Consider the following 57,671-nt stretch of genomic DNA (forward strand, 5'->3'; position numbering starts at 1 on the left):
GTGCATCCGGGAGGATTCGAACCTCCGACCGCTCGGTTCGTAGCCGAGTACTCTATCCAGCTGAGCTACGGATGCATCGGAAAATGGCGGTGAGGCGGGGATTCGAACCCCGGATGCAGCTTTTGACCGCATACTCCCTTAGCAGGGGAGCGCCTTCAGCCTCTCGGCCACCTCACCATACGCGTTCTTGCGAACTGTGCATCAGAACGTTGTTTCTGCTCATCGGCACTGCGTGGCGCACATATTACTTTCCCGGACTTATAAGTCAAACAATTTTTCCCACCATCTGATCGTTTGCACAAATGACACTCAATTGGTGCAATTTGCCGACAAAAAGAGTGATTTATCAACAGTGAAAACCGATAACAGAGAAATTTTGCAAGAGAACGGCTCACCAGAAACAGCGGAAAAAAACGGGGAAGACGCGAGAAGAAAGAGAGAAAAGCGGTCGCGCCTCGCAGGAGCCTGCGAGGCGCTAAATCCGTTAGTAACTCGTTTGCTGAGTTTTTTCGGCCTGAATGCGCTGATAAATCTCTTCGCGATGCACAGAGACCTCTTTCGGTGCGTTTACACCGATACGAACCTGGTTACCTTTCACTCCCAGCACCGTTACAGTCACCTCATCGCCAATCATGAGGGTTTCACCAACTCGACGAGTTAGAATAAGCATTCTTTGCTCCTTGAAAGATTAAAAGAGTCGGGCTCTGTTCGGGCTCCCGGCATTATCCATCATTTAACGCTGAACATTGACTATGACAAATACACCAATGTACGTCGCTACGCCAATACATTCTGCTGATAGTTAGTTTAGCCGAAATACACTACATCGACCTGACTTTGTCATTACTTGATGCACATGGTGTTAAAAAGCGCCAGAACCTTAGTTCCTGGCGCTTTTCACGATGCATTGTTCTATTTATTACAGGCGGCTGCTAACCCAGCTTTCAACCCCTGCCAGTGCGCCTTTCAGCGCCTGCGCATCGGTACCACCGGCCTGCGCCATATCGGGACGCCCGCCGCCTTTACCGCCAACCTGCTGCGCCAGTTCGCCGATCAGCTCGCCCGCCTTGACACGATCGGTGACATCTTTGGTCACGCCCGCAATCAACGACACCTTCCCTTCTGCTACGGTCGCCAGCACAATCACCGCCGAACCCAGCTGATTTTTCAGATCGTCGACCATGGTACGTAACATTTTTGGCTCAACATTGCTCAGTTCGCTTACCAGCAGTTTTACGCCCTTGATGTCGATAGCGTTACTGCTTAGTGATGCACTTTCCTGGGCGGCCTGCTGGTCGCGCAGTTGCTGCAATTCTTTTTCCAGCACGCGGATATGATCAACCAGTCCACGCACTTTATCGTTCAGATTGCTGTTGTTGGCTTTCACCAGCTGCGCGATCTCCTGCAGCTGATTGCTCTGCGCATAGACCTGTGACAGCGCATTTTCACCGGTTACGGCTTCTATACGACGTACGCCTGCGGCCGTACCCGATTCGGTAAGAATACGGAACAGGCCGATGTCTCCAGTGCGAGCGGCGTGCGTGCCACCGCAAAGCTCAATGGAAAAATCCCCCATTGTCAGTACGCGCACACGCTGGTCATATTTTTCACCAAACAGCGCCATCGCGCCTTTGCCTTTCGCTGCGTCGATATCCATCACGTCAGTTTCAACGGTCAGGTTGCGGCGAATTTGCGCATTGACAATTTCTTCTACCTGGCGAATCTCCTGCGGTTTCATCGCCTCAAAATGCGAGAAGTCGAAACGCAGATATTTATCGTTCACCAGCGATCCTTTCTGCGCAACGTGCTCACCCAGCACCTGGCGCAGCGCCGCGTGCAACAGGTGGGTTGCAGAGTGATTCAAACGAATGCGCGCGCGACGTGCCTCATCCACCTCAGCCTCAACACGATCGCCGATACGCAGGTGACCAGAGGTCAGCTTACCGATATGGCCGATAGCCTGACCATATTTTTGTGTATCCTGAACGCTAAATTCAGCATTCTTCCCTTTCAACTGCCCGGTATCGCCAACCTGTCCGCCTGATTCACCATAAAATGGCGTCTCATCCAGCACGACCACCGCTTCCTGTCCCGCCGCAACATCGTCAACCGCAACGCCATCAACATAAATGGCTTTAACCGTCGCCGTCAGATCGAGCTGGTCATAGCCTTTGAAAGCGGAGGCTGCATCAATGCTGATGACATTACTGTAGTCCGCACCGAACCCGCTGGCTTCACGTGCGCGCTGGCGCTGCTGCTCCATCGCTTTTTCGAAACCCGCTTCATCAATTTTCAGGTTGCGTTCGCGACATACGTCAGCCGTCAGATCAACCGGGAAACCAAAGGTGTCATAGAGGCGGAAGACGGTTTCGCCATCAAGCGTATCACCCTGTAACTTCGCCAGCTCCTCGTCCAGCAGCGTCAGGCCGCGCTCCAGCGTTTTAGCGAACTGCTCTTCTTCGGTTTTAAGAACAGTTTCAACCTGGCTCTGCTGACGCTTCAGATCGTCACCTGCCGCACCCATCACCTCGACCAGCGGCGCAACCAGCTTGTAGAAAAACGCCTCTTTTGCCCCCAGCATGTTGCCGTGGCGTACCGCACGACGAATGATACGACGCAGCACATAACCGCGGTTCTCGTTCGACGGGATCACGCCGTCAGCAATCAGGAAGGCGCACGAACGAATATGGTCGGCGATAACGCGCAGCGATTTATTGCTGAGGTCCGTTGCGCCAGTCACTTCGGCAACCGCTTTGATCAATTTGTCAAAGAGATCGATTTCATAGTTGGAGTTAACGTGTTGCAGCACGGCGGAGATACGTTCCAGCCCCATGCCAGTGTCAACCGAAGGCTTTGGCAGCGGCAGCATAGTGCCATCCGGCTGACGGTTGAACTGCATGAAGACAATATTCCAGATCTCAATATAGCGATCGCCATCTTCTTCCGGGCTGCCCGGAGGTCCGCCCCAGATATGGTCGCCGTGATCGTAGAAAATTTCGCTGCACGGACCGCAAGGGCCGGTATCGCCCATCTGCCAGAAGTTATCAGAAGCGTAGGCGCTGCCTTTGTTGTCGCCAATACGGATAATACGCTCGCGCGGCACGCCAATATCGTTAGCCCAAATGTCATAGGCTTCGTCGTCGGTCTCATAGACGGTGACCCACAGACGCTCTTTCGGCAGAGCGAACCAGGTCTCCCCTGTCAGCAGTTCCCAGGCGTAAGCAATCGCCTCTTTCTTGAAATAGTCACCAAAGCTGAAGTTACCCAGCATTTCAAAGAAAGTGTGGTGACGGGCGGTATAGCCAACATTTTCCAGATCGTTGTGCTTGCCACCGGCGCGCACGCAGCGCTGCGAGGTGGTCGCACGCGAATAGTCGCGCTTGTCCTGACCGAGGAAAACATCTTTGAACTGGACCATTCCGGCGTTGGTAAACAGCAGCGTCGGATCGTTATTCGGTACGAGGGAGCTGCTGGCTACAACCTGGTGTCCCTTGCTATGGAAAAAGTCGAGAAACGCTTGACGGATCTCAGCAGTGCTCTTGCTCATATATATCCTGGAATCACGCTAACGAAGGTTCCGTCCTGTCAGACAAGCCGCATCCGCGCAGCTTTACCGTTCAGCGGAACAAAAAAAGTGGGAATAAGATAAATTTTCTTCACTGGGAAGTAAAACCCCGTGCGGCCTCTAGTCATCAAAATTTCGAAAAACGGCCTGAATATCTTCCATGAAAAAGCCTTTTGACTGCAAAAAGCGCTGAACTTTGGCTTTAGCCTTCCATTCTGATGGCAAAGGATGACCGAACTTGCGCTCTGCCAGCTGTGCTGCACAGGCGGCCCAGTCGATTTCACAGGCTTCCATTGCGATATCAATCTCCGGGCGTGCCACGCCTTTTTGTCCCAGCTCCAGCCGGATACGCTGTGGGCCGTAACCTTTACGGCTGCGGCTTTGAATAAAGCGCTCGGTGAAGCGTTCATCATTCAGCCAGCCATTCTCCTGACACCAGCCGATGACTTTATCCAGCTGCGCATCGGTAATGATTTCAGGTTCGTTCTGCTGAAGAAAGGCGGCACGCTGTACAGACTGCTGTAGTTTACGGCGCAGTTCAGCTTCGCTGTGATCGCGCTGCGTCAGAATACGCATGGCGCGGTCAAGCAGACGCGAAAAAGGAATTTCCTTCGGTTGCGGTTGTTCAGTCATAGGACTCACCTGGCTAGAAAGGAAGAGAATTATGGCGGCAGAGCGGGGAGGAAAAAAGAGAGGATCGGTGAAACGAAAAACGGGAGTGGTTGCCCACCCCCGTTACAGGATTAAAAATCTTCGTTGGTTTCACTGGCAGCGTCTTCCAGGGCACCGGCAGAGGCATCAGTGGCTCCCCCTTCGGTCGCCGCGCTGTTCAGCAGCATCTCACGCAGTTTTACATCCAGTTCGTTAGCGATCGCTGGGTTTTCCTTGAGGAAGTTTGTCGCGTTCGCTTTACCCTGACCAATCTTGTCACCGTTGTAGCTATACCAGGCACCGGCTTTTTCCACCAGCTTGTACTTAACGCCCAGGTCAACCAGCTCGCCGAAGGTGTTGATGCCTTCGCCATACATGATCTGGAACTCAGCCTGTTTAAACGGCGCAGCAATTTTGTTCTTCACCACTTTCACGCGGGTTTCGCTACCGACCACTTCATCGCCCTCTTTAATCGCGCCGATACGACGAATATCAAGACGGACAGAGGCATAGAACTTCAGCGCGTTACCACCGGTTGTGGTTTCCGGGTTACCGAACATCACACCAATCTTCATACGAATCTGGTTGATGAAGATCAGCAGCGTATTAGACTGCTTCAGGTTACCTGCCAGCTTACGCATGGCCTGGCTCATCATACGCGCCGCGAGGCCCATGTGAGAGTCACCGATTTCACCTTCAATCTCTGCTTTTGGCGTCAGCGCCGCAACAGAGTCGACAATGATGACGTCAACAGCACCAGAACGCGCCAGCGCATCACAGATTTCCAGCGCCTGCTCACCGGTATCCGGCTGAGAACAGAGCAGGTTATCAATGTCGACACCCAGCTTTTTAGCGTAAACCGGATCCAGCGCATGTTCTGCATCGATAAAGGCGCAGGTTTTGCCTTTACGCTGTGCCGCAGCAATAACCTGCAGCGTCAGCGTGGTTTTACCGGACGATTCCGGACCATAGATTTCGACGATACGGCCCATTGGCAGACCGCCCGCGCCCAGCGCGATATCCAGTGAAAGCGAGCCGGTAGAAATAGTCTCTACGTCCATTGAGCGGTCTTCACCCAGGCGCATGATGGAGCCTTTACCGAATTGCTTTTCAATCTGGCCCAGCGCGGCAGCTAAAGCTTTCTGTTTGTTTTCGTCAATTGCCATTTCTACTCCTGACTCATACGGGGGTAAGCACGCTACAAATGCCTGCTCGCTTTCTGTTGCTGCTAATTATACTGTATAGTCATACAGTATCAAGCTTAATTTGCCAAAAAATCGTCCTGTAATGTCTGCAGTGCAAAGGCCACAGACTGACGACGAACAGCCTCACGATCGCCTTGAAAATGCTGGCGTTTTGCCATGGTTACGCCATCAGGTCCGACGAAGCCAAACCACACGGTACCTACCGGCTTATCGGTGCTGCCGCCATCGGGTCCAGCGATGCCGCTAACCGATACCGCATAGTCCGCACGAGCAGCACGTTGAGCCCCCTGAGCCATCTCCCGCACCACCGCCTCACTCACAGCACCATACTGTGCTAGCGAGTCGGCAGAAACGCCTACCAGCTCTTGCTTGGCCTCGTTGCTATAGGTAACAAAACCGCGCTCAAACCACGCGGAACTGCCGCTGATATCAGTAAACACTTTAGCAATCCAGCCCCCTGTACAGGATTCGGCACAGGTAACGGTTGCCTTTGCCGCCTTCAGATGGTTACCAATGGTCATGCTCAGACGCTGTAGTTCCCGATCGTTCATGCCGTCTTATCCTTTCAGCTTAGTAGAGAGAACATGGTGTAAGAAAAGGACATTTTCAACCCGCCCTGTCAGAAGTCTGATGGCTTTGCGCAGCGCCTCTCAGGCGTGAGACGCCTTTTTCACCGCGACGATAAAAAGACGCGGAAAGGCCAGCAAAATGCGCCCATCAGCGCGCACAGGATAAGCCTGTTGCAGCGCCTGATGATACTGTTCCAGAAAACGCGTTTGCTCATCAGCGTCAAGTGCATTGAGAAACGGCCGTAGCCCGGTAGCTTGCAGCCAGGTAATGATTGCCTGCGCGTCAGGCATAACGTGATAGTAAGTGGTGCGCCAGATATCCACCTCGCAGCCGGCCCGGGTCAGCAGATCGTAATAGCCATCACCGGTGAGCAGTGGCTTACGCTCTACCGCACCGATACGCTGCCGCCAGGGATCGCATGCGGCGATTTCGCGCATCAGACGATGTGTAGGTTCCTGCAAATTATCGGGCATCTGTATCGCCAGTGCGCCGCCCGTGTCCAGCTGCTCTGCCAGATGGGGGAATAGCCTGTTGTGCTCTCCCAGCCACTGCAGTGATGCATTGGCATAAATGACCTGCTGGGGCTCTGGCGCCCGCCAGTGGCGAATATCCTCTTTGATAAACAGGCAGTGAGGCAGCCGTTGCCGCGCCTGTTCCAGCATCGCTTCAGAGCTGTCAAGACCACAGATTTGCGCGTCAGGCCAGGTGTTAGCCAGCAGTTCCGTGCTGTTACCTGGGCCACACCCCAAATCAGTGACAAAGCGAACATCCGTAACGGGTATACGCGACAGCAGCTCATACGCAGGTCGCGTTCTTTCCGATTCAAACTGCCGATAGAGCTGCGGGTTCCAGTCCTGCATGTTCGACCTCTCCTCTTCGTTAACCAGACGCGAAAAAGTGCGATGCGCTGCCCAATTCTACACGCTGCGGTGGCAAGCGTCGCCGCTGGGAATTAAGTTAAAACATTGTTTCATTTTTTACCTCATTCAGGAGCATTTATGATCGCGCAACCTGCATTTTCCGGCGTATGGTGCCCATCTGTAACGCCTTTTACGCTACAGGGGCAGCCAGATATTGATGCGCTGGGCTGTCATTTCTCTCGCCTGAATACCTCGGGTATCGATGCTTTATTACTAATGGGCAGTATTGGGGAATTTGCCTCACTGACGCAGCAGGAACGTTTGCTACTGATCCGGGAAACGCGCCAGCTCACACCGCTGACGCTGGTCGCCAATATCTCCAGCACCTGTGTGGCGGATATGCTGGCGCTGGCCGAGGCCGCCTGGCAAAATGCGTTCGATGCGGTGATGGTGCTGCCGCCCTATTACTATGGACAGACCCAGCAGCAGCTGCTGCGCTATTTCCGCGAGATGGATAAACAGATCGGCGGCAAGTGGTTCGCCTATAACTTTCCGGCACGTACCGGCTGCGACCTCACGCCGGCGCTGGTAAGCCAGCTGGCAGCCGAACTGCCTGACTTTGCCGGGATTAAAGATACGGTTGACTGCCTTTCACACACGCGCGCACTGATTGAAGAGACCAAAAAAGTGCGCGACGATTTCGCTGTGCTCTCCGGCTACGATGAGTACCTGCTGCCGAACCTGCTGGCAGGCGGTGCGGGCGTCATTTCCGGCCTGAATAACATTGTGCCGGAGCTGTTTGCGGCAGCGAAGCAGGCATGGCGCGAGCAGGACATGGCGGCGCTGGCATCGTTTCAGCAGCGCATTGGCAGGCTAATGGCGATTTATGCTATTGGAGATGATTTTGTCACGACAATCAAAACGGCAGTATCACGTCGCTTTGATTCAATGAGCAGCCTGTCGCGCAACGTTGGCGGTACGCTCAGCGCGCAGCAGTGCGAAGCCATCGATCGTCTGTTTGAGTAAATGAGAGAGGCGGGCGCAGAGTGCGCCCCGCCTGCCTAGCCGCGCTTCACAAACTCTGACTTCAGTTTCATCGGACCAAAGCCCTCGATCTTACAGTCGATATTGTGATCGCCTTCGACCAGACGGATGCCCTTCACGCGCGTGCCAATCTTAAGCGTGGAAGAACTGCCCTTTACCTTGAGATCTTTGACCACGGTAACCGTATCGCCATCCTCCAGCACATTACCGTTGGCATCGCGAACCACCAGGCGTTCGGCGGCGTTATCCCCTTCGCTCAGCGACCAGATATGACCGCAGGAAGGACAGTTAAGATTGTCGCCCTCCTGCCAGCTGTAATCAGCCTGACAAAGGGGACAGGCGGGAAGTGATTGCATAACAGCTCCTGAAACTAACGAGATGATGACGTCTGAGGGACGCCATCATATACCCTTACAGTTATTAAGGACAGCAATCAGAACAGGGTGCCGCTGCGCGCTTTGCTGACAGCCTCCCCCAGTTGCCATACCGCCATTGCGTAATGCGTACTGTGGTTATAGCGGGTAATAACATAGAAGTTAGGCAAGCCGTACCAGTACTGGTAGCTGGTCCCCATATCCAGCCGCAGCAGGCTGACCTGTGTCGTGCCGTCTAACAAGCCCTGCGGAGAGAGGCCTGATGCCGCCAGCATCTCTGGCGTGTAGCGGGTCTTGAAACCATTTTCCAGCAGGGGTGCCTGACCGCTGGCAGGAACGGCAACGCTTTCGCCGCTACGCCAGCCGTGCTCTTTAAAGTAGTGTGCTACGCTGCCAATCGCATCAACCGGATCCCACAGGTTGACATGCCCGTCACCATTGAAATCAACGGCATATTGCTGATAGGAAGAGGGCATAAACTGGCCATACCCCATCGCACCGGCAAAAGATCCTTTCAGATCCAGCGGATCGTCCTGTTCATTGCGTGCCATCAGCAGGAAGGTTTCCAGCTCGCTGCTGAAATAGCTGGCGCGACGCGGATAGTTGAACGACAGCGTGGCCAGCGCATCAAGAATGCGGGTTTTACCCATCACTCGGCCCCAGCGTGTCTCCACGCCAATAATGCCAACAATAATCTCTGGCGGCACGCCATAGACCTGCTGAGCCCGGGCGAGCGCATCCTGATACTGATTCCAGAAAGCCACGCCGTTTTGCACATTGTCTGGCGTAATGAACTGATTGCGATAGCGGATCCACGCGCCGTTTGGTCCAGAGGGTGGCGTGTAGGCAGGTGCCTGACGATCCATCAGGCGTAGCACATAATCCAGGCGTTTTGCCTGACCGATGACGGCATGCAGCTGCTGGCGGTCAAAGCCATGCTTTTCCACCATCCGGTCGATAAACTGCTCAGCGGCAGGATTGCCGGCAAAGTCGCCAAACATAGGCTGGACAGCATGCGACTGTTCCAGCAGAAAGCCCCCTTTCGGCGCGGCCAGCGTAGCGGGCTGCGGCGCGGATTCAGGTTTACTGCTGCAGGCGGCCAGGAGGGCGATAAGCGGAAATAAGGTGATCTTAAAACGCATTTGATATCCATAAGCATGCAGTGAAGGTAACAAATTATGGTAAACATTCACTCCCAGAATGGACAGGGCGAAACGTAAAAATAGCGCCAGCAAATAGCTGCGGGCTGATGCCAAAGTGCCTGCAACCACTCTCCCTTTCTCACTGGCAAACTGAGAGCCACGCCGCAAACCTGTTTTAAAACAGTGATTTGTTGCATTCAACACCCGCAAAAGGGATAAGGTACTCACCCTGAGGTTTGCCTGACATGCAAAGGGAGTCGATACCCGTGAACACTAACCCTGTTATCTGGCTGACAGCAGGCGCACTGGCGCTTTGTCTCGGCAGCTTTCTCAGCGTCGTCGTCTACCGCTTGCCGCTGATGGTGCTGCAACCGCAGCCTGGCTTTTCGCTGGTTTTTCCTCGCTCTCACTGTCCGACCTGCAAGCAGTCGGTGTACCTTGTCGATTGCATTCCACTGCTTAGCTGGCTGCTCCTGCGCGGCCGCTGCCGTCATTGTCATCAGCCAATACCCTGGCGCTATCCGGCGATCGAGCTTACCAGCGCGGCGATCGGTCTGCTGCTGACGTTATGGCTGCCGTGGGACGGCACACTGCTGGCGGCCCTGCTGATGAGCTATTTTCTGCTGGTGCTGTCGCTGATTGATCTTCACTGCCAGCTGCTTCCGGATGCGCTGACCTTGCCGCTGCTCTGGCTCGGCCTGCTGCTGCATAGCTGCTCTGTAATGCCAACTGGCACGCCGGCGGACGCGATTCTCGGCGCAGCCAGCGGCTACCTGCTGTTTCGGCTGCTGGCCTGGGCCTATCGCAATGTGCGTCATCGAGAAGCCCTGGGCGGCGGCGATGCCAAACTGCTGGCGGCGCTGGGTAGCTGGCTCGGCTGGCAACCCCTGCCCCTGCTGTTAATGATTGCCTCTGGCCTGGGTGTGGTCTGGGTACTACTGGCACGGCTACTCAGACAACGCTCGCTGCATCAGCCCTTCCCCTTTGGTCCTTGCCTGGCTCTGGCAGGGGAAAGCCTCCTGCTCGCCAGTCTGGGATAGCGAGATCTGTTCTGTTTTTGCGTTACGTCTCGCACGGACAGAGATTCAGGCAGGATTCCGTTAGGCTTTTACGTCACTGCCTGATAACGTCACGAGCGGGTAAACAGGGGGTGCCTGTGGCGAGCGGCGGGCAGCATCGGAGGGTGAACGAAGCAGAAAGCCTCCTGACTAACCGCTCAACAGCGGCAGCCTTGATGTTCAGGTTGCAACTTTTCATAATGGCACCAGATATTGCTTATCTCACAGCCAGGGCGGCGTGAAACCGTGCCTCCTCCCTGTCTCTTAGCGGGTATATCCCGTGACATACGCCAGAATACGCAGTCCGATGCAAGGCTTGCCCAATAACCGAATGATTTAAGAGTTAATTATTTATGAACAAGTCAGCCGATAAGGACATCACCGCTCATACGCCGATGATGCAGCAATATCTGCGTCTAAAGGCCGAACACCCCGACATCCTGCTGTTTTACCGCATGGGCGACTTTTATGAGCTGTTTTACGACGACGCAAAGCGCGCCTCACAGCTGCTGGACATTTCCCTTACCAAACGCGGCGCATCAGCGGGCGAACCAATTCCGATGGCGGGCGTGCCCTATCATGCGGTAGAGAGCTATCTGGCGAAGCTGGTTCAACTGGGCGAATCCGTGGCCATCTGTGAGCAGACTGGCGATCCGGCGCTCAGCAAAGGTCCAGTGGAGCGCAAAGTCGTCCGTATTGTGACGCCGGGCACTATCAGCGACGAAGCGCTGCTCCAGGAGCGCCACGACAACCTGCTGGCCGCCATCGTGCAAAGCCCACAAGGATTTGGCTACGCTACGCTGGATATCAGCTCCGGCCGCTTCCGCCTGAGCGAGCCGGTGGATACAGAAACCATGGCCGCCGAGCTACAGCGCACCAACCCTGCTGAACTGCTCTATCCGGAAGACTTTCAGGCGATGGCGCTGATCGATCAGCGTCGCGGCCTGCGCCGCCGTCCGCTGTGGGAATTTGAGATTGATACCGCGCGCCAGCAGCTGAATTTACAGTTCGGTACCCGTGACCTCAACGGCTTCGGCGTAGAGCAGGCGTATCGTGCGCTGCGGGCAGCAGGTTGCCTGCTGCAATATGTTAAGGATACGCAGCGCACCAGTCTGCCGCATATCCGTTCGCTCAGCATGGAGCGCCAGCAGGACAGCATCATTATGGATGCTGCTACGCGCCGAAATCTGGAGATTACTCAGAATCTGGCGGGCGGCACGGAAAACACGCTGGCAGCGGTGCTGGATCGAACCGTTACGCCGATGGGCAGCCGCATGCTCAAGCGCTGGCTGCATATGCCGCTGCGCGACGCGCAGGTAATTCATCAGCGTCAGGAGGCCATTGCCGAACTGCAGTCCCTGAGTGATACGCTACAGCCCATCCTGCGTCAGGTTGGCGATCTGGAGCGTATTCTGGCGCGTCTTGCGCTGCGCACAGCACGTCCGCGCGACCTGGCGCGTATGCGTCACGCCTTTCAGCAGCTGCCGGAGCTGAATGCCCTGCTGGCTAACGTCGACTCCAGCGCCCTGATTCGCCTGCGCGAACGTATGGGAGAATTCACCGAACTGCGCGAGCTGCTGGAAGCGGCAGTGATTGAGTCCCCGCCGGTATTGATCCGCGATGGCGGCGTCATTGCGCCAGGCTATAACGCAGAGCTGGATGAGTGGCGCGCGCTGGCAGATGGTGCCACCGACTACCTCGACCGGCTGGAGATCCGCGAACGCGAAAAGCTGGGCCTCGACACGCTAAAGGTGGGATTCAATGCCGTTCATGGCTACTACATTCAGGTCAGCCGTGGGCAGAGCGATCAGATGCCGATGCACTATGTGCGCCGCCAGACGCTGAAGAACGCCGAGCGCTATATTATCCCTGAACTCAAAGAGTACGAAGATAAGGTGCTGACCTCGAAGGGTAAGGCGCTGACGCTGGAGAAGAGCCTTTACGACGCTCTGTTCGATCAGCTGCTGCCGCATCTGGAAGCGCTGCAACTAAGTGCCGCCGCACTCGCCGAACTGGATGTACTCAGCAATCTGGCAGAACGTGCCTGGACACTCAACTACTGTCGCCCCACCCTACAGGATAAGCCAGGCATCAGGATTACCGGTGGGCGCCATCCGGTGGTTGAGCAGGTGCTGAAAGAGCCCTTCATCGCGAACCCGCTGTCGCTTGCACCGCAGCGCCGCATGCTGATCATTACCGGCCCAAATATGGGGGGAAAAAGTACCTATATGCGCCAGGCCGCGCTGATTGCGCTGATGACCTGGATCGGCAGCTTTGTGCCGGCTGACGAGGTCACTATCGGTCCCATGGACCGTATCTTCACGCGTATAGGTGCAGCGGATGACCTGGCGTCGGGCCGTTCTACTTTTATGGTGGAGATGACAGAGACCGCTAATATCCTGCACAACGCCACCGAGCACAGCCTGGTGTTGATGGATGAGATAGGACGCGGGACTTCAACCTATGACGGGTTATCGCTGGCGTGGGCCTGTGCGGAGAGCCTGGCGAACCGCATCAAGGCAATGACGCTGTTTGCCACCCATTACTTTGAACTGACAACGCTGCCGGAAAAAATGGCGGGCGTATTTAACGTTCACCTGGATGCGGTGGAGCACGGCGACACCATCGCCTTTATGCATAGCGTGCAGGAAGGCGCGGCCAGCAAGAGCTATGGCCTGGCGGTAGCAGCGCTGGCTGGCGTGCCGAAAGACGTCATTAAGCGTGCACGTAACAAACTCAAGGAGCTGGAGACACTGTCGAATCACTCCGTCTCTTCAACCGTTGATGGTTCACAGCTGCCGCTGCTGGTAGAAGAAACCTCGCCCGCGGTAGAAGCGCTGGAGACGCTGGATCCCGACACGCTGACGCCGCGCCAGGCGCTGGAGTGGATCTACCGACTGAAGTCGCTGGTGTGATATGGCGACAGCGGGCTTACTCCTGGCCCGCTCTCCTGAGCAGGCCAGAAAAATCACAGGCAATAAAAAAGCGGTGGCATCGGCCACCGCTTTTTTTCACTTACAACGTTGTCAGTTATTCACGAAACAGTGCTTCAATGTTGAGGCCCTGTGCCTGCAGGATCTCACGCAGGCGACGCAAACCTTCAACCTGAATCTGACGCACACGCTCGCGGGTCAGACCGATTTCACGGCCCACATCCTCAAGCGTTGCCGCTTCGTAGCCTAACAGGCCGAAACGACGCGCCAGCACTTCACGCTGCTTGGCGTTCAGTTCGAACAGCCACTTAACGATACTCTGCTTCATATCGTCATCCTGCGTGGTGTCTTCCGGACCGTTGTCTTTTTCATCGGCCAGAATATCCAGCAGCGCTTTTTCGGAATCACCGCCCAGCGGCGTATCAACCGAGGTGATGCGCTCGTTGAGACGCAGCATGCGGCTGACATCATCAACAGGTTTATCCAGCTGCTCCGCGATCTCTTCTGCACTCGGCTCGTGGTCGAGCTTGTGAGAGAGTTCACGCGCCGTGCGCAGATAAACGTTCAGCTCTTTAACAATGTGAATCGGCAGACGAATAGTACGGGTTTGATTCATGATCGCCCGTTCAATAGTCTGACGGATCCACCAGGTGGCGTAAGTTGAGAAACGGAAACCCCGCTCTGGGTCAAATTTCTCAACAGCACGGATTAACCCGAGGTTACCCTCTTCAATCAGGTCAAGCAGCGCAAGACCACGATTGCTGTAACGGCGGGCAATCTTAACCACCAGTCGTAAGTTACTTTCAATCATGCGGCGGCGAGAGGGAATATCGCCCCGTAATGCACGGCGAGCGAAGAACACTTCTTCCTCTGCCGTTAACAGCGGGGAATAGCCAATCTCCCCGAGATAGAGCTGCGTCGCATCCAAAACGCGCTGCGTCGCACCCTGTGACAACAACTCTTCTTCCGCTACGTCGTTATCGCCAGGTTCGTTTTCAACAAGAGCCTTCTCATCAAAAACCTCAGCTCCATTCTCCTCGAATTCCGCATCTTCATGTAACTCGTTTACTTTCAGCGTATTCTGGCTCATAAGCGGCTCCTACCCGTGATCCCAGGGCAGAACAGCAGGGTTCTGCCGGTTTATCGCTGCGGTAAATAACGCAACGGGTTTACGGATTTCCCCTTGTAACGAATTTCAAAATGTAATCTAACTGAACTGGTTCCGGTGCTACCCATGGTAGCGATCTTTTGCCCCGCCTTAACTTCCTGTTGTTCCCGGACCAGCATTGTATCGTTGTGGGCGTAGGCACTCAGATAATCATCATTGTGTTTAATGATGATCAGGTTGCCGTAACCCCGGAGCGCGTTGCCTGCGTACACTACCCGTCCTGATGCGGTAGCGACAACAGGTTGTCCGCGCGAACCAGCGATATCGATTCCCTTATTCCCCCCTTCAGAGGCGGAGAAGTTATCGATAATCTTCCCGTCGGTCGGCCAACGCCAGCTTCCAACAGGTGTGGAACTGTTCGTTGTGCTGCTGACCGTAGGCGGTGCGGCAACCACGGGAGGAACTGTTGTCGTTGCAACATTTGTCCCCTTCGACGGCAACATTTTGCTACCAGAAGAATTACCCGAATCATCAGAATACGTAATAACTGGTTGCTGTGCAACAGGGGCTTGTTTAATTTGCGGCGTGGTCGGAACACCGCCCTGCGTTGCATCCGCGGCGGTAATCGCATTGCCACCTGTAATCGGCTGCCCTGAACCGTTACCTACCTGCAGCGTCTGGCCGACATTCAGGCCGTACGGGGCTGGAACGTTGTTGCGCTGGGCCAAATCGCGGAAGTCATTGCCGGTAATCCAGGCAATATAGAACAGCGTATCGCCACGCTTGACGGTATAAGTTTCGCCAGCGTAACTACCTTTAGGAATATTCTGATAACTACGGTTGTACACGATACGACCGTTTTGCGTCTGGACATTATCATTGCCGCTAACCATTGCACCGCTGCTCGGTGCGGAAGGTACGGAATGGCTAATCATTCCGCCCTGGTTTGGTGTAGCAGGAACGCCGCCTGACGCGCTAAGCATGCCACCGCTGCTGCCATTATCTCCAACCTGGCTAATGGGTGCTTGTGTGTTGTCGCCTGAACTACAGCCTGCCAGCCAAAATCCTACCAGAGAAAGCGCCGCAAGACGGCGTAACTTAAATACTGGGCTTCCCGTGCTCATTGTTCCCCCGTGATGGCAAACCTGAATAATGCTGTTTTGCAAACATACCAGCACAATGCTCTGCAAGAGGCATTGAAGCCCGCGTGTTCCGCAATGAAAATGGATAGTAACAAGATCAAAAGGATGGTGCTATGAAACAGTTGTGAAGAAATACGTAGGGAAAATCTCAGGCCAGGTCACCCTGAACCAGCGGAACAAAGCGCACCGGTTCGATGCTTTCTTCAACAATATCATTCCCCTGACGGCGCAAACGCTTCAGCACCTGCTGATCGTCCCCGACCGGCAGCACCATGATGCCGCCTTCATCCAGCTGTGCAATCAGCGCAGTCGGAATTTCAGGCGGTGCGGCGGTAACGATAATCGCGTCAAAGGGGCCACGCGCTGGCCAGCCCTGCCAGCCGTCGCCGTGGCGTGTTGAAACATTATGCAGGTCGAGCTGTTTCAGGCGGCGCTTCGCCTGCCACTGTAACCCTTTAATACGCTCAACGGAGTAAACATGATCGACCAGATGCGCCAGGATAGCCGTCTGGTAACCGGAACCTGTGCCAATTTCCAGCACGCGCGAATGGGGCTGTAGCGCCAGCAGCGCCGTCATGCGCGCTACCATATAGGGCTGCGAGATGGTCTGGCCCGAACCGATAGGCAAGGCGACGTTATCCCAGGCTTTATGCTCAAAAGCCTCGTCGATAAAGCGCTCACGCGGTACCTCGGCGATCGCCTTTAACAGGTTCTCATCGTGAATGCCTTGCTGACGGAGCTGCGCCAGCAGCGCCTCAATCCGCCGGTTCACCATGCGAGCGTGACCTCCGACTTATTCAACCAGTCGATAAGCACATCCTGCGCACTGTGCGCGGTTAAATCGACGTGCAGCGCAGTTACAGACACATAGCCCTGATCCACTGCGGCAAAATCGGTGTCGGGACCTGCATCAAACTTCTCGCCTGGCGGTCCAATCCAGTAAAGGGTATTGCCGCGCGGATCCTGCTGAGCAATGACCTGATCGGCAGGATGACGACTGCCGCAGCGCGTAACGCGAATCCCCTTGATGGCCTCTGGCGGCAGATCCGGTACGTTAATATTCAGGATACGGCCAGTACGCAGCGGCTCGCGGGTTAGCGCCTGTAAAATCGCGCAGGTCACTGCCGCTGCCGTTTCGTAATGCTGCTGACCGTTAAGCGATACCGCCAGCGCGGGCAGCCCAAGATGCCGCCCCTCCATCGCTGCTGCCACGGTGCCCGAATAGATCACGTCGTCGCCCAGGTTGGGGCCGGCATTGATACCGGACACCACAATATCCGGACGCGGCTGCATCAGCGCATTCACTCCCAGATAGACACAATCGGTCGGCGTACCCATCTGCACCGCGATATCGCCATTTTCATGGGTAAAGGTGCGCAGCGGCGTCTCCAGCGTCAGCGAGTTAGATGCGCCGCTGCGATTGCGATCGGGTGCGACCACCTGCACCTCAGCGATACGACGCAGCGCTTTTGCCAGCGTCTGAATGCCCGGCGCATGGATTCCGTCGTCATTACTCAGCAATATCCGCATCGTCACCTTCCTGTTGCAGAAGCTCCCGAATCACGCTGGTGGCAAAGCTGCCCGCCGGAAGCCAGAACTGCATTTCCAGCGTCACCTCATCCCACCAGTTCCAGCGCAGATCGCGCGGCACAACCAGCATCGCACGCCGTGCAGCATCCACGCGCTCACGCTCAAGCAGTGTAACCAATTCTGCTGCGCCCGCCAGCGATTGCTGTTCAAAGGCAAGCGCCTCATCGTGCGGGCCTGGCTCACCGCGCCCCGGCAGCGGCGCGGTAATACGAAGTTCGTGATTATCGACGCGCACCTGAAGCGCATTCAGCTCCTCTGCGGGCGCAACAAACCAGCTGCCACGGCCGGTTAGCTGAAGCGCATCCCCTGCCATGACCTGGGTGAGGGTCCCCTGCTGCAACAGGCGGGTGCTGGTCACCTGGTTGAACAATGCGCTTCGCGCAGCCGACAGGATCAGGCTGCGCTTATTACGATCGCGCAGGCTGATTTCGCCACGCGCCCACTGCTGCGCCATCGCCAGGTTGTTGCCGCCGCGACCGAAACGCTGCGTGCCAAAATAGTTCGGTACGCCGTGCTCGCGAATCAGGCCCAGGCGCAACTCTACCGCCTCACGGTCGCTGATTTGACGCAATACCAGGCGAAAAGCATTGCCCGCCAGCGCGCCGATGCGCAGCTTACGCTTGTGACGCACCGCTTCAAGAATTTCAACGCCCTCAAGCGCAAAGCCGGTTAAGTCGGGCATCGCATTGCCCGGGATGCGAAAGCAGAGCGTCTGCTCGGTTACCGCATGGCGATCTTTCATGCCGGCATAGCTCACATCGCGCTGATGTACGCCAAGAAATTTTGCCAGCGCCTCGGCGACAAAACGGGTGTTTGCGCCGGTTTTACGAATGCGCACCAGCAGATGCTCACCCTCACCGTCGGCACCGTAGCCGAGATCTTCCGTGACCACAAAATCTTCCGGGTTGGCTTTAATGGTGCCGCGGGCGGTGGGCTTGCCGTGCAGAAAGGCCTGATTATCCAGCATCATGCCACATCCGCCTTCAGCAGCAGCGCAACTGCTTCACAGGCAATGCCTTCGCCGCGCCCGGTGAAGCCCAGCTTCTCAGTCGTGGTGGCTTTTACGTTAACCTGATCCATATGGCAGCCAAGATCTTCCGCGATATTAACGCGCATCTGCGGCACATGCGGCAGCATCTTCGGTGCCTGGGCAATAATCGTGACGTCAACGTTGCCCACGCGGTAGCCTTTTTCAGCGATGCGTCGCCAGGCCTCACGCAGTAATCCCCGGCTGTCAGCCCCCTTAAAGGCGGGATCGGTATCCGGAAACAGCTTGCCTATATCGCCCATGGCTACCGCGCCAAGCAGCGCGTCAGTCAGCGCATGCAGTGCGACGTCACCGTCTGAATGAGCAATAAACCCATGCTCAAACGGGATCCGCACGCCGCCAATCACCAGCGGACCTTCGCCACCAAAAGCGTGAACGTCAAAACCGTGGCCGATACGCATCATGCGCTCTCCTTTAACTGAATCTGGGTTAAATAAAATGCCGCCAGCGCCAGATCTTCTGGCCGGGTGACTTTGATGTTATCACTGCGCCCGCTGACCAGCAGTGGATGATAGCCGCAATATTCAAGCGCAGAGGCTTCATCGGTAATTGTCGCGCCTTCCGCCAGCGCCCGCGTCAGGCAGGCAGTCAGCAGATGATGCGGAAAAAACTGAGGAGTCAGCGCGTGCCAGAGATGCTCACGCTCAACGGTATGGGCAACGGCAGCGAGACCTGGCTCACCGCGCTTCATGGTGTCTCGCACCGGCGCGGCCAGAATGCCACCGACCTCGCTACTTTCGCGCACCTGTAGCAGCCGCGTCAGGTCGTCTGGATGCAAGCAAGGGCGGGCCGCGTCATGCACCAGTACCCAGTCTGCACCCTGCGCTGCACGCAGGCCCGCCAGCACCGATTCCGCACGCGTTTCGCCTCCCGTCACGCTCAGCACGCGCGGATCGTGCGCCAGCGGCAGCGACGCAAACTGCGTGTCGTCCGGGCTTAGCGCGACAATAACCTGCCTGACAGCGGGATGAGAAAAGAGACGGGTAATGCTGTGTTCCAGCAGCGTGTGTTGACCAATGGTCAGATACTGCTTAGGACAGGTCGCCTGCATCCGGCTGCCGATACCGGCAGCGGGCACAACGGCGATCACCTCCATAGGGAGAGAGAGCGTGTTCATGAGTTATCGTTGTTGGTTTTGCGCAGCCTGCGCGTTGCGTTTGTTCTGATCCGGCACCAGACGATAGAAGGTTTCACCGGGCTTGATCATACCCAGCTCATTGCGTGCGCGTTCTTCGATCGCTTCGGAGCCGCCATTGAGATCGTCAATTTCGGCGAACAGCTGATCGTTGCGCGCTTTAAGTTTGGCGTTATTCGCCTGTTGCACCGCGACGTCTTCATTGACGCGCGTATAGTCGTGAATACCGTTTTTGCCCAGCCACAGCGAATATTGCAGCCAGCCGAGCAGCACCAGTAGCAGTAACGTCAGTTTTCCCATCCCCGCCCCCTGAAAAACGGCTCAATCATCCCACAACTTTATGCAGGACTCCACTCCAGCGGTGAAAATGGCCTGCTTTCGCGGCCGTCTGCGCAAATTCTGATTAGGATAAGAAGAAGCGTAGCAGGTAAAGTTTTGTAACTTGCCGACGCGTTTGCACATCCAGCCGCGTTACCAGCCAGACAGAAAAGAGAAGAGCAACCAGAAGAGGCAGACCACCACAATCGCCGTTGCAGGAATAATCCAGAGGAGATTGCCGCGCAGCGCCATGCTGAGAACGATGCCAATCAATACCGAAACCGGCAGTAGCGCAAGGAAAAACGGCCAGGTGTAGAGAAAGAAGAACAGCGTGTTGGAGCCGTACAACAGGAAGGGCACTGCCAGCGCACACCAGTAGGAGAGGAAGCCGACAATGCCGCCTGGCAGCGAGGAGCGCGGCTCATCCGGGGTACTTTCATCTTTGCGGGCCAGCATGGGAGTAACATTCTGCATAGAGATCCTGTTGACGCTAAGGCGGCAAATCAACCTCGATTTGCCGCTTGTCTGTTCAGGATCCGATAATATCGCGGTCGCGCAGCAGGTCTAACAATTGGTCGGTCAGTTTTGTAACCATTTGTTCGCCCGCTAAGCATATTTCTGGCTGCTCGGGTGCTTCATAGACGCTGTCGATACCGGTAAAATTGCGCAATTCACCCGCCCGGGCTTTCTTGTACAATCCCTTGGGATCGCGCGCTTCGCACACCGCCAGCGGCGTATCGACAAAAACTTCAATAAAGCGCCCTTCCGGCAGGAGATCGCGTACCATCTGGCGCTCGGCGCGGTGCGGTGAGATAAATGCCGTCAGCACTACCAGCCCCGCATCCACCATCAGCTTCGCTACCTCACCGACGCGGCGAATATTTTCCCGACGATCATCGTCACTGAACCCGAGATCGCGGCAGAGGCCATGCCGGACATTATCGCCGTCCAGCAAATAGGTACTGACGTTAAGCCGATGCAGCGCCTGCTCCAGTGCCCCAGCCACGGTTGACTTACCCGAGCCTGACAAACCGGTAAACCACAGCACCACGCCCTGATGGCCGTGCTGCTGCTCGCGCGCCTCGCGCGTAACCGGATGATCGTGCCACACCACGTTATCATCGTGCTGCGCCATTACTCACCGCCCAGCAGATCGCGCGCGTTCCAGTGCGGGAAGTGACGGCGAATCAGTGCATTCAGTTCCAGCTCAAAGTCGCTGAACTGACCAGACGACTGTGCCGCACCGCTCAGCGGTTCATGGATCATGCCCGCGCCGACGGTAACGTTACTCAGGCGATCAATAAAGATCATGCCGCCGGTTACCGGGTTCTGCTGATACTTATCCAGCACCATCGGTTCGTCGAAGGTCATTTCAACCAGGCCGATCCCGTTCAGCGGCAGCGATTCGGCGGCGCGCGTCTCCAGCGTGTTGATTTCGACCTGATGGATAATGTTTGTCACGCGCGCACGCGCTTTTTTACCGGCGATTTTAATGTCGTAGCTCTGGCCCGGCTGGAGCGCCTGCTCCGCCATCCAGACCACATTCACCGTGGCTGACTGCACCGCTTCCAGCGCGGCGTCGCTGTTAACCAGCAGGTCGCCACGGCTGATGTCGATCTCATCCTGCAACACCAGGGTAATGGCTTCACCCGCACCAGCTTCGTCTAAATCGCCGTCAAAGGTCACGATACGCGCCACGGTCGATTCCACGCCCGACGGCAGTACCTTCACGCGCTGTCCAACCTTCACCACACCAGAGGCCAGCGTGCCCGCGTAGCCGCGGAAATCCAGATTTGGGCGGTTGACGTACTGCACCGGAAAGCGCATCGGCTGCGCGTCAACCACGCGCTTCACCTCAACGGTTTCCAGCACGTCGAGCAGCGTCGGGCCGCTGTACCACGGCATGGTCTGGCTCGGCGTGGCGACGTTGTCGCCTTCCAGCGCTGACATCGGCACAAAACGGATATCCAGGTCTTGGGGCAACTGCGCCGCAAAGTCGAGATAATCCTGTTTAATCTGCTCATAGGTTTCCTGGCTGTACTCCACCAGATCCATTTTGTTGATGGCGACAACCAGGTGCTTAATGCCCAGCAGCGTAGAGATAAAGCTGTGGCGACGCGTCTGGTCCAGTACGCCCTTACGCGCGTCGATCAGCAGAATTGCCAGATCGCAGGTTGAGGCGCCGGTCGCCATATTGCGGGTGTACTGCTCATGCCCCGGCGTATCAGCAATAATAAATTTGCGCTTCTCAGTGGAGAAGTAGCGATAAGCAACGTCAATGGTAATGCCCTGCTCGCGCTCCGCCTGCAAACCATCAACCAGCAGCGCCAGGTCAAGCTTCTCACCCTGGGTACCGTGGCGTTTGCTGTCGTTGTGCAGCGAGGAGAGCTGATCTTCATAAATCTGACGGGTATCGTGCAGCAGACGGCCAATCAGCGTGCTTTTGCCGTCGTCCACGCTGCCGCAGGTAAGAAAACGCAGCAGACTTTTATGCTGTTGCGCAGTCAGCCAGGCTTCCACGCCGCCCTGATCGGCAATCTGTTGTGCAATAACGGTATTCATCTGCGTCTCCTTAGAAATAACCCTGACGTTTTTTCAGTTCCATCGAACCGGACTGATCGCGGTCAATTACGCGGCCCTGGCGTTCGCTGGTGGTAGAGACCAGCATCTCTTCAATAATTTCCGGCAGCGTCTGCGCTTCCGACTCCACGGCACCGGTCAGCGGCCAGCAGCCGAGCGTACGGAAACGCACCATGCGCTGCTTGATCACTTCACCCGGCTGCAAATTGATACGGTCGTCATCGACCATCATCAGCATGCCGTCACGCTCCAGTACCGGGCGCGGCGCGGCAAGATAGAGCGGAACGATCTCAATATTTTCCAGAAAGATGTACTGCCAGATATCCAGTTCGGTCCAGTTCGACAGCGGGAAGACGCGGATGCTCTCGCCCTTGTTAATCTGGCCGTTGTAGTTGTGCCACAGCTCCGGACGCTGGTTTTTCGGATCCCAGCGATGGAAGCGGTCGCGAAAAGAGTAGATACGCTCCTTGGCACGGGACTTCTCTTCGTCGCGGCGTGCGCCGCCGAAGGCAGCATCAAAGCCATATTTGTTCAGCGCCTGCTTCAGTCCTTCGGTTTTCATGATGTCAGTGTGTTTGGCACTGCCGTGCACAAAGGGGTTAATGCCCATCGCCACGCCTTCCGGGTTGCGGTGAACCAGCAGCTCTGCCCCCATCTCTTTGACGGTGCGATCGCGGAACGCATACATCTCGCGGAACTTCCAGCCGGTGTCGACATGAAGCAGCGGAAACGGCAGCGTGCCCGGATAGAAGGCTTTACGCGCCAGATGCAGCATCACCGACGAGTCTTTGCCGATGGAGTACATCATGACGGGATTGCTGAACTCCGCCGCCACTTCACGGATGATATGGATGCTTTCCGCCTCTAACTGACGCAGATGAGTGAGTCTTTTTTGGTCCATGATTTTTCCTCAAGCCAGATTGACAACGGCGGACTCGCGGGTCGCCTGCTGTGCAGAATGTTGAAACCAGGCCAGCTGCCCGTGCAAATTTACGACTTCCCCGATGACCAACAGCGCGGGGGTCGGCGCAGCGGCGGCCAGCGTTTCGAGCTGTTCTAATGTGCCCGTCAGCACCTGCTGATCCTGACGCGTGCCGCGGCCAATCACCGCAACCGGGGTCTCAGCGGCGCGGCCATGACGGATTAACCCTTCGCTAATCTCGGCGGCTTTTACCGTCCCCATATAAATAGCCAGCGTCTGACGCGCACGCGCCAGCGAAGGCCAGTCGATGCCGTCGCCGTCGGCGCGGCAGTGGCCGGTAATAAACATCACGCTCTGCGCATAGTCACGGTGGGTCAGCGGAATACCGGCATAGGCGGTTGCGCCTGCGGCGGCCGTAACGCCGGGGACAACCTGAAAGGGAATGCCCGCTTCCTGCGCCGCCTGAAGCTCTTCGCCACCACGCCCAAAGATAAAGGGATCGCCTCCTTTCAGACGCACTACGCGCTTGCCTTTGCGCGCCAGCTCAACCAGCAGGCGATTGGTCTCTTCCTGCGGCACCGAGTGGGCACCGGCGCGTTTGCCAACGCAGATACGGTCAGCGTCGCGGCGCACCAGATCCAGAACGTCATCACTCACCAGATGGTCATAGAGCACCACATCAGCCAGCTGCATCACCTGCAGGCCGCGCAATGTCAGCAGCCCACTGTCACCCGGCCCCGCGCCAACCAAAATAATTTCACCTTCACGGTTCGGCTCGTCATCCAGCTCGCGCTGCAGCGTACGTTTTGCTTCGTCGACGTTGCCCGCCGACATCTGGCTGGCAAACAAGCCATTAAAAGCGCGCTCCCAGAAGCGACGGCGGTCTGACATGCGGCTAAAACGCTGCTTCACGCTGTCACGAAACGCACCCGCGACGTCGGCCATCTGCCCGAGGCTGGCGGGAAGGAGTGCCTCTAACTTCTCACGCAGCATGCGCGCCAGCACCGGCGCGGTGCCGCTGGAGGAGATGGCAACCACCAGCGGAGAGCGGTCCACAATAGAGGGGAAAATAAAGCTGCATTTAGGCTGATCGTCCACCACATTGACCAGCCGGTGACGGGCATTGGCCTCGTCGTAAACCTGACGGTTGAGCAGGTTATCGTCGGTCGCGGCGATAACCAAAAACACCTGGTCCAGCTGAGCCGGTTCAAAAGTGGTGGCCAGCCATTCAATCTGCTGTTCCTGACAGAGCGCCTGGAGTTCAGGGCCAAGCTCACGCGATACCACGCGCACCTGCGCAGAGGCACGGCGCAGCAGTTCAATTTTGCGTGCCGCCACGTCGCCGCCGCCAACCACCAGCACCGGACGACCCTTGAGATCGGCGAAAAGAGGCAAATAGTCCACGTTAACCCTGGTGTTGTAACCGTAATTTAACGCGACTATACGTTGCGCCCTTCTGGCAGATGAAATTACGAATTGGAATGAGTAGTTACCGAATGGAATAACGCGCTGGGTTATGTCATAACAAATTGTGCTTAACAGATGATCTGACAAGGCTTTCAGTACAAATGAAATTGTTTAATACCGATCACAGTTTCATACTAAACGGCGAAAAAATTTTTGGCTTTTTGTCACGGGATGACTCCACAAGGAACACAGCATGTTTGCCTTTCTCCGCCTGACAGCGCTGGCTGCGCTGTTGAATTGCGGTTTCGCTCTGCACGCCCAGGCCGCCAGCGTTAAGCCGGGAGAGTTTGCCGAGCAGCAGCTTCGCCATATTGCGACCTATTTCCCTGGCCGCATGAGCGGCAGCCCGGCTGAAATGATGGCCGCTGACTACCTGCAGCAGCAGTTCACTGCGCTCGGTTTTCAGAGTAATACGCGTCAGTTTAAGACCGGCTACCGCTGGCAAGAAAAAGATGGCGAGATGCGCTGGCATAAGGTCACCGCGACCTCAGTGATTGCCGCGCGGGCGGGAAGCGCCCCGCAGGAGATTCTGATAGTGGCGCATCTCGATACCTGGACACCCCTCAGCAGCAGCGACGCCGAGCATAATCTTGGCGGCCTGCGCTTACAGGGCGCGGATGACAATGCCTCCGGACTGGGCGTGATGCTGGAGCTGGCTCAGCAGCTGAGCCAGCGGCCGCTGCACTATGGCGTGCGTTTCGTCGCGTTGAGCGCGGGTGAGGCAGAATTTGGCGGTATGCAGGATTATGTGGCACGCATGAGCGCGAAAGAGAAGAAGAACACGCTGCTGGTGGTCGATCTGAACAGCCTGATTACGGGCGATCACCTCTACTTCAACAGCGGCAGCAATACGCCGCGCGCGGTGCGCAAACAGACCAGCGAGCGTGCGCTACGTCTGGCGCAGCAGCTCGGCATTCCTGCCGCCAGCCATCAGCTGAGCGCGCACGACTACACCGGCGTTAACGCCTTTGATAAAGCCGGCTTTCCGCTGCTGGACGTCACGGCGAGTAACTGGGCGCTGGGCAGTAAAAACGGTGGGCAGCAGCGCAGCCGCTCCGCCCACTTCCCGGATGGCACCACGCGCCACCAGACCGACCGCGATAATCTCAGCTACCTGGATCGCTGGCTGCCGGGACGCATTACGCTGCGCACGCGCGACAGCGTGAAGGTGCTGCTGCCGCTGCTCGGCGAGCTGACCAACCCCAAAGTGTGAGGATAATCATGTATATCGTCTCGTTGAGCTATTTTCGTCCGGTGGAAGAGGCAGAAGCGCTGCTGCAACCGCATATTGAGTGGCTGGATCGCTACTTCGCCGCTGGCGTATTTATTGCGGCTGGCCGTAAAGATCCGCGCACCGGCGGCATCGTACTGGCAAAGGATATCGATCGCGTGCGGCTGGATACCATCCTGGCGGAAGATCCTTTTGTGGCCGTGGCAAACTATGAGGTAACAAAGCTGAACGTGACGCGCACAACAGAAGCGTTTTCGGCGCTGATGGGGATGTAGTCAGCAGGCGCGCGGTTCTGTCACCGCGCGCCTGAAGAATTAGCCTTCGTGCAGGCCGCACTCACGCTTCAGGCCAAAGAAGCGCGTCTCTTCTTCCGCCATGCCCGGCTCCCATTTGCGCGTCGTATGGGTATCGCCTACGGACAAATAGCCCTCATCCCAGAGCGGATGATATTTCAGATTGTGCTGCTGCAGATACTGGTGAATCTGACGGTTATCCCAGTCAACGATCGGCAGCACCTTGAATACGCCACGCTGCACGTTCAGCACCGGCAAATTCGCGCGGCTGCCAGACTGTTCGCGACGCAGTCCGGCAAACCAGGTCTGTGCACCCAGCGTTTTCAGCGCCCGGTTCATTGGCTCAACCTTGTTGATCTGGTTGTACTGCTCGATGCCCTCTACCCCCTGCTCCCACAGTTTGCCATAGCGCGCTTCCTGCCAGGCCGCCGACGTTTCGGCACTGAACACCTTCAGGTTGAGATTGAGCTGGTCAGCCAGCTCATCAATAAAGCGGTAGGTCTCCGGGAACAGGTAGCCGGTATCGGTGAGGATCACCGGAATATCGGGCTGCTGGCGCGTCACCAGATGCAGCGACACCGCAGCCTGAATGCCAAAACTTGAGGAGAGCACAAACGCCCCCGGCAGATTTTCCAGCGCCCAGCTGACGCGCGCCTCTGCCGTGCTTTTCTCCAGCTGCGCATTGGTAGCCGCTAATGCCAGCGTGCGCTCAACTTTGTTCATTTCACTCAGTGCTGCGAGGTCAAACTGACTCATACTGCCTCCGAATCCCAGAAGTCGCGTGCCGGATCGACCACCGGCTTGATAATGCCTGCGCGGATGGTGAAATCACCAAAGCCTTCATCGCCCTGACGCTCCTGTGCCCAGCGCGCCACCAGCTCATCAATACTGGCGAGGATCTCGCTTTCGGTAATATTCTCACGATACATGCGTGGAATACGGGTGCCGATGCGGTTGCCGCCAAGATGCAGGTTGTAACGGCCCGGCGCTTTGCCCACCAGACCAATCTCCGCCAGCATGGCACGCCCACAGCCGTTAGGACAACCCGTAACGCGTAGCACAATGTGCTCGTCGCCCACGCCGTGGCGGTGCATGATCTCTTCCACTTTAGTGACAAACGCGGGCAGAAAACGCTCTGCTTCCGCCATTGCCAGCGGACAGGTCGGGAACGAGACACACGCCATGGAATTTTCGCGCTGCGCGGTCACGTTTTCCATCAGGCCATGATCGCGCGCAATGGCCTCAATCTTCGCCTTCTCGTTTTCCGGCACACCGGCCACAATCAGGTTCTGATTGGCGGTCAGGCGGAAGTCGCCTTTGTGCACGCGCGCAATGGCTGCGATACCGCTTTTCAGCGGGCGATCCGGGTAATCCAGCAGGCGACCATTCTCAATAAACAGCGTCAGATGCCACTTGTTATCGATACCCTTGATCCAGCCAATGCGATCGCCGCGCGTGGTAAATTCATACGGGCGAATCGGTTCGAAGGTCAGGCCTGCACGCTTTTCCACTTCCGCTTTAAAGGTCTCAACGCCTACGCGCTCCAGCGTATATTTGGTCTTGGCGTTTTTACGATCGGTACGATTGCCCCAGTCGCGCTGCGTGGTCACTACCGCCGCCGCCACGTCCAGCGTTTTGCTCAGCGGCAGATAGCCAATTTCACTGGCTGTGCGTGCGTAGGTCGCTTTGTTACCGTGCTCAATAGAGAGGCCACCGCCAACCAGCAGGTTAAAGCCAATCAGCTTGCCCTTATCGGCCACCGCAATGAAGTTAAGATCGTTGGCGTGCAGATCGACATCGTTGTGCGGTGGGATGACCACCGTGGTTTTAAACTTACGTGGCAGATAGGTCTCACCGAGGATCGGCTCTTCATCGGTGGTCGCCACCTTCTCTTTGTCCCACCAAATCTCTGCATAAGCGCGCGTGCGCGGCAGCAGATGTTCAGAGATCTTCTTCGCCCACTCGTAGGCTTCCTGATGCAGCTCCGACTCTACCGGGTTTGAGGTGCAAAGCACGTTACGGTTTACGTCGTTCGCGGTAGCCAGCGCGTCAAGTCCGACCTCGTGCAGCATCTGGTGCGACGGCTTCACATTCTTCTTCAAAATGCCGTGGAACTGGAACGTCTGGCGGTTGGTCAGACGGATGCTGCCATAAAGGGTTTTCTCGGTAGCAAACTGATCAATTGCCAGCCACTGGGTGGGCGTAATGATCCCGCCCGGCAGACGGCAGCGCAGCATCATGGCGTGGCGCGGCTCCAGCTTCTGCTCGGCGCGTTCCGCGCGAATATCGCGGTCATCCTGCTGGTACATACCGTGGAAGCGAATCAGCAGGAAGTTGTCGCCGTTGAAGCCGCCGGTCAGACCATCATCCAGATCGTCGAGGATGGTGCCGCGCAGATAGTTACTCTCTTTTTTAAGACGCTCAGCGTCGACCAGCTTACCTTCTACAACCAGCGGCCCAGGGTGTTTTTCGCTCATTAGTAAACGTCTCGCTGATAACGGCGCTCAATGCGCAGCTCACTTAAAAATTCGTCGGCCGTTTCACGATCCATTGCGCCGTGTTCGACCACCACATCCAGCAGTGCCTGCTCGACGTCTTTCGCCATACGGTTGGCGTCGCCGCAAACATAAATGTGCGCGCCCTCTTCGATCCAGCGCCACACTTCCGCCCCTTTGGCGCGGATTTTATCCTGTACGTAAACCTTCTGCTCCTGGTCGCGCGACCAGGCGAGATCGATATGGGTCAGCAGGCCCTCTTTGACATACTGCTGCCACTCAACCTGATAAAGGAAATCTTCAGTAAAGTGCGGGTTGCCGAAGAACAGCCAGTTTTTGCCGCCTGCACCGTCGTTTTCACGCTGCTGCATGAAGGCGCGGAACGGCGCAATACCGGTGCCTGGCCCAATCATAATGACCGGCGCATCCGGACTGGCTGGCAGGCGGAAGTTATCGTTGTGTTCGATAAACACGCGCACCTCCGCATCCTCCTCCAGACGGTCAGCCAGATAGCTCGATGCACCGCCTGCACGGGCGCGTCCATCAATGTCGAAGCGCACAGCACCGACAGTGATATGGACTTCCGTTTCGTTTTCCGCCTGCGATGAGGCGATAGAGTAGAGACGCGGCGTGAGTGGACGCAGCAGCGCGGTCAGCTGGTCAGCGTTAAGTTCGGTCGGCGCGTTACGTACCATATCGACAATCGGGAATGTCTGCGCATAGTGTTGCAGCTTCGCCTTATCGCCTACCAGCGCCAGCAGTGTCTCATTGCGCGACAGGGCGGCATACTGCTCCACGATCTGCGCGGTATTCACCGTCAGCTCAAAATGCTTTTGCAGCGCCTCGCTAAGCGGTAGCGTCTCGTTGTTGATCTGGACCGGCTCGTCGCCTTTTAGCCACAGCAGGCTCAGCAGCTCTGCCACCAGCTCAGCATCGTTCTCATACCAGACGCCCAGCGCGTCGCCCGGCTGGTAGCGCAGGCCGGAGTCGCCCAGGTCGATTTCAATATGGCGCACATCTTTATCAGAGTTTCGGCCGGTGATTTTCTGGTTAACCGCAAAGCTGGCGGTCAGCGGGGCCTCTTTGGTGTAGGGACTGCTGTGCACTTCGTTGACGCTGCCGGTCGCGGTAGCTACCGCCTGGGCAGGCGTTTCGCTCGGCACGCGCTGTTTCAGCACCTCCACCAGCGCGCTGCGCCAGTGAGCGGCCGCCTCGGCGAAATCAACGTCGGCATCAACGCGATCCAGCAGGCGCTCTGCCCCCAGCTCCGCCAGGCGGCTGTCAAAATCTTTACCGGCTTTGCTAAAGAACTCATAAGAGGTATCGCCCAGGCCCAGCACCGCAAAAGCGGCACCGTCGAGCTTCGGTGCTTTTTTCGACATCAGGAATTTGTGCAGCGCCACCGCCTCTTCTGGCGGATCCCCTTCACCCTGAGTGGAGGTCACCACCACCAGCAGTTTTTCCTGAGCGATCTGTTTGAACTTGTAATCACCCGCGTTCACCAGCTTCACGTTCAGCTTAGCTGCCTGAAGATCGTCGCGTAGCTGCTCGGCAACGCGACGGGCGTTACCGGTTTGTGAAGCCGAGATCAGCGTAATCGCCGGGACCTCTGCTGCCGCTGGCGCGCTGGTCACTACGCTGCCGGGCGTCTGATTAATCATTCCCCAGAAGTAGCCAGAGAGCCACGCCAGCTGGGTGGGAGAAAAATCAGTCGTTGCCGCCTGTAAGCGCGCAAGTTGCTCCGGGTTAAGCGGGAGCAGAGAACCTGGGGGTGCCTGAGTCGTCATCGCGTTAAAAATTCCAGTATCTGAAGTCCGGACCGTGAAGTAGCGGGAAGAGTGGTAGGTTACCGGGCCGTATATTAACGATTAAATACGGCTTCGACATAATAAATAACCAAAATGACTAAGTGGTTTTTTGGGTAGGTTTAATCGGTAAAACTGGTAAACAAAAAGAATATTTATCAACCAGTTAATCAGAGACGCTCGCGGTCTGGCCAGCAGAATTACCCTTTATGGCGATGCGGATGCGAAAATTCCGCATTTCAGGTAGAATTCCCCGGTTTTTAAGCCTGAGAACCATTATGTCTACCACACTGTTTAAAGAGTTCCAGTTCGAAGCCGCTCATCACCTCCCTAACGTGCCGGAAGGTCACAAATGCGGTCGCCTGCACGGCCATTCGTTTCTGGTGCGACTGGAAATTACCGGCGAAGTGGATGCGCATACCGGCTGGGTGATGGATTTCGCCGAACTCAAGGCGGCGTTCAAGCCCCTTTATGAGCGCCTCGATCACCACTACCTGAACGACATTCCGGGTCTGGAAAATCCAACCAGCGAAGTGCTGGCGAAATGGATTTGGGATGAAATGAAGCCGCTGCTGCCTGAGCTGAGCGCGGTCATGATCAAAGAAACCTGTACGGCTGGTTGCGTCTACAAAGGTTAACCTGCGTCCGGGCTGCCAGCTGTGCAGCCCGACGTTGTCATCTGCCTGTCACCTCTCTTCTCTACGTGGTTTTCTTCCTGACCAAAGAGCAAAAGAATCAACGATGCACCTCAGGCATTTTGCCGCGGTCGTGCTGTTTTTGTCCGCCTCTGCTGCCGTACAGGCAAAAAACGTTCTCAACTTTCCCGGTCAGAAAATGTGCCAGCAGAGTGCTATGCCGTGACGGAGATCCCTGCGGGTGGCCCCATCAAATATGGGACCGAGGCGAAAACGGGCTTTATTGTGGCCGATCGCTTTCAGTTGATGCCGGTCGCCTGTCCGGCCAATCAAAGATCTCAGACACAATCGCCGGGCGGCGATAACGATCCGCTCGACGTGATTTTCTATACGCGCGCGCCGTTGCAGCCTGACACGCTGATCAAACTGCGCGCCATCGGCGTAGTGAAAATGATCGACGGCGGTGAAGTGGACGTTAAGATTGTCGCGGTGCCTGCCAGCAAGATCGATCCCAGCTATAGCGATATCAAAAGCATCAGCGATCTGCTGAAGATGGAGCAGGAACGCTTACAGGTCTTTTTCCGCGTTTACAGGCAGCAGCCAGAGGGACGTAAGCAGATTAAGCTGAACGGATTCAGAAGCGCCGAAGCCGCGAAGAGCGAGAGTAAAAGGTGCCTGGCGCCTGTAAAGCGTAGCGGGCGGCGGCGATCGCCGCCCTGCTCTCAACCATCAGGCGATGTTCAGATACTTGTGCGTCTGCATGGAGAGACGCCAGTTGCGCGCAATGCAGGTGTCAATGCAGAGCTTCGTCGCGTCGTCCTTACGGCTGACTGGCTGTAGCGCAATCACTCGCGTTTTGCTGTCGGTCAGCGTCGCCAGCAGGACATCCAGCGCCTCAACATCACGCGCGCGTGCGACCGGATGTTTAATCTCATCTGCACGCTGAAGCGCCTGCGCCAGCACATCGTAGCCGCCGCGCATATTGACCTTGGGCGAAACGGTAACCCAGGTCTTTTCAGAGCAGTGCACCTCATGCGTGCCGCTGGTTTCGATCTGGCACTGAAAGCCGTTCGCTTCCAGCGCTGCGGTCAGCGGACGCAGATCGTAGATGGCCGGTTCACCGCCGGTGATAACGACGTGACGCGCCGTCCAGCCCTGACGCTGAATGGTCTCGACCAGCAGCGCCGCATCGGCGTTGCCCCAGGCATCCGTCTCCACCGTTTTGATCAGAATATCGCCCAGCGCCGTTTCCCGATCGGCCAGCTTCTCCCAGGTATGTTTGGTATCACACCAGCTACAACCCACCGGGCATCCCTGTAAGCGGATAAAGATGGCCGGAACGCCGGTATAAAACCCCTCTCCCTGGAGCGTCTGGAACATTTCGTTAATCGGGTATTGCATCACGGACTCGCTAGATAAAAACAGGGCGCTGATTATGGCAGATTTGTCGCGCAGCTCAATCACGCGATGTGCCTTTTCTCAGTGCTGAATTTGCTGCCACGCCGCAAAACAGTTCGCATGTGGGGTCCCCGGGAGCGAAGAGCCAGCGGCTGCGCAAGGGGCAGTAACGCCACATGCGTTTTCAGATAACGCAGCGCGCTGGAGGCTGGTCAGCCATGAGGGTCTCTGCGGGCAGGTCGGGCCGCCTCGTGGCAGCCGGTCGCGGTTATCCGCACTGGCCGATCGCAGAAAAAACAGAGCCCCGCGCAAGGCGGGGCTCTGTCTCAGGCAAATGCCGTCATGCGACGGCACCCGCAGGCGATTACGCCTGGCCTTTAACTTCTTTCAGACCGTTGAACGGTGCTTTTGAACCCAGCGCTTCTTCGATACGAATCAGCTGGTTGTACTTGGCAACGCGGTCAGAACGGCTCATTGAACCGGTTTTGATCTGGCCTGCTGCTGTACCTACCGCCAGGTCAGCGATGGTCGCATCTTCGGTTTCACCTGAACGGTGTGAAATCACCGCGGTGTAGCCAGCATCTTTCGCCATTTTGATCGCTGCCAGAGTTTCGGTCAGAGAACCGATCTGGTTAAATTTGATCAGGATGGAGTTAGCGATGCCTTTTTCGATACCTTCTTTCAGAATTTTGGTGTTGGTGACGAACAGGTCGTCGCCCACCAGCTGGATTTTGTCGCCCAGCACTTTAGTCTGGTAAGCGAAGCCGTTCCAGTCTGACTCGTCCAGGCCATCTTCGATAGAGACGATCGGGTACTGTTTGGTCAGATCTTCCAGGAAGTGGGTGAACTCTTCAGAGGTAAAGGCTTTGTTGCCTTCGCCAGCCAGCACATATTTGCCGTCTTTGTAGAATTCAGAGGCCGCACAGTCCATCGCCAGAGTGATGTCTTTGCCCAGCTCGTAGCCTGCTGCTTTTACCGCTTCTGCGATAACGGCCAGCGCTTCAGCGTTGGAACCCAGGTTCGGCGCATAACCGCCTTCGTCACCCACCGCGGTGTTCAGGCCTTTCGCCTTCAGCACTTTCGCCAGGTGATGGAACACTTCAGAACCCATGCGGATCGCTTCTTTCACTGTTGAAGCGCCAACCGGCTGGATCATGAATTCCTGGATATCAACGTTGTTGTCAGCGTGCTCACCACCATTGATGATGTTCATCATCGGCAGCGGCATAGAGAATTTGCCCGGGGTGCCGTTCAGCTCTGCGATGTGCTCATACAGCGGCTGGCCTTTTGACGCTGCAGCTGCTTTTGCCGCAGCCAGAGAAACCGCCAGGATGGCGTTCGCGCCGAAGTTGGATTTGTTTTCAGTACCGTCCAGGTCGATCATGATCTTGTCGATGTTCGCCTGATCTTTCGCGTCTTTGCCTTTTACCGCATCAGCAATCGGACCGTTAACCGCAGCAACAGCTTTAGTTACGCCCTTGCCCAGAAAACGAGATTTGTCACCGTCACGCAGTTCCAGCGCTTCACGTGAGCCGGTAGAGGCGCCTGACGGAGCCGCTGCCAGACCAACAAAACCACCTTCCAGATGCACTTCCGCTTCAACAGTCGGGTTACCGCGGGAGTCGATGATTTCACGACCGATGACTTTAACGATTTTGGCCATTACGATTTTCCTCAGTACAAGTTAGTCAATCCTAAGACAAACAACGCGCGAAAAGTTCGCGCGCTGCTCGTGAAACTTACTTCGCTAAACGCTTCTGGTGATCCTGCGCGGCCTTAACAAAGCCGGCGAACAGCGGATGACCGTCGCGCGGTGTTGACGTGAACTCCGGGTGGAACTGGCAGGCAACAAACCAGGGGTGGTTCGGGATCTCAATGATCTCAACCAGCTGGTCGTCGCCAGACCGCCCGGCGATACGCAGCCCTGCGGCTTCAATCGGCTTCAGCAGCAGATTGTTAACTTCGTAGCGGTGGCGATGGCGCTCAACGATCGTGTCGGAACCATACAGCTGACGGACTTTGCTGTCCGGCGTCAGCTGGCACTGCTGGCTGCCCAGGCGCATGGTGCCGCCCAGATCGCTGCTTTCGGTGCGCTGCTCTACATTACCGTTTTCATCGCGCCATTCAGTGATTAACGCCACCACCGGATATTTACAGTCTGGCACAAATTCAGTGGAGTTGGCGCCTTCCATGCCGGCCACGTTGCGCGCAAACTCCATCAGCGCGACCTGCATGCCGAGACAGATACCCAGATAAGGCACATTGTTCTCACGCGCGTAACGCGCGGTCATCAGCTTACCTTCCACACCGCGGTAGCCGAAGCCGCCAGGGATAAGAATCGCATCCAGATCTTTCAGAATTTCGACGCCGCGCGTCTCAACATCCTGCGAATCGATCAGCTTGATGTTGACCGTCACGCGATTTTTCAGGCCGCCGTGCTTCAACGCTTCAATCACTGACTTATAGGCGTCTGGCAGTTCAACGTATTTGCCGACCATACCGATGGTCACTTCGCCGCCCGGATTCGCTTCTTCATAGATCACCTGCTCCCATTCGGAGAGGTTAGCCTCTGGCGCATTAAGGTTGAAGCGCTTACAGATATAGTCATCCAGACCCTGCGACTTCAGCAGGCCCGGGATTTTGTAGATGGAATCGACATCTTTCAGCGAAATAACCGCTTTTTCCGGCACGTTACAGAACAGCGCAATCTTGGCGCGTTCGTTGGCGGGAACCGCGCGGTCAGAACGGCAAATCAGCACGTCCGGCTGGATACCGATAGAAAGCAACTCTTTAACAGAGTGCTGGGTGGGCTTGGTTTTCACCTCGCCTGCCGCCGCCATATAAGGCACCAGCGTCAGGTGCATATACATGGTGTGTTCGCGGCCAACATCTACCGCCATCTGGCGAATCGCCTCAAGGAACGGCAGTGACTCGATATCACCTACGGTACCGCCGATCTCCACCAGAACGACGTCATGACCTTCGCCACCTTCGATAATGCGTTCTTTAATGGCGTTAGTGATATGCGGGATAACCTGAATGGTCGCACCGAGATAGTCGCCGCGACGCTCTTTGCGCAGCACTTCAGAATAGATACGGCCCGTGGTGAAGTTATTACGGCGCGACATTTTAGTGCGAATGAAACGCTCATAGTGACCCAAATCCAAATCGGTTTCCGCCCCGTCATCGGTCACAAAGACTTCACCGTGCTGGGTAGGGCTCATGGTGCCCGGATCGACGTTGATATAGGGATCCAGCTTCATGATGGTCACGTTCAGACCACGAGCTTCGAGAATGGCTGCGAGGGAGGCTGCGGCAATGCCTTTACCCAGAGAGGAAACGACCCCGCCGGTCACAAAAATATAATTCGTTGTCATGCTGAACCTGAGAGTTTAGGTTTAAAGACGGTGGAATAACCAGGACGGGAAAACAGTATACCGGAAACCCCTGTCAGCCACAATTGATGAATCACCGCCATCCTCCAACGCATCGCAGCGGGTAACATAGCGGATAGCTGACCGGGAAATGTTGACGCAGGTCACAACTTTTTTCTCACGCTGAATCGAGTAAGCGCGACCGGCGAAATAATATGCATCGCTGGAATAATCAGCGTTTTTCCAGCGCTTTTACCTGCTGCCAGGCCGCTTCCATCTGATCGAGCGTTGCCTCTGTCATGCTTAACCCCTGAACACCGATAAGAGCCTCAACCGCACGAAAACGGCGCTCAAATTTATCGTTCGCCTTTTGCAGCGCCGTTTCTGCCTTGCTGCCGAGATGACGCGAGAGGTTGACCGTAGCGAACAGCAGATCGCCGATCTCCTCTTCCAGCTTGTCAGGGTCAACGTTGACCTGCTGCGCCTCGTGCATCACTTCATCAATCTCTTCATGCACTTTGTCCAGCACCGGCCCGAGAGAGGTCCAGTCAAAGCCCACATTGTGACAGCGCTTCTGGATTTTATGCGCGCGCATCAGGGCGGGTAGCGCCCGGGGAATATCGTCAAGCGCCGAATGCTGCGCCTTTTCCGCCCGCTCGGCTCCTTTGATCGCCTCCCAGTTTTTCAGCACTTCTGCGCTGTTTTCCACGCTGGCGTCGCCGAAGATGTGGGGATGACGGCGCTCCAGCTTGTCGCTGATAGCGTTGCAGATATCATCAAAGTTAAAGCGCCCCTGCTCACTGGCCATCTGCGCGTAGAACACCACCTGAAACAGCAGATCGCCCAGCTCGCCGCGCAAATCATTAAAGTCTTCTCGCTGGATCGCGTCCAGCACCTCATAGGTCTCTTCCAGCGTGTAAGGCGCGATAGAGGCAAAGGTCTGCTCGCGATCCCACGGGCAGCCGCGCTGCGGATCGCGCAGGGTTTGCATAATCGCGAGCAGGCGATCAAGAGCGTTCATGACAAGTCCTTTTCATACAGAGCGGGATGGACAGACGCCCATCCCTTCACATCAGTGGAGACGTCGGGCGTCAATGATATCAGGCACCTGGTTAAGCCGCGACAGTACGCGACCCAGCACCTGCTGGTTGTAGATTTCAATATCCATATCGATGGTAGCCAGCTGCTTTCGGGTGTCGCTGCGGCTGGAGACGCCCAGCACATTCACCTTTTCGTTGGCGAGAATCGTCGTGATGTCGCGCAGTAAACCGCTGCGATCGTTAGCGGTAACGCGCACCACCAGCGAATAACCACTGGAGTAGCTTTCGCCCCAGACCGCATCCACGATGCGCTCCGGCGCGTGCGAAATCAGCTCGGCCAGCTGGTCACAGTCGGCGCGGTGGATAGAGATGCCGCGCCCCTGCGTAATAAAGCCGACGATGTCATCACCCGGAATCGGCTGGCAGCAGCGGGCGATATGGTGCATCAGGTTACCTACCCCCTCCACCACTACGCGACCGCTCTCTTTGTGCGGCGGCGGCGTATAGCTCTTCTGCGTCAGCTGACGCAGCGCCTCGCGATCCTCCTCTTCCGCGCTCGGCTTGTTGAGCTTCGCCTGCAGGAAGTTGACCATCTGATTAAGACGAATGTCGCCACCGCCGATCGCCGCCAGCAGTTCATCCATTGACGTCACGTTATAGCGCGGCAGCAGCAGTTTCTCCGCCTCACGCAGGCTGATATCAAGCTGGTTCAGTTCGTTGTCGAGGATCTGACGGCCTGCAGCGATATTTTTGTCACGATCCTGTTTGCGAAACCAGTTGTGGATCTTGGCGCGACCACGGCTGGTGGTAATGTAGCCGAGATTAGGGTTCAGCCAGTCGCGGCTCGGATTTGGCTGCTTCTGGGTAATAACCTCGACCTGATCGCCCATTTGCAGCTGGTAGGTAAAGGGCACGATGCGCCCGCCAATCTTGGCACCGATGCAGCGGTGACCGATATCGCTGTGGATATGGTAGGCGAAGTCGAGCGGCGTGGAGCCAGCGGGCAGATCCACCACGTCCCCTTTCGGCGTAAAGACGTAAACGCGGTCATCGAAAACCTGACTGCGCACCTCTTCCAGCATTTCGCCAGAATCGGCCATCTCTTCCTGCCAGGCAATGAGCTTGCGCAGCCAGGCAATACGCTCCTCGTGACCGGATGCGCCGCGTGCGTTGCTGCTGCCCGGTCCCTCTTTATATTTCCAGTGCGCGGCGACGCCGAGCTCAGCGTCCTCATGCATCTGGCGGGTGCGGATCTGAATCTCAACGGTTTTGCCTTTTGGTCCCAGCACCACGGTGTGAATAGACTGATAACCATTTGGCTTGGGGTTGGCTACGTAGTCGTCAAACTCCGCAGGCAGATGACGGTAAAGGGTATGAACAATGCCGAGCGCGCCGTAGCAGTCCTGCAAACGTTCGGCGACGACGCGAACCGCACGCACGTCAAACAGTTCATCAAACGCCAGCGACTTCTTCTGCATCTTGCGCCAGATGCTGTAGATATGTTTCGGACGGCCATACACCTCGGCGCGCACGCCCTCTTTCACCATCTCTTTGCGCAGCGAGTCGACAAAGTTTTCAATGTACTGTTCGCGGTCGATGCGGCGCTCATGCAGCAGCTTGGCAATGCGTTTGTATTCGTCGGGGTGAAGATAGCGAAAGCAGTAATCCTCCAGCTCCCATTTCAGCTGGCCAATGCCAAGGCGGTTGGCGAGCGGCGCATAGATATTGGTGCTCTCTTTCGCCGCCAGTACGCGTTCATCTTCCGGCGCGTCTTTCATCTCGCGCAGGTTCATGATGCGCTCCGCCAGCTTGATGACCACGCAGCGGAAATCTTCCACCATCGCCAGCAGCATGCGGCGCACGTTGTCCACCTGCTCGGAGGCCATTGAGTCGTTATGGATGGCTTTCAGCTGGCGAATCGCATCCATGTCGCGCACGCCGTGTACCAGCGTCACGATGCCGTTGCCAAAGGTTTTGCTGATCTCCTCCTCGCTGACCACTTCCGCATTAGCCAGCGGGAAGATCAGCGCGGCACAGGAGCTTTCAATATCCATGCTGAGCATTGAGAGGATCTCCACCATCTCAATGCCGCGCCACAGCAGCAGCGGCTGATCGGGATGATCCTGCGTCTGTGCTTCGCAGTAGCGCCAGGTCTCAGCGATGCGTTTACATGATTGCGGGTTGGCAATGCCAAGACTGGCGATCCACTGATCGAGAGCGAACTCCCCTGCCGTATTTAAATGCGCACTTCTGACCGCAACCATATCCTCTCCTGCCACAGCAGCATCAATTGCCGCTTATGTTTTGCTAAACAGCACCATGGATTCGAGATGACGGGTATGAGGGAACATATCCAGCATCGCGACCCTTTCCAGATGGTAGCCCGCCGACAGTAATGTCTGGCTGTCGCGAGCAAGCGTTGTAGGATTACACGAAACATAGACCACGCGTTCAGGAGCAAGTTTAGCCACATGCGCCATTACACCCGCCGCACCGGCGCGTGCCGGATCGAGTAAAACCTTGTTAAATCCCTGCGCCGCCCAGGGCTGGCGCGTAACGTCTTCCTCCAGGTTATGCTGGAAAAAACGGACATTTTTAAGATTATTCAGCTGCGCATTATACTCTGCCTGGCGCACTAATGCTGCAACACCCTCCACACCCACAACATTTTGTACGAATTTTCCTACAGGGATCGTAAAGTTTCCCATTCCGCAAAACAGGTCCAGCACGCGATCCTCCGGCTGAAGATCGAGCCAGGCGATCGCCTGCGCCACCATCTGCTGATTAACCGCATCATTCACCTGAATAAAATCCTGCGGGCTAAAGGTGAGCGGCACATTGCATGAGTGGTAAAAGGGGGTTTCGCCGCGTACCTTCTCCAGCGTCTCACCGTTGTCGAGAAACAGCATCAGGTGGTTGTCATGCGAAAAACGTTCCAGTTTTTCGCGATCTTCCTGATGGAGTGCCTCGAGATGGCGCAGCACCATTAACGGGCCGTTGTCTGCCTGCACCAGTTCAACATGTCCCAGCCGGCTTGCCGCTCTCAGTGCACTCAGGCAGTCACGCAGCGGCAGAAGCAATGCCTCAAGTTCGGGCGTCAGAATGGGGCATTCGCGAATGGCGACCAGGTCGTTACTCGCTTCCTGACGAAAACCCATCTGCAGCTCACGCGTTTTAGGCTGCCACTGTAAGCCCAGACGTGCGCGGCGGCGATAGCCCCAGGCGGGACCGGCCAGCACGTCATCCACCGCCACGGTGCGCTGCGCCGCCTGGCTGAGCATGCGTGACAGCGCGGCCGCTTTGCTGCGCTGCTGCAACGGTTCTGCGGCGTGCTGCTGCTGGCAGCCGCCGCAGCGGGTAAAGTGTGGACAGCGCGGCGTCACGCGCTCCGGACTGGTACTCAACAGCAGGGTCGCCTTGCCGCGCGCGTACTGCCGTTTCTCTTCCACCAGTCTCACTTCCGCCCGCTCGCCCGGCAGTGCGCCGCTGATAAACAGGGTTTTTCCCTGATGTCGCGCCACGCCCTGACCAAAGGGATCGAGCTCATCGACGGTGACGGTAATACGTTGCTTAGTCGTCACGCGCTGTTTTGCGGAGTAAAATTGCGCCATAGTGTTCTGCATTCTCAGTAAAAATTTGGCGTGCACCTGCGGTCTAAACCGCTGCACAGGGATAACAGGCTGTCAGAAGCCGGCGACTATTATGACGAAATACAGCCTGCGGGCGCGAATGATGATTTTAATACTGGCTCCGACGCTGATGATCGGTCTGCTGCTTAGCTCATTTTTCGTGGTGCACCGCTACAACGAACTCCAGCAGCAGGTCGTGGATGCCGGAGCAAATATCATCGAACCGCTGGCGATCTCCAGCGAATACAGTATGACCTGGCACGACCAGGACGCCATCCGTGAACTGGTCAGTCTGCTGCATCGCCGCCACTCGGATATTGTCCGCGCCATCTCAATTTTCGACAACAATAACCGCCTCTATGTCACCTCGAATAACAACCAGAACCTGAGCCTGCTCCAGAAAGAGGATATTCAGACGCTGCCGGATGAGGTATCAATGGAGCGCCACGGTACGCTGCTTGTGCTGCGCACGCCCATCACCTCAGAGCGCTATGCGCTGGATGAGCAGCCTGACGAAAAGGCCAAGCCAGCAGGCAATCCACTCGGCTATGTCGCGATAGAGCTCGATCTTCAGTCGGTGCGCCTGCAGCAGTACAAAGAAGTTTTCGTCGCCACGCTGATGCTGCTGTTCTGCCTCTGTATCGCTATGCTGTTTGCCTATCGCCTGATGCGTGACGTCACCGGCCCCATTCGCAATATGGTCACCACCGTTGACCGCATTCGTCGTGGGCAGCTCGACAGCCGCGTCGAGGGTTATATGCTGGGCGAGCTCAGCACCCTGAAAAACGGCATTAACGCCATGGCGATGTCGCTCACCGCCTATCACGAAGAGATGCAGCACAATATTGACCAGGCGACCTGGGATCTGCGGGAAACGCTGGAGCAGTTAGAAATCCAGAATGTCGAGCTGGATCTGGCGAAAAAGCGCGCGCAGGAGGCGGCCCGTATCAAATCAGAGTTTCTGGCCAATATGTCGCACGAGCTGCGCACGCCGCTAAACGGCGTCATTGGCTTTACCCGGCAGATGCTGAAAACCTCGCTCGGCAGTACACAGCGTGATTACATGCAAACCATTGAGCGCTCAGCCAGTAATTTGCTCAGCATTATCAATGATGTTCTCGACTTCTCGAAGCTGGAAGCGGGCAAGCTGGTGCTGGAGTCGATCCCCTTCCCACTGCGCGCCACGCTGGATGAGACCGTGGTGCTGCTGGCACCCTCCGCGCACGACAAGGGCCTGGAGCTGACGGTGCTGTGCGACAGCAGCGTGCCGGACAATGTGATCGGCGACCCGCTGCGCCTGCAGCAGATCCTGATTAACCTGCTGGGCAATGCGATTAAATTTACCGAGCGCGGCACCATCAATCTGCGCGTCGAACAGCGTGCGGTCAGCGCCACGCGCGTGGAGCTGGAGATTCAGGTGCACGACACCGGCATCGGGATTTCGGAACAGCAGCAGACGCAGCTCTTTCAGGCGTTTCGCCAGGCAGACGCCAGTATTTCCCGCCGTCACGGCGGCACCGGCCTCGGACTGGTGATCACGCAAAAGCTGGTGAGCGAAATGGGCGGCGAGATTACCTTCCACAGCCGCATTAGCGAAGGGTCAACCTTCTGGGTGCGCGTCCAGCTCGATCTGAATCCCAACGCGCCGACGCTACCGCGCGCGCTGGATGCTCTGACACGTTCGCGCATGGCCTACGTCGAGGCGCACGCCGCTTCCGCCGATGCGGCACTAAAAATGCTGCGTATTACGCCGTTGCAGGTCGAGTACAGTGAAACGCTGTCCGGCCTGAGCGAGCCGCACTATCCGCTGCTACTGGTTGGCCTGCCTGTGACTGTTACCCAGCAGGAGCTGCTGGATGATGCCTTTATTGATGCCCTGCTCCACCGCGCCGACTGCGTGCTGCTGGCGCTGCCCAGCGCCATGATGCTGCTGGCAGATCGGCTAAAGCTGCGTGGCATTCACGGCTGCATGACCAAGCCCGTCTCCGCGACGCGACTGGTGCCGATGCTGGCCGATCTGCATACGCGCCAGCGCAGCGATCTGCCCGACCGCGTGCGCTTACCGCTGCGCGTGATGGCGGTGGATGACAATCCCGCCAACCTCAAGCTAATCGGTGCACTTTTGGAGGAGCAGGTTCAGCACATCCTGCTGTGTAACAACGCCGAACAGGCGATTGCCGCCGCACGCGCGCAGCCGCTGGATATTATCCTGATGGATATTCAGATGCCGGAAATTGACGGCATCCGCGCCAGTGAAATTATTCGCGGCCTGCCGCTAAACGCCAGCACGCCGATTGTCGCAGTGACGGCGCACGCGATTGACGGCGAGCGTGAACATTTAATTGCTGCCGGGATGAATGACTATCTGGCGAAACCCATTGATGAGAGCAAGCTGAGTCAGCTGCTGGCGCGCTACAGTCCCGCGCTGCCCGCAGTCACCACGCCGGTGCCAGCGGTTTCGCCGTCGCTCGACTGGGATCTGGCGCTGCGCCAGGCGGCGAACAAGCCCGATCTGGCGCGCGATCTGTTGAGAATGCTGCTCGATTTCCTGCCAGAGGTCCATGAAAAGCTCGATGCGTTTATGGCCGCAAACGACGTGCAGGGCTTACGCGAAATTATCCACAAGCTACACGGCAGCGCCAGCTACAGCGGGGTGCCGCGCATGAAGCAGCTCTGCCGCCAGCTGGAGCAGAATCTGCGCCAGAGCAGTGATATTGAGGCACTGGAGCCTGAGCTGCTGGAGTTGCAGGATGAAATGGAGAACGTGGCGCGCGAGGCGCGCAGACTGCTGGATAACGGCTAAGCCGAGACCGGATCGCCAGGGCGATACGCCCCGCACAAGGTATCCTGCCGCCGCACCCTACCCAGAGCAGCCGGCGTGCCGCCTGGCCAACGGGCAGGCGGCACGATTGACGACAGACTGGCACCCGCAGCGTTAACGCGCGGCCGTTTTCGGTCGCCACACCCAGAGCACTGCAATCGCCAGCGCAAACAGCACCCCAAAGCCGATGCCGGTGCCGACTGCGGGCGCGCCCGCTTTGACCGCCAGCGTATAGAGGCCCAGCATCACCAGCATGGCAATATTCTCGCCAAAATTCTGCACGGCAATGGCATTGCCCGCCCCGACGCTTGCCTTGCCGCGCGCCTGGAGTAGCGCATTGAGCGGCACGACAAAAAATCCTCCCAGCGCGCCGATCGCCATCAGCAGCAGATAAGCGCTGCTCAGCGAGTGCTGAACCGAGAAGATCACCACCATGACGCCAATCAGCACGCCAGCAGGCATGCAGCGGCGGACTGTCTCCAGCGTCACCAGCTTCGCCGCTGCGGCCGCGCCTGCCACGATGCCAATGGCCACCATCGCATTAAGCGTGGTGGGCGTCCTGTTATCAGTAATACCGAGCGCGACCGGCACCCACAGCACCAGCAGAAAACGCAACGTGACGCCCGCCCCCCAGAACAGGCTGGTGCCGAGCAGAGAAAAGCGGGTTTCAGCGTTGTGCCACAGCGTGGCACACGCATGGAAAAAACGGCGCAGCATAGCACTGACATGCCAGCTCTCCCCTGAACGCGCCGCCGCCAGCGCCGGAACAAACAGGTTCGCCACCACCGCCACCGCATAGGTGACGGCACAGACCACCAGCGCCGACAGCAGGCTCCAGTCAGCCAGCACGCCGCCCGACACCGACCCCAGCAGGATGGCAGCAATAGTCGAGCCCTCCATCATGCCGTTGGCTTTTACCAGTTTGTCGCCGGAGGTCAGTTCGGTAAGAATGCCATATTTGGCAGGCGAGTAAGCTGCCGCGCCAATACCCACCAGGGTATAGCCCGCGAAGGGACTGAAGCCAAAGCAGATCAGCAGCGCCCCCAGCAGCTTTAAGCTATTGGCGAACATCATTACACGGCCCTTCGCGAAGCTGTCCGCCATCTGACCGACAAACGGGGCCAGCAGTATGTAGGCCGCGACAAACAGCATCTGCATCACCGGCTGGCTCCAGTCAGGATAAAGCTGGCTTTTCAGCAGCGCCAGCGTGGCAAACAGCAGCGCATTATCGCCAAAGGCAGAAAAAAACTGCGCGCACATCACTGCCATCATCCCGCGCGAGGTCAGCGAGGCGTGCGGATCGTTAAGGCCACTCATGCCTGCTCCTCTTCCGCCATCTTTTTCAGGCTGACATAGTCTGGCTTGCCGCTGCCCAGCATCGGCAGCGGTTTTACCACACGAATATCGCGTGGCACGGCAAGCTCGGGTGCCCCCAGCTCGCGCGCCGCTTTTTGCAGCTGATCACGCTTCAGCTCGCTGTCGGTGGTGAACAGCACCAGCGCCTCGCCGCGGTTGCTGTCGGCGCGCAGCGATGCGGCGTGCTGTTTCTCCGGCGACGCTTTCAGCGCGAGTTGCTCCACGCTCTCCAGCGACACCATCTCACCGGCAATCTTGGCAAAGCGTTTGGCGCGACCCTGAATCTGGCAGAAGCCCCCCTCATCGAAACTGACAATATCGCCGGTGTCATACCAGCCCGCTTCCGGCTGCCCTTCGCCGTTATCGGCTGCGGGCGCTTCCAGCACGCCGGGATTTTCAACCCGCAGATAGCCTTTCATGATGTTCGGCCCGCGCAGCTGTAGCCGCCCGCCCTGCTCGATGCCCTCTACTGACATCAGGCGTGAATCCATACCCGGCAGAATGCGGCCAACCGTGTGCGCTTTCGCCGCCATCGGCACGTTGATCGCCACGACCGGCGCACATTCAGTGACGCCATAGCCCTCAAGGATGCGGATACCATACTTTTCCATATAGATCTGGCGCGTCGCCTCCTGCAACTTCTCAGCGCCTGCCACCACATAGCGCAGGCGGGCAAAATCGTAGGGTGCGGCGAAGCGCGCATAGTTACCGAGAAAGGTCGAGGTGCCAAACAGCACGGTGCAGTTACGGTCATAAACCAGCTCCGGCACGATGCGATAGTGCAGCGGGCTGGGATAGAGAAATACCTGTGCGCCGGTCATCAGCGGCGTAAACAGCCCCACCGTCAGGCCGAAAGCGTGGAACAGCGGCAGCGCCGACATAAATTTATCGCGCGGGGTAAAGTCTGCCACGGTGCGGATCTGCTCTACGTTGGCCAGCAGGCTTTTATGCGAGTGCACCACCCCTTTGGGATTGCCCTCAGAGCCAGAGGTAAACAGCACAATCGCGGCGTCTTCCGGCTGCTGCTTCACCTGCGCACGGCGCGGCATCAGCAGGTGGCCGAGGATCCAGAGCTTGTCCTGCATTGTCACGGTGTCGCGCAGATCTTCCAGATAGATCCACTCCACCTCGGTCAATCCCTGCGGCAGATGCCACAGATTGCCCTTATCCAGAAACTGTCGTGAGGTAAAGACGGTTTTCACCTGTGACGCGGTCAGCGCCGCACGCATCCCGTTAACGCCCGCCGTGTAATTAAGCATCGCCGGTACGCGGCCGCGCATTGACGCGCCGAGCACCGCCGCCGCCGTCACCGTTGCGTTGGGCAGCAGCAGGCCGATCCTTTCCCCCGGCTGGCTGTAGCGCTCAAGGATGCGCCCCACGCCCAGCACTTTTTTCAGCAGCCCGGTGTAGCTGTCAGATTTGAAATTCACGTCTTCAATGCAGGGTTTAAACAGGCCGTAACGGGTGCGGGCGTTAAGAAAGGCCTCGAAGAGCGTTTCGCGCGGGCGCACGGCCATACGCGCTTCCATCATAATATGGTGCAGATGCTCGCCCGCCAGCTGTCGGCGGTCACGCGCGCGTTTAGCCTCCGGCATCGGAATGTGCGTAGCGGGCAGCAGTGTCAGGGTGATACGGGGAAACAGACGCCGTTTAAAGATGCCAGCCAGGCGGCCAAACGGCGAATACTCAGCGCCCTCAATACGTACCGGCACCACGCTGGCCGCGGATTTAGCCGCAACGAAGCCTGCACCGCTGTAGATTTTCATTAGTGACCCGGTGACGGTAATGCGCCCTTCCGGAAAGATCACCACCGGACGGCCGCTGTCGATCAGTCGCACCAGCTGTTTGATCGACATGGGACGCGTGGGATCGAGCGGCACAAAGTCGATCAGCGGCTTGATCAGCCGCATGTACCACTGCTCGCTGATGGTGGAATAGACGGCAAATACCGGCCTGACCGGGAGAAACAGCGCCAGCAGCACGCCATCAATAAATGACATGTGGTTGGGGGTGATAAGCACTTTTTCCTTGTGCAGCGCGGCGGGATCGCCGCGCAGTTCAACCCGCCACAGCAGGCGGCAGACCAGACGTAAAAAGGTAAATAACATGCCAGCTCCTTAGCACCGTTAAAAAGGTTCCTAACGATGCAGGATCTGACGGCATTCGACAAGCGCCAGCGCGAGAATTACTGCCCCGCGCGCCAGCCGCCGCCTAGCGCGGCAACCAGCGCCACGCTGGTCACCCACTGTGTACTTTGCAGCGTCAGCAGGCTCTGCTGTGCGCTCAGGCTACTGCTCTCAGTGGTGGCCACGTCGAGATAGTCGATCATCCCGGCGTCATACTGGTTGCGTGTGACGCGCGCCGACGCACGGGCAGCGTCGCCTCAAAGCTGCGCGGATCGATTTGCGCCAGCAGCTGGCCCGCCTCCACCTTCTGCCCTTCAGTGAAGTAAAATTTCTCCAGCTGACCGTCAACGCGGCTGGTGACGGTAACGCTGGCGTTGGGGATCACGATGCCGAGCGCGCTGAGATAAACCGGCTCGTCGGCGATGGTCGCGACACCGCTATGTACTAGGGGTGCCCCGCCGCCCATCATCGCCCTGCCCGGCGGCCCGCTGTGCGCCCCCTGCGGCAGGCTGCCCGGCTTTTTGCCCACCGGCAGCACGCGCCAGAGCACGCCAGCGATCATCACAACCCGGATGAATAACAGAAGCCGCTTAAACCAGCGGGAACGAGAAGAGCGGGACAGATTCGTCATGATGAACGTTTTGCCAAAGAGAAAAGTAAAAACCCCTCTGCAATTCAGCACATTATCAGGTGTTTCAGCTATCACGCTGGCTATTATCCACGACAGCCTGGTCGTTTTTCCGTCGGCAAACCCTAAGGATGGCGTTAAGAAAAATCAGGCTTTGCTGCCGCAATGTCGTGCGTGAAGGTCGCCTCTGCGTAAAGGCGGATACGGGCAAAAAGAGAAAAAAAAACCCACGCATCCGCGTGGGTTGGTGCAATAAACGGATGGATTATCCTCGCGGATAGCGCTGCCTGGAGCAGCCTGTTTTCGCACCGATCAATACCTCTGGGACCGCTATCCTCGCATTCTGTGGCGCAACAGGACAGCGCGAAAACGCAACGGAGTTCGCCGAAATGAAACCAGGTATGAATAAGTTCCCTACCCGGTTACACCCTGATTTTATTAGGATTTATCTGAAGACTTACTGTAGATTGCGTCTGGCGCGATGTTCATGTGCTTCAGTACTGGCCCCATGATGTTGCCGAAGACGGGCGCCGCTACCGAGCCACCAAAGTGCGCGCCTGCGGTAGGGTGGTTAATCATGACCACCAGCGCAACTTCCGGATGGCTGGCAGGCGCGATACCGGCGGTGTAGTTGATATAGCCACCGTCATATTTGCCGCTGGATCCCATCTTTTCAGCCGTACCGGTTTTGGTCGCCAGCCGGTAGCCCGGCACCGCGGCTTTGGTACCGGTGCCTCCCGGCAGCACGTCGCTCTCCAGCATATGCACCACCTCTTTTACCGTTTCCGGATTGGCCACCTGCGTGCCAAGTACCGGCGGCGTTACGCGGGTAATTGACAGCGGACGATAGACGCCGAATGAGCCCAGCGTGGCGTATTCACGCGCGATCTGCAGCGGCGTCACGCGCAGGCCGTAGCCGAAGGAGAAGGTGGCGCGCTCGATATCGGCCCAGCGCTGACGGTGCGCCGGAAAGTAGCCAACGCTCTCGCCAGTAAGTCCCAGGCCAGTCGGTTTGCCCAGCCCGAACGCCTGATAGGTATTGACCAGCGCCTCGGCAGGCATCGCCAACGCGATATGAGAGACGCCGATGTCGCTCGATTTTTGCAGAATGCCGGTCATCGTCAGGCGCGGCCAGTGGCCGACATCGCGGATCAGGTGGCCGTTCACGCTGTACGGCGTGGTATCAATCACCGAGTCCGGGCGCACCAGGTGACGCTCCAGTCCCTCCATCACCACCAGCGGCTTCACCGTCGAACCCGGCTCATAGCTGTCGTTAATGGCTGCATTGCGCATCTGGGCAGGCGTGGCGCCGTCATAGTTATTGGGGTTAAACGACGGGTAGGAAGCCATGCCAAGAATTTCACCGGTATCGATCTTTATCAGCACCGCTGCGCCAGAGTCCGCCTTATTAAGCAGTACCCCGTCGCGCAGTTTGCTGTAGAGCGTGTATTGATCGAACTTGTCGATACTGAGCTGCACCGTCGGCGGCTGCGTCGGCGGCGTATAGCTCAGCATGGAGATAATGTTGCCTGCGGCGTCCTGGCGGTAAACCTCTTTGCCCGGCACGCCCTGCAAGATTTTGTCATAGCCTTTTTCCAGCCCGTTCAGACCGGTGTTGTCCGCGCCAACAATGCCAATAAGCGGCGCCGCCGCTTCGCTCATCGGGTAGAAACGGCTGTCGTCATAAACTTCGCTGATCCCCTTCAGATGCAGTTCGGCAATATCTTTCGCAATGCCCAGCTCAACCTTGCGGCCCAGATAGAGAAAGCGGCGTTTGGGATTGGCGGTGATCTGCGCGACGATCTGCTCAGGGCGCATGTTAAGCGCCGAGGCCAGGTAGGCCCATTTGGCACTGAGAAAATCGGGGTTTGCTTCCAGCACGCGCAGCGGATCGGCAATCACGTCGCGCGACGGCACTGAGAGCGCCAGCGCTTCACCGTTGCGGTCCAGCAGGGTGCCACGGTTAGTCGGCAGCGTCACGGTGCGTAATGAGCGCTGATCCGCCTCATGTTCCAGCATGGGCTGGTTGAGAAACTGCAAATCGGCAATACGCGCCATCAGTATTACCATGCAGGTTATTACGCCAAGGCAGATCAGGCGAAAACGAAACGGGTTAAAAGGAGCTTTGATCTGGTCTTTTCCCAGTAGTTTTTTTATCCGGGGCATAGCAATCCGCTGCGTAAAAAAATAAAAATGTCCAGGCGAGCAGTTATAAAGAAAGCATTCCGTCGTTAACAGGAAAACTGTGTATCAGTTCGTAATCGATGCGGCAGGCAAAAAAAACCTGCGCATCTGCGCAGGTCGGTGTAATCAAGAAAATCTGTTGATGTTCACCCATCAATACCTCTGGGACCCTGACTGTAGCAAGGCCACAAGCTGGGCTGCCATCACCTAAAAGCAACAGTGTCCGGCAAAATGTAACCAGCCATGAGTTTATTAGGTGATTTTGCAAACCTGATGCTTTTTGATCTCCACCAGACAGCTCATGGCGTTGGGGCCCTGCGTCAGCGACGAGGTCCCGATATCCAGTGTCAGCACATTGGGATTGCCCGCGCGGTCAAACGGCTGCCATTCTGCGCCAAAGCCGGGATCGAACCAGGCACCGGTGGCGACAATCACCACGCCAGGCGTCAGTCCGTCGGTCAGGCGCACCCCAGCCAGCATCCTGCCGCGCGCATTGTAGACCTCTATCTCATCCCCCTCTGTCAGGCCACGCGGCGCGGCATCGTGCGGATGCATGTAGAGCGTTTCATGCCCGGCAGTTTTGTTGCCCTGCACGCTGGGCGTCGCATCCAGCTGGCTGTGGAGCCGATCGGCGGGCTGAATAGAGATCATATGCAGCGGGAACTGCTCGCTCAGCGCCGCGCCCAGCCACTCCTGCGGCTCGCGCCACTCGGGATGACCGGCAAAATCGTCCAGCTGATAGTCGGCGAGGGTCTGACTAAAGAGTTCGATTTTGCCGCTGGCGGTCTGAATCGGGTGGCTCACCGGGTCGGCGCGGAAATCATCCATAAAGACATAGGGCTTGCCGCCCTCCGGGATCTCCACAAAGCCGCGCGACCAGAACTCGCCAAACTCGGGGAAGGCAATCCCTTTACGCGCGTGCGCCACGGCGCACTGCTGGTAAAGATGTTCAATCCACTGGCGCTCGTTGCGCCCCTCGGTAAACGACTCGCGATAGCCGAGACGCTCCGCCAGGTCTGCGAAAATGTCGAAGTCATTGCGTGCCTGGTACTGCGGTTTAACCGCCTGATGCATTGCCAGCACAAAGCGATCGCGCGAAGAGCCGCCAATATCGTTGCGCTCAAGCGTGGTAGTGGCGGGCAGCACAATGTCCGCCATCTGCGCGGCGGGCGTCCAGACGATATCCTGCACCACCACGGTGTCGGGCTTCTGCCAGCCCTCTGCCAGCCGGTTGAGCTGCTGATGGTGGTGGAAGGGATTACCGCCCGCCCAGTGCACCAGATGAATATCGGGATAGTGCAGCGTCTCGCCCTGAAAGGTATAGGCCTGGCCGGGGTTGAGCAGCATATCGCTGATGCGCGCCACCGGTATCGACAGGCCAGAGGGATTGGGGCCGGTCGCCATCAACGGCGCAGGACCGTCCTGACGCGGGTTGCCGACGCTGTTCATTGAGCCGTGACCGAAAGAGAAGCCTGCGCCAGGCAGGCCTGGCTGGCCGAGCATCGACGACAGCGCAATCATCATCCAGTAGGGCTGTTCGCCGCGATGGGCGCGCTGCACCGAGTAGGCGCAGGTGATAAAGCTGCGTTTGCCAGCCAGCTGTTCTGCCAGGCGCACGATGCGCGCCGGCGGGATGCCGGTGATGCGGCTCGCCCAGCCTGCTGTTTTCGCCACGCCGTCGCTTTCGCCCAGCAGGTAGGCGCGCAGCTGCGGCCAGCCGGTGCAATGGCTGGCCAGAAACGCCTCGTCCACCGCGTTGCGGCGGGTAATTTCATAGCCCAGCGCCAGCATCAGCGCCACATCAGTGTTAGGACGAATTGGGATCCAGTCAGCGTTAACCAGCGCTGGACAGTCGTCGCGCATCGGGCTGACATTGATAACCGGCGTGCCTCTGGCCGCCAGCTGCTCCAGCGCCGGCTTCAGAGTGTGCTGACCCGCGCCGCCCGACGCCACCTGCGCATTTTTCAGCGCCAGGCCGCCAAAGGCAACAACGATCTCAGCGTGTTCCACGACCTGCGGCCAGTCGGTAACGCGACCGGTCAGCGGCATATAGGTACCAATCACGTAGGGCAGGAAGAACTGTGCTGCCCCCCAGCTATAGTTGCCCTGCTGGTCAACCCCGCCGCCGCCCTGAAAGTAGAAGCGGCGGACCAGGGTGCGCGCGTGGTTAACGCGGCCCGCCGACGACCAGCCATAGGAGCCATTGAAAATGCCCGAGGCACCGTAGCGTTCGCGGACGCGGCGGTTTTCATCCGCCACCAGATCCAGCGCGGTCTCCCAGTCGACGGCGACAAAATCTTCACGGCCGCGCAGCGTGCGATCGCTGTTCTCGCGCGACTTCAGCCAGGAGCGGCGCACCATCGGCTGACGGATACGCCTGTCAGAGTAGACCAGCTCGGGAAGGGTGTTCAGCATCGGCGACGGATCGGCGTCAGCGAAAAACGGCTCGCAGCCGATCAGGCGATCGTTTTCAGTCACGGCGGTAAATGCGCCCCAGTGCGCCAGATGTGGCACTCGCTTTTTCATGGTTTCGTTTCGTGGCAGGTAAAGGAAAAAGGCAGGATACCATGCGCTCCTCTGCCAGGTTAAGCCTCTCCTTTCGCCCCTTTTTGCGACGGCGCAGACATTCTGCTGGCTTGATGTAAGCGCCCTTTTCCGTAACACTGCTGGCATGTGTAAACGTTTTCCCTACTACAGGTCGACGCATGGCTACCATTAAGGATGTTGCCAGACTGGCGGGAGTCTCCGTCGCCACGGTTTCCCGTGTGATTAACAATTCGCCAAAAGCCAGCGAGAACTCGCGCCAGGCCGTCAGCCAGGCCATGGACGAGCTTCAGTATCACCCCAATGCCAATGCGCGCGCGCTGGCCCAGCAGTCAACCGAGACGCTGGGCCTGGTCGTCGGCGACGTTTCCGACCCGTTTTTCGGTGCTATGGTGAAAGCGGTCGATGAGGTTGCGGGGCAGACCGGTAACTTTTTGCTGATTGGTAACGGTTACCATAATGAGCAAAAAGAGCGGCAGGCCATTGAGCAGCTGATGCGCCACCGCTGCGCGGCGCTGGTGGTGCATGCAAAAAAAATTCCCGACGCCGAGCTGGAAATATTAATGAAGCAGGTGCCCGGCATGGTGCTGCTGAACCGTCTTCTGAAAGGGTTTGAACAGCGCTGCATTGCGCTGGATGACCGCTATGGTGCCTGGCTGGCCACGCGCCATCTGATTCAACAAGGACATCAGCACATCGCTTTTATCTGCTCGACTCACCCGATTTCTGACTCTGAGGATCGCCTGCAGGGTTACTACGACGCGCTGAAAGAGCATGGCCTGCCCTGCAATGATCGGCTGGTGGCGCTTGGCGAGCCAGATGAAACCGGCGGTGAACAGGCGATGACGGAGCTGTTGGGACGCGGCCGCAACTTTACCGCCGTCGCCTGCTATAACGATTCGATGGCTGCGGGGGCGCTGGCGGTACTGAGTGATAACGGCGTGCGCGTGCCGGAAGAGATGTCACTGATTGGTTTTGATGATGTGCTGGTGTCGCGCTATGTGCGTCCGCGCTTAACCACGGTGCGCTATCCCATTGTGACCATGGCGCAACAGGCCGCGGAACTGGCGCTGGCGCTGGCGCACGCCCAGCCGCTGCCTGAAGTCACCTATATGTTTAGCCCGACGCTGGTGCGGCGGCATTCGGTGAGCGGGCCGGCTTAGAGCGCGCGCTGGTAGAGCCGGACGGTTTTATCAGGGTAATCGAGCGCCTCGCCTGCCGGTGTCCAGCCAAAGCGCTCATAGTAGTCGCCAAAAGTGGACCAGAGCCAGAGCTGACGATGGCCGCGCTGCTGCGCATAGTCGATGACGTGCTGCTGTAGCGCCATACTCAGGCCACTGCCGCGTGCGCATTCATCGACGTAGAGCGCGGCGAGCCAGGGAAAAAGATCCTGGCGGCTAATAAGGTCGCAGCGCCAGAATCCTGCCGTGCCCACCGCCCTGCCCGCGTCATCGATAGCAACGAAGGTGACCGGAAATGCCGCTCCCAGCAGTGAACTGTTCACGACACTGGCCATAAAGTCACGGCTGTTCTCTGCGTCAAAGGCGCGCCATAGCCAGTCAATAATCTGTTCAGCGTGCTGCGGTGCCTCGTGTAAAGAGAGAATGTTCACCTTTTGCCTTAGCTCAGCTCAAGCGCCAGCAGCTCCTGAATCGTCTGCGCACGGCGAATTTCACGCGGCCTGCCCTGCTCAAACAGCACTTCCGGAATAAGCGGGCGGCTGTTGTAGTTTGACGACATTGACGCGCCATACGCGCCGGTATCGTGAAACACCAGATAGTCACCGACCTGCGCAGCGGGCAGCGCACGCGTCTCTACCTGCCCCCCTTCCCGCTGCGTGAACACGTCGCCCGATTCGCACAGCGGCCCGGCAACCACGGTATCGCGCTGGGTTTGCTCGTCGATCGCGCGCCCGTCCCCGGCCAGCAGCGAAATCTGATGATAGCTGCCGTACATCGACGGACGCATCAGATCGCTAAAGCCTGCATCAACCAGTACAAAGTGACGACTGCCCATCGTTTTCACCGCCCGCACCTGCGATACCAGGACGCCCGACTCGGCAACCAGGAAGCGGCCCGGCTCGATCTCCAGCTTCACCGCGTGGCCAAGATGTGCCGCAATGCGCTGACGTGCCGCGTCCCACAGGCCAAAATAGTGTGCGGTATCAATCGCCTCTTCGCCGAAACGATAGGGGATCGACAGACCGCCTCCGGCGGAAATTGCCGCCAGATCCTGGTCGAGTGCGATAACCTGCTCAACCATCGCATCACACACCTGCTGCAAATGGCCATAGTCAACGCCGGAGCCAATATGCATATGCAAGCCCACCAGCCGCAGGCCATATTGCCGAAGTGCTGCCAGCGCCTGCGGCAGCTCGCTGTGCCAGATGCCGTGCTTGCTGTTTTCACCACCGGTATTGGTTTTCTGGCTATGCCCGTGACCAAAGCCCGGATTAATGCGCAGCCAGACCGCGTGGCCCGGTGACACTTCACCCAGCTGATGCAGCATATCAATCGATCCGGCGTTAACCGGCACCTTCAGCTCGGCGATACGCGACAGCGTCGGACGATCGAAAACGTCAGCGGTAAAGACAATCTCTTCGCCACCCGCCTGATAGCCCGCCGCCAGCGCTCGCTCGATTTCGCCCAGCGAGACCGAATCGACCTTAACGCCCGCCGCACGCATCAGACGCAGTATGTGAATGTTAGAGCAGGCTTTTTGCGCGAAGCGCACCACGTCAAAATCATGCAGCTGTTCAATACGCTGCTGAATGATCCGGGCATCGTAGGCCCAGAACGGGCCACTGTAGTGCTGCGCCAGCGACAGTAAATTCTCGGCGTTAAGGGCGGTGGTGGTATCAGTTAAAGCACGCGGCATCGCTATTCTCCTGTAGTTACCCCTATTAGGCCAGAAGCGTGCCATGCTGAAAAATATCTGTTTTAATGCCTGCTATGCAAAACTGATATGGCTAAATATGGCAAAAATAAACTGGCGGCATATCGAGATTTTTCATGCGGTGATGACCAGCGGCAACCTGACCCAGGCCGCCACGCTGCTGAATACCTCACAGCCCACCGTAAGCCGCGAGCTGGCGTGGCTGGAGAAACAGCTGGGATTGCGGCTCTTTTCTCGCGTGCGTGGGCGGCTTCAGCCGACGGTGCAGGGCCTGCGCCTGTTTGAAGAGGTGCAGCGATCCTGGTACGGTCTCGACCGCATCATGGAGGCCGCAGACGGGCTACGCCAGTTTCGCCAGGGTGAGCTCTCTGTCGCCTGCCTGCCGGTTTTCTCGCAGTCGCTGCTGCCGCCGCTGGTGCAGCCTTTTTTGCAGCACTATCCTGACGTCAGCCTCAACATTATCCCGCAGGAGTCGCCTCTGCTGGAGGAGTGGCTGTCGGCGCAGCGCTACGATCTTGGCCTGACCGAAACCCAGCAGGCACCGGCAGGCACCGAGCGGCTGGCGCTGCTGACCTGCGATGAGGTGTGTGTGCTGCCGCAGCAGCATCCGCTCTGCCACTGTGCGGTGCTGACGCCGCAGGATTTTGCCGGAGAGAACTACGTCAGCCTGTCGCGCAACGACAGCTATCGTCAGCTGCTGGACGCGCTGTTTCATGAAGAGGGCGTGGAGCGCCGACTGGTGCTGGAGACGCACAGTGCGGCATCGGTCTGCGCGATGGTGCGCGCGGGGGTGGGCATTTCGGTTGTCAATCCGCTGACGGCGCTCGATTATGCCGACAGCGGCGTGGTTATGCGTAAGTTCAGCGTTGCGGTACCCTTTACCGTGAGCCTGGTGCGACCGCTGCACAGACCGGCTTCAGCGCTGGTATCAGCCTTTGCCGACCACCTGCAAACCCAGGTGGCCGACTTTACTCAGCGGATTGCCGAGCGGCTGGCTTAAGCGCGCACGGTGGCGGCGTTGCCGCCCGATTGACGAAAGGTGATCAGGCAGATGGCCAGCCCGACAGCGGCCAGCGCCGCCGCCGCCACAGGAACGGCGGTCAACCCGTAGCCCTGACCGATCACCGCGCCGCCAACCCACGCACCCAGCGCATTGCCGACGTTAAACGCGGAAATGTTCAGGGTTGAAACCAGGTTTGGTGCCTCTTTGCCATGGCGTACCACGTTGATCTGCAAACCCGGAACGGTAGCGAAAGTGGCCATCGCCCAGAGAAACAGCGTGACTTCCGCCAGCCACAGCGCATGGCTGGTCCAGCTAAAGAGCAGCGAAAAGAGCGCGATCAGCGAGAAGCTCAGGATCAGGCTAAAGGAGACTTTCCAGTCCGCCAGCTTGCCGCCGAGGATGTTACCGACGGTCAGCCCTGCGCCAATCAGGAAGAGCGTCCAGCTGACGCCACGCGCGCTGATGCCGGTGACCTGTAACAGCATCGGTGCGATATAGCTGAACAGGGCAAACATCGCAGCCGCAAAGAAAACGGTCATCAGCAGCGAAAGCCACAGTTTGCCGTTTGCCAGCGCACTGATTTCACTCGCCAGATGCACCGGCTTCTCTTCTTTATTGGTTGGCAGGCTAACGATTAGCGCAATAAAGGCCAGCACGCCGATAATTGCTACCCCCCAGAAGGTCGCGCGCCAGCCGAACAGCTGACCAAACCAGGTTCCCAGCGGCACGCCCAGAACGTTCGCCAGCGTCAGGCCAGTAAACATCAGCGCCACCGCTGACGCCTGCCGGCCCGGAGCGACCAGGCTTGACGCTACCACCGCGCCAATCCCGAAGAAGGCCCCGTGACAGAGCGCCGTAATCACGCGCGCCATCATCAGCAGGTTATAGGTATAGGCCAGCGCGCAGAGCACGTTGCCAATGATAAAAATGGTCATCAGCAGGATGAGTGTTTTTTTACGCGGCAGCCTGGCGGTCAGCAGCGCCATGATTGGCGCGCCAATCGCTACCCCCAGGGCATAGCCGCTGATCAGCCAGCCTGCTGACGGGATAGTGACCTGCAGGTCGCCCGCCACTTCGGGCAGCAGCCCCATAATAACAAACTCGGTGGTTCCAATCGCAAACGCACTCAGCGCCAGCGCCAGTAAAGCAACAGGCATAACACATTCTCCCAATCAACAGGCAAGTGAACGCCGCAGCGGACGCCGGGCGCGGACGATTATAAAAATTTGAACTTCGTCACAATGAGTATTAAATCACAGCCGTTTGTCTGCATATACCCTGCCTGCGGCAAGGAACCTTTGCTGCGCACGCAACAATAGCGTGATAAATGCTTAACGCTGTTCACGACTTTTACGCGCTGCACTTGATGTCAGCGACCTGCCAGCGTGTTAAAAGAATGATTTTCTATGTTGAATCAACGAAATAAAAGCGTGATTAACATTGCCGATATCCAGCGTGTCGCTGTATAAAGTGAAGCCACTCTTAAGCGGGAAGAAAAATGC

48 protein-coding genes, 2 tRNA genes and 3 pseudogenes (1 of these 53 running past the window's edge) are annotated in these 57,671 nt (G+C 57.5%); 12 read left to right on the top strand and 41 right to left on the bottom strand.

Translation table 11 applies throughout. The annotated features are described in order from the left end of the window. Nucleotide 1 precedes the first annotated feature (1 nt). The 8 genes from HP564_RS13575 to tam form a co-directional block, all read right to left on the bottom strand. A tRNA-Arg gene (locus HP564_RS13575) sits at nucleotides 2–75 on the bottom strand. A gap of 9 nt (nucleotides 76–84) precedes the next feature. Beyond that, nucleotides 85–177 (bottom strand) — tRNA-Ser (locus tag HP564_RS13580). A 307-nt stretch (nucleotides 178–484) separates the two neighbouring features. Then, complete coding sequence (gene csrA / locus HP564_RS13585) at nucleotides 485–670, bottom strand: carbon storage regulator CsrA (RefSeq protein WP_004155916.1); 186 nt, start codon at nucleotides 668–670, stop codon at nucleotides 485–487. A gap of 249 nt (nucleotides 671–919) precedes the next feature. Beyond that, nucleotides 920–3,547, bottom strand: a complete 2,628-nt coding sequence (alaS, locus tag HP564_RS13590; RefSeq protein WP_371243858.1) for an alanine--tRNA ligase — start codon at nucleotides 3,545–3,547, stop codon at nucleotides 920–922. Between the two features lie 138 nt (nucleotides 3,548–3,685). Continuing rightward, nucleotides 3,686–4,198: a regulatory protein RecX gene (locus HP564_RS13595; protein WP_371243860.1), complete on the bottom strand. Its 513-nt coding sequence runs from the start codon at nucleotides 4,196–4,198 to the stop codon at nucleotides 3,686–3,688. Between the two features lie 110 nt (nucleotides 4,199–4,308). Then, nucleotides 4,309–5,382 (bottom strand): recombinase RecA, encoded by a 1,074-nt coding sequence (gene recA / locus HP564_RS13600; RefSeq protein WP_371243863.1) that lies wholly within the window; start codon nucleotides 5,380–5,382, stop codon nucleotides 4,309–4,311. 95 nt (nucleotides 5,383–5,477) lie between these two features. Next, complete coding sequence (pncC, locus tag HP564_RS13605; protein ID WP_371243865.1) at nucleotides 5,478–5,972, bottom strand: nicotinamide-nucleotide amidase; 495 nt, start codon at nucleotides 5,970–5,972, stop codon at nucleotides 5,478–5,480. A 99-nt stretch (nucleotides 5,973–6,071) separates the two neighbouring features. Next, nucleotides 6,072–6,851, bottom strand: coding sequence for a trans-aconitate 2-methyltransferase (gene tam, locus HP564_RS13610; RefSeq protein WP_371243866.1), 780 nt, complete (start codon nucleotides 6,849–6,851; stop codon nucleotides 6,072–6,074). 138 nt (nucleotides 6,852–6,989) lie between these two features. Here tam and HP564_RS13615 point away from each other — a divergent pair, with 138 nt between their 5' ends. Then, nucleotides 6,990–7,877 carry a dihydrodipicolinate synthase family protein gene (locus tag HP564_RS13615; RefSeq protein WP_371243868.1) on the top strand — a complete coding sequence of 296 codons (888 nt, stop codon included), beginning with the start codon at nucleotides 6,990–6,992 and terminating at the stop codon, nucleotides 7,875–7,877. 35 nt (nucleotides 7,878–7,912) lie between these two features. Here the strand turns inward: HP564_RS13615 and HP564_RS13620 are convergent, their stop codons facing one another. Both HP564_RS13620 and mltB read right to left on the bottom strand, forming a co-directional pair. After that, complete coding sequence (locus HP564_RS13620) at nucleotides 7,913–8,251, bottom strand: zinc ribbon domain-containing protein YjdM (RefSeq protein WP_371243870.1); 339 nt, start codon at nucleotides 8,249–8,251, stop codon at nucleotides 7,913–7,915. Nucleotides 8,252–8,328: 77 nt separating this feature from the next. After that, nucleotides 8,329–9,411 (bottom strand): lytic murein transglycosylase B, encoded by a 1,083-nt coding sequence (gene mltB, locus HP564_RS13625; RefSeq protein WP_371243871.1) that lies wholly within the window; start codon nucleotides 9,409–9,411, stop codon nucleotides 8,329–8,331. Nucleotides 9,412–9,677: 266 nt separating this feature from the next. Here mltB and HP564_RS13630 point away from each other — a divergent pair, with 266 nt between their 5' ends. Continuing rightward, nucleotides 9,678–10,451 carry an A24 family peptidase gene (locus tag HP564_RS13630; protein WP_371243872.1) on the top strand — a complete coding sequence of 258 codons (774 nt, stop codon included), beginning with the start codon at nucleotides 9,678–9,680 and terminating at the stop codon, nucleotides 10,449–10,451. A 371-nt stretch (nucleotides 10,452–10,822) separates the two neighbouring features. Beyond that, nucleotides 10,823–13,384: a DNA mismatch repair protein MutS gene (mutS, locus tag HP564_RS13635; protein ID WP_371243874.1), complete on the top strand. Its 2,562-nt coding sequence runs from the start codon at nucleotides 10,823–10,825 to the stop codon at nucleotides 13,382–13,384. Between the two features lie 115 nt (nucleotides 13,385–13,499). Here mutS and rpoS read toward each other — a convergent pair whose 3' ends face one another. The 13 genes from rpoS to cysG all read right to left on the bottom strand — a co-directional run bounded on the left by rpoS (nucleotide 13,500) and on the right by cysG (nucleotide 24,649). Further along, entirely contained in the window at nucleotides 13,500–14,492 is a 993-nt protein-coding gene (gene rpoS, locus HP564_RS13640; RefSeq protein WP_123801698.1) for an RNA polymerase sigma factor RpoS, read from the bottom strand. A 50-nt stretch (nucleotides 14,493–14,542) separates the two neighbouring features. Next, nucleotides 14,543–15,634 (bottom strand): murein hydrolase activator NlpD, encoded by a 1,092-nt coding sequence (gene nlpD, locus HP564_RS13645; RefSeq protein ID WP_371243876.1) that lies wholly within the window; start codon nucleotides 15,632–15,634, stop codon nucleotides 14,543–14,545. A gap of 166 nt (nucleotides 15,635–15,800) precedes the next feature. Continuing rightward, nucleotides 15,801–16,427, bottom strand: coding sequence for a protein-L-isoaspartate(D-aspartate) O-methyltransferase (locus HP564_RS13650; RefSeq protein WP_371243878.1), 627 nt, complete (start codon nucleotides 16,425–16,427; stop codon nucleotides 15,801–15,803). Then, nucleotides 16,421–17,182, bottom strand: coding sequence for a 5'/3'-nucleotidase SurE (gene surE / locus HP564_RS13655; protein ID WP_371243880.1), 762 nt, complete (start codon nucleotides 17,180–17,182; stop codon nucleotides 16,421–16,423). Before surE ends, HP564_RS13650 begins: the two co-directional genes overlap by 7 nt. Continuing rightward, nucleotides 17,163–18,212, bottom strand: coding sequence for a tRNA pseudouridine(13) synthase TruD (gene truD / locus HP564_RS13660; protein WP_371243882.1), 1,050 nt, complete (start codon nucleotides 18,210–18,212; stop codon nucleotides 17,163–17,165). The genes surE and truD overlap by 20 nt, the downstream gene beginning before the upstream one ends. After that, entirely contained in the window at nucleotides 18,209–18,691 is a 483-nt protein-coding gene (gene ispF, locus HP564_RS13665; RefSeq protein ID WP_371244249.1) for a 2-C-methyl-D-erythritol 2,4-cyclodiphosphate synthase, read from the bottom strand. Before ispF ends, truD begins: the two co-directional genes overlap by 4 nt. Further along, a complete protein-coding gene (gene ispD, locus HP564_RS13670; protein WP_371243884.1) occupies nucleotides 18,691–19,407 on the bottom strand; it encodes a 2-C-methyl-D-erythritol 4-phosphate cytidylyltransferase in 717 nt (238 codons plus the stop codon). The genes ispF and ispD overlap by 1 nt, the downstream gene beginning before the upstream one ends. 3 nt (nucleotides 19,408–19,410) lie before the next feature. Continuing rightward, complete coding sequence (ftsB, locus tag HP564_RS13675) at nucleotides 19,411–19,725, bottom strand: cell division protein FtsB (protein ID WP_081140952.1); 315 nt, start codon at nucleotides 19,723–19,725, stop codon at nucleotides 19,411–19,413. A gap of 171 nt (nucleotides 19,726–19,896) precedes the next feature. Next, entirely contained in the window at nucleotides 19,897–20,217 is a 321-nt protein-coding gene (locus HP564_RS13680) for a DUF3561 family protein (RefSeq protein WP_371243887.1), read from the bottom strand. A 55-nt stretch (nucleotides 20,218–20,272) separates the two neighbouring features. Beyond that, nucleotides 20,273–20,878 (bottom strand): adenylyl-sulfate kinase, encoded by a 606-nt coding sequence (gene cysC / locus HP564_RS13685; RefSeq protein ID WP_371243889.1) that lies wholly within the window; start codon nucleotides 20,876–20,878, stop codon nucleotides 20,273–20,275. Further along, complete coding sequence (cysN, locus tag HP564_RS13690; RefSeq protein WP_371243890.1) at nucleotides 20,878–22,305, bottom strand: sulfate adenylyltransferase subunit CysN; 1,428 nt, start codon at nucleotides 22,303–22,305, stop codon at nucleotides 20,878–20,880. The genes cysC and cysN overlap by 1 nt, the downstream gene beginning before the upstream one ends. A gap of 10 nt (nucleotides 22,306–22,315) precedes the next feature. Continuing rightward, nucleotides 22,316–23,224: a sulfate adenylyltransferase subunit CysD gene (cysD, locus tag HP564_RS13695; protein WP_311783930.1), complete on the bottom strand. Its 909-nt coding sequence runs from the start codon at nucleotides 23,222–23,224 to the stop codon at nucleotides 22,316–22,318. Nucleotides 23,225–23,233: 9 nt separating this feature from the next. Next, entirely contained in the window at nucleotides 23,234–24,649 is a 1,416-nt protein-coding gene (cysG, locus tag HP564_RS13700; protein WP_371243893.1) for a siroheme synthase CysG, read from the bottom strand. A gap of 256 nt (nucleotides 24,650–24,905) precedes the next feature. On the opposite strand from cysG, the gene HP564_RS13705 reads away from it, so the two are divergent. After that, entirely contained in the window at nucleotides 24,906–25,925 is a 1,020-nt protein-coding gene (locus HP564_RS13705; RefSeq protein ID WP_371243895.1) for an aminopeptidase, read from the top strand. 8 nt (nucleotides 25,926–25,933) lie between these two features. After that, nucleotides 25,934–26,218, top strand: coding sequence for a YciI family protein (locus HP564_RS13710; protein WP_371243897.1), 285 nt, complete (start codon nucleotides 25,934–25,936; stop codon nucleotides 26,216–26,218). 39 nt (nucleotides 26,219–26,257) lie between these two features. On the opposite strand, the gene HP564_RS13715 is transcribed toward HP564_RS13710, so the two are convergent. From HP564_RS13715 to cysJ, 3 genes are read right to left on the bottom strand one after another with little or no spacing between them, the layout of a single operon-like run. After that, nucleotides 26,258–26,992, bottom strand: coding sequence for a phosphoadenylyl-sulfate reductase (locus tag HP564_RS13715; protein ID WP_371243899.1), 735 nt, complete (start codon nucleotides 26,990–26,992; stop codon nucleotides 26,258–26,260). After that, entirely contained in the window at nucleotides 26,989–28,713 is a 1,725-nt protein-coding gene (gene cysI, locus HP564_RS13720) for an assimilatory sulfite reductase (NADPH) hemoprotein subunit (RefSeq protein ID WP_371243901.1), read from the bottom strand. The genes HP564_RS13715 and cysI overlap by 4 nt, the downstream gene beginning before the upstream one ends. Next, nucleotides 28,713–30,518: an NADPH-dependent assimilatory sulfite reductase flavoprotein subunit gene (cysJ, locus tag HP564_RS13725; protein WP_371243903.1), complete on the bottom strand. Its 1,806-nt coding sequence runs from the start codon at nucleotides 30,516–30,518 to the stop codon at nucleotides 28,713–28,715. The genes cysI and cysJ overlap by 1 nt, the downstream gene beginning before the upstream one ends. 293 nt (nucleotides 30,519–30,811) lie before the next feature. On the opposite strand from cysJ, the gene queD reads away from it, so the two are divergent. Further along, the gene (queD, locus tag HP564_RS13730; RefSeq protein ID WP_199756247.1) at nucleotides 30,812–31,174 is read left to right on the top strand and encodes a 6-carboxytetrahydropterin synthase QueD; all 363 of its coding nucleotides are present in this window, start codon (nucleotides 30,812–30,814) and stop codon (nucleotides 31,172–31,174) included. A gap of 103 nt (nucleotides 31,175–31,277) precedes the next feature. After that, nucleotides 31,278–31,840, top strand: a pseudogene (locus tag HP564_RS13735) (inorganic diphosphatase); the annotation flags it as partial. A 60-nt stretch (nucleotides 31,841–31,900) separates the two neighbouring features. Here the strand turns inward: HP564_RS13735 and queE are convergent. From queE to rlmD, 6 genes are all read right to left on the bottom strand, one after another. Continuing rightward, nucleotides 31,901–32,572 carry a 7-carboxy-7-deazaguanine synthase QueE gene (gene queE / locus HP564_RS13740; protein WP_371243905.1) on the bottom strand — a complete coding sequence of 224 codons (672 nt, stop codon included), beginning with the start codon at nucleotides 32,570–32,572 and terminating at the stop codon, nucleotides 31,901–31,903. Nucleotides 32,573–32,933: 361 nt separating this feature from the next. Further along, the gene (eno, locus tag HP564_RS13745; RefSeq protein ID WP_123801677.1) at nucleotides 32,934–34,232 is read right to left on the bottom strand and encodes a phosphopyruvate hydratase; all 1,299 of its coding nucleotides are present in this window, start codon (nucleotides 34,230–34,232) and stop codon (nucleotides 32,934–32,936) included. Between the two features lie 76 nt (nucleotides 34,233–34,308). Continuing rightward, nucleotides 34,309–35,946 carry a glutamine hydrolyzing CTP synthase gene (gene pyrG, locus HP564_RS13750; protein ID WP_371243906.1) on the bottom strand — a complete coding sequence of 546 codons (1,638 nt, stop codon included), beginning with the start codon at nucleotides 35,944–35,946 and terminating at the stop codon, nucleotides 34,309–34,311. Nucleotides 35,947–36,175: 229 nt separating this feature from the next. After that, entirely contained in the window at nucleotides 36,176–36,964 is a 789-nt protein-coding gene (gene mazG / locus HP564_RS13755) for a nucleoside triphosphate pyrophosphohydrolase (RefSeq protein WP_371243907.1), read from the bottom strand. A 51-nt stretch (nucleotides 36,965–37,015) separates the two neighbouring features. Continuing rightward, nucleotides 37,016–39,247 carry a GTP diphosphokinase gene (gene relA / locus HP564_RS13760; RefSeq protein ID WP_371243909.1) on the bottom strand — a complete coding sequence of 744 codons (2,232 nt, stop codon included), beginning with the start codon at nucleotides 39,245–39,247 and terminating at the stop codon, nucleotides 37,016–37,018. Nucleotides 39,248–39,280: 33 nt separating this feature from the next. Continuing rightward, nucleotides 39,281–40,594 carry a 23S rRNA (uracil(1939)-C(5))-methyltransferase RlmD gene (gene rlmD, locus HP564_RS13765; RefSeq protein ID WP_371243911.1) on the bottom strand — a complete coding sequence of 438 codons (1,314 nt, stop codon included), beginning with the start codon at nucleotides 40,592–40,594 and terminating at the stop codon, nucleotides 39,281–39,283. Between the two features lie 91 nt (nucleotides 40,595–40,685). Here rlmD and barA point away from each other — a divergent pair, with 91 nt between their 5' ends. Then, the gene (gene barA / locus HP564_RS13770) at nucleotides 40,686–43,415 is read left to right on the top strand and encodes a two-component sensor histidine kinase BarA (RefSeq protein ID WP_371243913.1); all 2,730 of its coding nucleotides are present in this window, start codon (nucleotides 40,686–40,688) and stop codon (nucleotides 43,413–43,415) included. 132 nt (nucleotides 43,416–43,547) lie between these two features. On the opposite strand, the gene lplT is transcribed toward barA, so the two are convergent. From lplT to HP564_RS13790, 4 genes and pseudogenes are all read right to left on the bottom strand, one after another. Beyond that, nucleotides 43,548–44,750: a lysophospholipid transporter LplT gene (gene lplT, locus HP564_RS13775; protein ID WP_371243915.1), complete on the bottom strand. Its 1,203-nt coding sequence runs from the start codon at nucleotides 44,748–44,750 to the stop codon at nucleotides 43,548–43,550. Beyond that, entirely contained in the window at nucleotides 44,747–46,897 is a 2,151-nt protein-coding gene (gene aas / locus HP564_RS13780) for a bifunctional acyl-ACP--phospholipid O-acyltransferase/long-chain-fatty-acid--ACP ligase (RefSeq protein WP_371243917.1), read from the bottom strand. The genes lplT and aas overlap by 4 nt, the downstream gene beginning before the upstream one ends. A gap of 77 nt (nucleotides 46,898–46,974) precedes the next feature. Continuing rightward, nucleotides 46,975–47,169, bottom strand: a pseudogene (locus HP564_RS13785) (TolC family protein); the annotation flags it as partial. Next, nucleotides 47,163–47,546: pseudogene (locus HP564_RS13790) on the bottom strand (biotin/lipoyl-binding protein); the annotation flags it as partial. The pseudogenes HP564_RS13785 and HP564_RS13790, both read right to left, overlap by 7 nt. On the opposite strand from HP564_RS13790, the gene HP564_RS13795 reads away from it, so the two are divergent. Beyond that, complete coding sequence (locus HP564_RS13795; protein ID WP_371243919.1) at nucleotides 47,545–47,721, top strand: hypothetical protein; 177 nt, start codon at nucleotides 47,545–47,547, stop codon at nucleotides 47,719–47,721. The pseudogene HP564_RS13790 and the gene HP564_RS13795 sit on opposite strands and share 2 nt — an antisense overlap. A gap of 260 nt (nucleotides 47,722–47,981) precedes the next feature. On the opposite strand, the gene HP564_RS13800 is transcribed toward HP564_RS13795, so the two are convergent. Both HP564_RS13800 and HP564_RS13805 read right to left on the bottom strand, forming a co-directional pair. After that, entirely contained in the window at nucleotides 47,982–49,709 is a 1,728-nt protein-coding gene (locus HP564_RS13800) for a penicillin-binding transpeptidase domain-containing protein (protein ID WP_371243921.1), read from the bottom strand. Nucleotides 49,710–49,979: 270 nt separating this feature from the next. Next, nucleotides 49,980–52,253 (bottom strand): molybdopterin guanine dinucleotide-containing S/N-oxide reductase, encoded by a 2,274-nt coding sequence (locus HP564_RS13805; protein WP_371243923.1) that lies wholly within the window; start codon nucleotides 52,251–52,253, stop codon nucleotides 49,980–49,982. Nucleotides 52,254–52,432: 179 nt separating this feature from the next. Between HP564_RS13805 and galR the strand changes: the two genes are divergently transcribed. Then, nucleotides 52,433–53,434, top strand: a complete 1,002-nt coding sequence (gene galR / locus HP564_RS13810) for an HTH-type transcriptional regulator GalR (protein ID WP_371243925.1) — start codon at nucleotides 52,433–52,435, stop codon at nucleotides 53,432–53,434. Here galR and HP564_RS13815 read toward each other — a convergent pair. After that, complete coding sequence (locus HP564_RS13815) at nucleotides 53,431–53,883, bottom strand: GNAT family N-acetyltransferase (protein ID WP_371243927.1); 453 nt, start codon at nucleotides 53,881–53,883, stop codon at nucleotides 53,431–53,433. The two genes, galR and HP564_RS13815, sit on opposite strands and share 4 nt — an antisense overlap. 8 nt (nucleotides 53,884–53,891) lie before the next feature. After that, nucleotides 53,892–55,148: a diaminopimelate decarboxylase gene (gene lysA, locus HP564_RS13820; RefSeq protein WP_371243929.1), complete on the bottom strand. Its 1,257-nt coding sequence runs from the start codon at nucleotides 55,146–55,148 to the stop codon at nucleotides 53,892–53,894. Nucleotides 55,149–55,245: 97 nt separating this feature from the next. On the opposite strand from lysA, the gene HP564_RS13825 reads away from it, so the two are divergent. Next, entirely contained in the window at nucleotides 55,246–56,166 is a 921-nt protein-coding gene (locus HP564_RS13825) for a LysR family transcriptional regulator (protein ID WP_371244252.1), read from the top strand. Here HP564_RS13825 and HP564_RS13830 read toward each other — a convergent pair. After that, a complete protein-coding gene (locus tag HP564_RS13830; RefSeq protein WP_371243931.1) occupies nucleotides 56,163–57,326 on the bottom strand; it encodes an MFS transporter in 1,164 nt (387 codons plus the stop codon). The two genes, HP564_RS13825 and HP564_RS13830, sit on opposite strands and share 4 nt — an antisense overlap. Nucleotides 57,327–57,667: 341 nt before the next feature. On the opposite strand from HP564_RS13830, the gene HP564_RS13835 reads away from it, so the two are divergent. Next, nucleotides 57,668–57,671 carry the beginning of a serine protease gene (locus HP564_RS13835; RefSeq protein ID WP_371243933.1) on the top strand. Its footprint extends 623 nt past the window's final position, so 4 of the gene's 627 nt are visible here — the first part of the coding sequence; the start codon lies at nucleotides 57,668–57,670; its stop codon lies beyond the right edge, outside the window.

Origin of the sequence: Pantoea sp. KPR_PJ (assembly GCF_041386365.1) — a bacterium.
Classification (GTDB): domain Bacteria; phylum Pseudomonadota; class Gammaproteobacteria; order Enterobacterales; family Enterobacteriaceae; genus Pantoea.

Coding starts and splice junctions, on each gene's coding strand:
- alaS (WP_371243858.1), bottom strand. CDS start 3,547: ATGAGCAAGAGCACTGCTGAGATCCGTCAAGCGTTTCTCGACTTTTTC.
- HP564_RS13795 (WP_371243919.1), top strand. CDS start 47,545: ATGATGAACGTTTTGCCAAAGAGAAAAGTAAAAACCCCTCTGCAATTC.
- HP564_RS13680 (WP_371243887.1), bottom strand. CDS start 20,217: ATGCAGAATGTTACTCCCATGCTGGCCCGCAAAGATGAAAGTACCCCG.
- pyrG (WP_371243906.1), bottom strand. CDS start 35,946: ATGACAACGAATTATATTTTTGTGACCGGCGGGGTCGTTTCCTCTCTG.
- lplT (WP_371243915.1), bottom strand. CDS start 44,750: ATGAGTGGCCTTAACGATCCGCACGCCTCGCTGACCTCGCGCGGGATG.
- ftsB (WP_081140952.1), bottom strand. CDS start 19,725: ATGGGAAAACTGACGTTACTGCTACTGGTGCTGCTCGGCTGGCTGCAA.
- pncC (WP_371243865.1), bottom strand. CDS start 5,972: ATGAACGATCGGGAACTACAGCGTCTGAGCATGACCATTGGTAACCAT.
- cysD (WP_311783930.1), bottom strand. CDS start 23,224: ATGGACCAAAAAAGACTCACTCATCTGCGTCAGTTAGAGGCGGAAAGC.
- mutS (WP_371243874.1), top strand. CDS start 10,823: ATGAACAAGTCAGCCGATAAGGACATCACCGCTCATACGCCGATGATG.
- HP564_RS13805 (WP_371243923.1), bottom strand. CDS start 52,253: ATGAAAAAGCGAGTGCCACATCTGGCGCACTGGGGCGCATTTACCGCC.
- aas (WP_371243917.1), bottom strand. CDS start 46,897: ATGTTATTTACCTTTTTACGTCTGGTCTGCCGCCTGCTGTGGCGGGTT.
- HP564_RS13825 (WP_371244252.1), top strand. CDS start 55,246: ATGGCAAAAATAAACTGGCGGCATATCGAGATTTTTCATGCGGTGATG.
- HP564_RS13710 (WP_371243897.1), top strand. CDS start 25,934: ATGTATATCGTCTCGTTGAGCTATTTTCGTCCGGTGGAAGAGGCAGAA.
- eno (WP_123801677.1), bottom strand. CDS start 34,232: ATGGCCAAAATCGTTAAAGTCATCGGTCGTGAAATCATCGACTCCCGC.
- HP564_RS13595 (WP_371243860.1), bottom strand. CDS start 4,198: ATGACTGAACAACCGCAACCGAAGGAAATTCCTTTTTCGCGTCTGCTT.
- ispF (WP_371244249.1), bottom strand. CDS start 18,691: ATGCGTATCGGCCACGGTTTTGACGTTCACGCTTTTGGTGGCGAAGGT.
- relA (WP_371243909.1), bottom strand. CDS start 39,247: ATGGTTGCGGTCAGAAGTGCGCATTTAAATACGGCAGGGGAGTTCGCT.
- mltB (WP_371243871.1), bottom strand. CDS start 9,411: ATGCGTTTTAAGATCACCTTATTTCCGCTTATCGCCCTCCTGGCCGCC.
- cysN (WP_371243890.1), bottom strand. CDS start 22,305: ATGAATACCGTTATTGCACAACAGATTGCCGATCAGGGCGGCGTGGAA.
- HP564_RS13620 (WP_371243870.1), bottom strand. CDS start 8,251: ATGCAATCACTTCCCGCCTGTCCCCTTTGTCAGGCTGATTACAGCTGG.
- truD (WP_371243882.1), bottom strand. CDS start 18,212: ATGATGCTGGATAATCAGGCCTTTCTGCACGGCAAGCCCACCGCCCGC.
- cysJ (WP_371243903.1), bottom strand. CDS start 30,518: ATGACGACTCAGGCACCCCCAGGTTCTCTGCTCCCGCTTAACCCGGAG.
- csrA (WP_004155916.1), bottom strand. CDS start 670: ATGCTTATTCTAACTCGTCGAGTTGGTGAAACCCTCATGATTGGCGAT.
- nlpD (WP_371243876.1), bottom strand. CDS start 15,634: ATGAGCACGGGAAGCCCAGTATTTAAGTTACGCCGTCTTGCGGCGCTT.
- galR (WP_371243925.1), top strand. CDS start 52,433: ATGGCTACCATTAAGGATGTTGCCAGACTGGCGGGAGTCTCCGTCGCC.
- queE (WP_371243905.1), bottom strand. CDS start 32,572: ATGCAATACCCGATTAACGAAATGTTCCAGACGCTCCAGGGAGAGGGG.
- recA (WP_371243863.1), bottom strand. CDS start 5,382: ATGGCAATTGACGAAAACAAACAGAAAGCTTTAGCTGCCGCGCTGGGC.
- HP564_RS13650 (WP_371243878.1), bottom strand. CDS start 16,427: ATGGTGAACCGGCGGATTGAGGCGCTGCTGGCGCAGCTCCGTCAGCAA.
- tam (WP_371243866.1), bottom strand. CDS start 6,851: ATGCAGGACTGGAACCCGCAGCTCTATCGGCAGTTTGAATCGGAAAGA.
- HP564_RS13705 (WP_371243895.1), top strand. CDS start 24,906: ATGTTTGCCTTTCTCCGCCTGACAGCGCTGGCTGCGCTGTTGAATTGC.
- cysC (WP_371243889.1), bottom strand. CDS start 20,878: ATGGCGCAGCACGATGATAACGTGGTGTGGCACGATCATCCGGTTACG.
- mazG (WP_371243907.1), bottom strand. CDS start 36,964: ATGAACGCTCTTGATCGCCTGCTCGCGATTATGCAAACCCTGCGCGAT.
- HP564_RS13830 (WP_371243931.1), bottom strand. CDS start 57,326: ATGCCTGTTGCTTTACTGGCGCTGGCGCTGAGTGCGTTTGCGATTGGA.
- HP564_RS13715 (WP_371243899.1), bottom strand. CDS start 26,992: ATGAGTCAGTTTGACCTCGCAGCACTGAGTGAAATGAACAAAGTTGAG.
- rpoS (WP_123801698.1), bottom strand. CDS start 14,492: ATGAGCCAGAATACGCTGAAAGTAAACGAGTTACATGAAGATGCGGAA.
- barA (WP_371243913.1), top strand. CDS start 40,686: ATGACGAAATACAGCCTGCGGGCGCGAATGATGATTTTAATACTGGCT.
- lysA (WP_371243929.1), bottom strand. CDS start 55,148: ATGCCGCGTGCTTTAACTGATACCACCACCGCCCTTAACGCCGAGAAT.
- ispD (WP_371243884.1), bottom strand. CDS start 19,407: ATGAACACGCTCTCTCTCCCTATGGAGGTGATCGCCGTTGTGCCCGCT.
- cysI (WP_371243901.1), bottom strand. CDS start 28,713: ATGAGCGAAAAACACCCTGGGCCGCTGGTTGTAGAAGGTAAGCTGGTC.
- rlmD (WP_371243911.1), bottom strand. CDS start 40,594: ATGGCGCAATTTTACTCCGCAAAACAGCGCGTGACGACTAAGCAACGT.
- HP564_RS13615 (WP_371243868.1), top strand. CDS start 6,990: ATGATCGCGCAACCTGCATTTTCCGGCGTATGGTGCCCATCTGTAACG.
- surE (WP_371243880.1), bottom strand. CDS start 17,182: ATGCGGATATTGCTGAGTAATGACGACGGAATCCATGCGCCGGGCATT.
- HP564_RS13800 (WP_371243921.1), bottom strand. CDS start 49,709: ATGCCCCGGATAAAAAAACTACTGGGAAAAGACCAGATCAAAGCTCCT.